Genomic DNA, 44,014 nt, shown 5'->3' with positions numbered 1-44,014 from the left:
ACGGCGTCGATGGCCCGATTCAGGTTGTTCTTGATCGTGTTGAAGTCACCGTTGTAGCTTTCGGTGATCGCCGGCGGGATGTCGCCCTTGGAGATCCGGTCGACGTAGTTCGCCGCAACATTCAGCGGGCCGATGACGGCATCCAGCGTGTCGTTGACGCCCTGGACGATCTTGCGGAAGTCGCCTTCGTGCTTGGATGCATCGGCACGGGTCGACAGACGGCCTTCGACGGCGGCTTTGGCCAACATGTCCGCATCAGCGACCAGTGCATTGACCACATCGACACAGGTGTTCAGGTTGCTCTTGATCGTATTGAAGTCACCCTTGTAGCTATCGGTAATCTTCGGCGGGATATCGCCCTTGGAAATGCGGTCGACATAGTGAGCGGCGACATTCAGTGGCTTGATGACGGCATCAAGCGACTCGTTGATGCTGTGGATCATCGTGCGGAATCCACCCTGGTGTAGCTCGGCGCGGGCACGAGTCTCGAGCTTGCCTTCACCAATAGCATCCAGGGTGGTGCGAATATCGGTCAGCACACCGTCGTTGCTGGCGAGCACCTGGTTGATACCTTCTACCAGCGTGCGTATCGCGCCGTTCTTGTCATCCTCGGCGATCCGCTGCGTCATATCGCCTTGACGCGCTTTTGCCACGACCACGTCGACTTCTTTAACGGCGGCGATCAGCGCTAGGCTTTCGCGCATCTGCTCGGTAATGTCCTGACCGAACTTGACGACTTTGACCGGCTTGCCGTCGACATCCAGGATCGTGTTGTAACTGGCCTGCATCCAGACATCGCGACCGTCCTTGGTGATCCGACGGTACTGTTTGGCGACATGCTCGCCGCGACCCAGCTTTTGCCACATCTCCTGGTACTCCGACCCGGCCGCCTCGACGGGGTCGACGAACATGCGGTGGTGCTTGCCTCGGATCTCATCGAGCGAGTAGCCCATCATCTTCAGAAAGTTGTCGTTGGCCGTCAGCACATGGCCATCCATGGACAACTCGATAACCGCCTGCGACCGGCTGATGGCCGTCAACTGGCCGTGATAGTCGGCGTTGAGGGCGTCCTGAACCAACTGCTTGGTAATGTCCTTCCACTCGACGACGGTGCCCAAGTGGCCGCCGGACTGCTTGATGGGGTTCAGAACCAGCGAGAATGAGCGATTGCCGATGTTCAGGCGGGTCGTGTACTGGCGATCGAGTTCGGCCAGCAGGCGACGCTGATGCGCCGGATTCTTGTGAAAAAGATCGATGTTCTGTCCGATCAGCCGATCGGCGTTGAATGCCGGAATATCCTTCCGGATCTCGTCCTCGGCCGCCTTGAGCATCTTCAGGATCGATCGATTCACGTAGACGATGTTCAGGTCGGCATCGGCCACCATGACGTTGGTCTCGACCACATCCAGGCCCTGGCGGATGCGAGCGGCCTCGGACACGAAGCGGGACGACTCCCCAATGTGTTCCTTCAGCGAGCTTCGCATGCCGTCGAGCGCCGCCAGCAGTTCGGCCGCGTCACCGACGACCGTCGCATCGACAGGAGCGTCGTAGTCACCAGCCGCTAGGCGCTTGGCGGCCGCTTGGACCGACCGCATGCCGCTGGTCAGTTCGCTGCCGGTTGCCGCCAGCAGATACAGCGCGAGCAAGGTCGCACCGGCGGCAGCCGGCGCACTGACCAGAACGGACAGCACAAGGCTGGCGATCAACAACAGGCTGATGATGCCGACCTTGGCCGACAAGGATGCTCGTCCAAGGACAGCGTGTGCAGGTTTGAACAAAACGTTCATGAGCATGATCTCTCTTTGTGAAACTCGTTCTAGGGGTGAGGTCGACTGCCACGCCCGGGTTGAGCGTCGATGTGCCAAGGCCTGAAGCAAAGGCCAACGGCGGTGTCGCCGTCAGGGCGGAGAACGGGGATATCGGCGTGATCGAACGGAACGGATATCGGATACCGAACCGGTCTGTCGTTCGCGGCGCCAGAGTCGGCGCTGAGCGCAGCGCCGGAGGCAGGCCGGGCGGCCGCCGGGGTATTCACATCGAAGAAGGCATCGATCGAATGGAGCCGCTGGCGGCTCTCGCTCAGATCAGTGCGGAACGCTTCTTCGATGTTCAGGTTCATCGCGGATGGACCACGGTTTGTGCCGCCCCGAACCCACTGGTTCGGGGTGATGGCGCACCGCGGGTGCCGCCTGCTCGAAGCGAAAGGCACTGCCAACGGTGGCAGTCGGCTTAACGGCCGCGATCACGGCCGGTGGACCGGCTGAGTCGCAGACGGTCGATTCAGACGGATCAACGGTGGGTGACCGTCCCGACGTCCGCCTTTGGCCAGAGCCGGCGACATGCGCAAGCGAAGGCCTGATGCCCACATCGCCGAGAATCTGAAGATGGCGTCGACAACGACACTCGGCTGACCGGCTTTTTGAACCGCGTGGATCGACCGGCACGCGCTCGAACCGATACGCGGTTCCGCGTCCGCACTACGTCGGACCTCCGGCGACGCATTGCTACGTCTCCTGGGCCGTATTGCAGACACAAAAAAATCGGGGCGCCCGAAGACGCCCCGATCTGACAGCTTGAAGCGGTGTCGGGTCGACTTAGAAGTCGCCCATGCCGCCCATACCACCCATGCCGCCGCCCGGGGGCATGCCGCCCATCGGCTCGTCCTTCTTCGGCGATTCGGCAATCATCGCTTCGGTCGTCAGCAGCAGGCCCGCAACCGAGGCCGAGTTCTGCAGCGCCAGACGCGTGACCTTGGTCGGGTCGATGATGCCCAGCTCGATCATGTCGCCGTACGTGCCGTTGCTGGCGTTGTAGCCGTAGGCGCCCGTGCCTTCCAGCACCTTGGCGAGCACGACGCTCGGCTCGTCGCCGGAGTTCTTGACGATCTGGCGCATCGGCTCCTGGATCGCACGGCGCAGGATGTTGACGCCGATCTGCTGATCGGAGTTGGCAACCTTGAACGTGTCGAGGAACTTCGACGCACGCACCAGCGCCACACCGCCGCCGGGGACGATGCCTTCTTCAACGGCCGCACGGGTGGCGTGCAGCGCGTCTTCGACGCGAGCCTTCTTTTCCTTCATCTCGACTTCGGTGGCGGCGCCGACCTTGATCACTGCAACGCCACCGGCCAGCTTGGCCAGACGCTCCTGCAGCTTCTCGCGGTCGTAGTCGCTGGTCGAGGCTTCGACCTGCTTGCGGATCTCGGCGACGCGCGCTTCGATCTTGGTCTTCTCGCCAGCACCGTCGACGATGGTGGTGTTTTCCTTGTCGATCTGGATCTTCTTGGCCTGGCCCAGGTCGGTCAGCGTGGCCTTCTCGAGGCTCAGGCCGACTTCTTCGGCGATGACCGTACCGCCGGTCAGCGTCGCGATGTCCTTCAGCATTTCCTTGCGACGATCGCCGAAGCCCGGCGCCTTGACGGCAGCGACCTTCAGGATGCCACGCAGATTGTTGACCACGAGCGTGGCCAGCGCTTCGCCTTCGACGTCTTCGGCGATGATCAGCAGCGGACGGCCCTGCTTGGCAACGCCTTCGAGCACCGGCAGCAGATCGCGGATGTTGCTGATCTTCTTCTCGGTGATCAGGATCAGCGGGCTGTCCAGTTCGACGGTCTGGCTCTGGCTGTTGTTGATGAAGTACGGGCTGAGGTAGCCGCGGTCGAACTGCATGCCTTCGACGACGTCCAGCTCGTTGTCCAGGCCCTTGCCTTCTTCAACGGTGATCACGCCTTCCTTGCCGACCTTGTCCATCGCGTCGGCGATGATGTTGCCGATCGCCTCGTCAGCGTTGGCCGACACGGTGCCAACCTGGGCAATGGCCTTGCGGTCCTTGCACGGCACGGAGACTTTCTTCAGCTCGGCGGTGACGGCCTCGACGGCCTTGTCGATGCCGCGCTTGATGTCCATCGGGTCGACGCCGGCGGCGACCGACTTCAGGCCTTCATTGACGATCGCCTGCGCCAGCACGGTGGCGGTGGTGGTGCCGTCGCCGGCCAGGTCGGAGGTCTTGGAAGCGACTTCCTTGACCAGCTGCGCGCCCATGTTCTCGAACTTGTCCTTCAGCTCGATTTCCTTGGCCACGGACACGCCGTCCTTGGTCACGGTCGGGGCGCCGAAGCTCTTGTCGAGGACGACGTTGCGGCCCTTCGGACCCAGCGTGACCTTGACGGCATTGGCCAGGATGTTGACACCAGCGACCATGCGCGAACGCGCGTCATCGCCGAACTTGACGTCTTTTGCTGCCATGTTGATAACTCCTGAAGCTAAATAGGGGTTGTTACGAGACGCGTCCGACTTAGGCGAAGACCGCCATGATGTCGTCTTCGCGCAGCACGACCAGATCCTGGCCGTCGATCTTCACTTCGGTGCCGGAGTACTTGCCGATCAGCACGACGTCGCCCTTCTTGACGCCCGGCTCCTGCAGCTTGCCGTCGTCAGTGCGCTTGCCCGGGCCGACAGCGATCACTTCGGCGCGGAGGGGCTTCTCGGCCGCGGAGTCCGGGATCAGGATGCCGCCGGCGGACTTCTTTTCTTCTTCCAGACGCTTGACGATCACGCGATCGTGCAGGGGACGCAGACTCATAGAACGCTCCTAAATCTTGTGTTGTTTCGATTCCCAGGCTCCAGTTTGCGCTGGCAGTCGGTCGGGCACGGCGTACCGGCGTCCACGACTGTTAGCACTCTCCCCTGGAGGCTGCTAATTCTTGGGTACGTCGTTAGGCGATTCAAGGGGGCATCGATAAAAAAACCGGATGAACCGCTTGCCGTCGGTCCGGTTATGTCATCCATTCGACGGCAAGCGGCTTCAACTTTGGCTTAAGCTTCCTGCCACAGGATGTCCGGGTGCGCTGCCGCATGGCCGCCGGCCACAGAACAAATTCGCCAAAAGAAGGGAGTGTCGAGATGAAATTTGCACGCCGCAACGTCGCGGCCGCAGCCGCTGCCGTTTTTGCCACCCTGGCCGCACAACCGGTCATCGCGCAGGACGAAGGCGCCGACGGCAGCCAAGCCGATCAGCCCAAGCTGAGCTACGTCGGCGTTTTGGGTAGCTATCTGGACCTCGACAAGCAGCGCGTGCCGACCGACGGCACCGGCATCGGCCTGCTGTATGGCCGCCAGTTCGGCCACGGCAACTGGTTCTGGGAAGCACAGCTGTTTACGCAGAACTTGGAAACGAACAAGAACGACGTTCCCGATCACTACCGCTCCGGCGGCGGCCTCGATCTGGTTTATGCACTGAACGAACGGCGCACGTTCACGCCGTTCGCATTGCTGGGCATCGGCGGCAACTATAACGACGGCATCCCGGACGACGACGACAAGTTCGATTTCTTCGCCAACGCCGGCCTGGGCCTGGTGACACGACCGCTGGGCACCTACGGCTTCCGCTTCCGCGCCGAAGCCCGCTACATCTACGACGACTTCCAGGGCGGCCAGAACGACATCCGCTACAGCGTTGGCCTCGAGCTGCCGCTATCACCCTACGAGCAGCCGCGCGTGCTGCCGCCGGCCCCGGTGGCCGAATCGACCGAAGTGGTCAAGGTCGAAACGATGGCCGACAGCGACGGTGACGGCGTTCCTGACCAGTTCGACAAATGCCCCGAGACGCCGACGGGCATGCCGGTCGACGGTATCGGCTGCGGCCTGGCTCAGGTGATCACGCTCACCGGCGTCAACTTCGACTTCGACAAGGCCACGCTGACGCCGGATTCGCTGAAGATCCTCGATGAGGTGGCGCTGAAGATCAAACACTTCACGTCGGTGCCGATGTCGCTGGAGGGCCACACCGACAGCAAGGGCTCGGATTCGTACAACGAGATGTTGTCGCAGCTGCGAGCCGACACCGTCCGCGACTACCTGATCAAGCAGGGTGTCCCGGGCGACCAGCTGACGGCCAAGGGCATGGGCGAAGGCCAGCCGGTGGCCGACAACGGCTCGGAAGCCGGGCGTGCATTGAACCGCCGCGTCGAACTGCACATTGCCGGCCAGGAAGCGCCGACGGTTCCGGTGGATGCCAGCGGCGACATGCTGCCGGGCACGACCGAGCCGACCGCCGACGCCGCTACGGCCGCCCCGGCAACGGAAGAGCCGGCCGCCTCGGCCGATACGGCGACGCCTGCCGAATCCAGCGAAGCGGTGGCGGAGCCGGCGGCCGAGACGGTGGCCGAGCCCGCCGAGGTTGCCGAGCCCGCGACGATGGAAGAGATGGCGCCGACCGAAGAACCGGCGCCCGCCGAGTAAGCGAGGGCGTCACAGCGGGGCGCCGCTCGGTGCCCCGCTTTTTGCGATCAAGTCGGCGCCGACGGCGCCGACGCCTTATATAGAGGGAATCACCGATGATGCTTCACAAGACCCGACTCACGTTGGTCGCCTCCCTGCTGGCCTCACTGCTGATGGCCGGCTGCGAGGCCCAGGGCGATGGCGAACTGTCCGACGGACTGGACAACAACGGCAACACGACGCTGTTCCCGAACGATGGAATGGCGCCGACCCAAGTCACCGACAACGGCACCGCCATCGCCGGCAGCTTCATCTGCGAAGGCGGCATTCAGGCCGTGACCCCGAACGCCACGACCGAAGTCGGCAGCGGCGGTCTGGTCGGCGGCCCGCTGACCAACCTGCTGAATCTGGTCGGCGGCGATACGGTGACGCAGTTGCTCAACAGCGTGTCCGAGAAGGACGCGGTGATCGACAACAACCTCGCCACGTTTTCGACCTATTCGCTGACGCTGGGTCTGCTGGCGGTGCTGAATTCGGTCGACTTGATCGTCAACGCCAACACCGAGATCCAGCCGGGCAACTTCGCGGTGTTCGCCGTGCGCTTCCCGCCGGGCGTCGTCGATGCCTCGCTGGTCAACTCGCTGACGGTGCGCACTTTCCTGGCCGGCGTGCAGCAGGAAGAACTGGTCACGACCCAATCGTCGCTCGACCTGCTGGGCTTGAACGTGGCCGGCGCTGACCGCTTGTTCGTCGGCATCAAGGCGGCCAAGCGCTTTGACTCGGCGTCGTTGAGCCTGCGTCCCAACGTGCTGTCGGCCAATGTCGGCGACGCTCTGTACGCGCACGAACTGTGCGTCCGCGGCCGGTTCGTAGCCGCGGCGACGCCGTAAATCGCGTCAACAGCACAGCCAAGCCACGTCGACCGTGAACGGTCGGCGCAAGGGCCAGCGGCGGAGTTCCGCCTCTGGCCTTTTTCATGGGCCGAAGACCACTGCCGGGGCACGATCGAAGCGGAAACATGCTCAGGCGCCGGTGCTGCACGCAGCGTCATACTTTCTGCCACCATCCGGGCGAAAGCCGACGTCGCTCGATCGGTCCATCAGAATTACAAGGAGAATCCATGCGTCTGTCCGCCGCGCTGCTGCGCACTAAGGCCATCAACGTCGACGGCCCGTCCGAGTCAGGGCTCAAACGGGTGCTCAGCGCCACCGATCTGACCTTGCTCGGCATCGGCGCGATCATCGGCGCCGGCATCTTCGTGCTCAGCGGCATCACGGCCGCGACGCAAGCCGGGCCGGCGGTGATCCTGTCGTTCTTGGTCGCGGGCTTCGCTTGTGCCTGCGCCGCGCTGGCTTACGCCGAGCTGGCATCGGCCATCGGTGGCAGCGGCAGTGCCTACGGCTACGGCTACGCGGCGCTGGGCGAGTTCCCGGCCTGGATCATCGGCTGGATGCTGTTGTGCGAATACATGGTCGCGATTCCGGCCGTGTCCGCCGGCTGGTCGGGCTACGCCTCCGACTTCCTGACGGCGTCCGGCTTCGGCTTGCCGGCTGAGTTGACGCATACCCCGCTGGATCCGAAAACGCCGGGCTTGATCAACCTGCCCGCTTTCAGCGTGGTGCTGGCGCTGGGCATCCTGCTGGCCCTCGGCGCCAAGGTCAGCAGCCTGTTCAACGCGATCATGGTGGCGGTCAAGGTCACAGCGATCTTCATCTTCATCTTTGTTGCGATTCCGCATGTGGTGCCGGCCAACTGGCATCCGTTCATTCCGGAGCAGGTCATCGATGCCGATGGCCAGTCGCATTTCGGCGTCAACGGCATCTTCAAGGGCGCATCGACGATCTTCTTCGCCTACCTGGGTTTCGACGCCGTCTCCACCGCAGCCGAAGAAACGCGTAACCCGCAGCGCGATCTACCGATCGGCATTCTCGGATCACTGTTTGCCTGCACCGGTTTGTACATCCTGGTGTCGGTGCTGCTGACCGGCGTGGTGTCGTACACCGAGCTCAACGTCGCCTCGCCGGTTACCCATGCTCTGCTGCAGATCGGCGCGACCACGGCGGCCAAACTGATCTCGGTTGGCGCCGTCGCCGGCCTGACCACGGTGATGCTGGTGATGTACTTCGGGCTGACGCGCGTGCTGTTCGCGATCGCCCGCGACGGCCTGCTGCCGCCGTTCTTCGCCTACGTCCATCCCCGCACCGGCACACCGCTGGGTTCGATCCTGGCCTCGGGTGCGGTCATGCTGGTGTTCTCCGGCTTTGTTCCTCTGGGGCGCTTGGCCGAGATCGCCAACATCGGCACGCTCGGCGCATTTGTCGTGGTCTGTGCCGGCGTGATCGTGCTGCGCATCACGCGGCCCGATCTGCCGCGTCCGTTCCGCACGCCGGCCTCGCCGCTGATTCCGGCGCTCGGCGTGCTGTCGTGCAGCTACCTGATGTACCTGCTCGGCCCGCATACCTGGATCGCATTCGGCAGCTGGATGGCGCTCGGATTGGTGCTGTACTTCGCCTACGGCTACTCGCATAGCCGCATCGGTCGCGCTGCTGCTGCCGCAGGCTGACGTGGAGACGTTCTTCGCGCTGCTGGATCAGATCAATGCGGTGCTGCTCAGCGTGCCGGTGCTGCTGGCGCTGCTCGGCATCGGCCTGCTCTTCACGCTCTGGAGCGGCTTCTCGCAATACCGTTCGCTGACCCACGGCGTGGCGCTGGTCGCCGGCAAGGGCATCGACACCTCGCACGGGCCCGGCGCACTGACGCACTTCCAGGCGTTGACGGCGGCGATGTCGGGCACGGTGGGCCTCGGCGCGATTGCGGGCATGGCCATCGCCGTTGATTTCGGCGGTCCCGGCGCGGTGTTCTGGATGTGGGTGGTCGGCTTGGTCGGCATGTCGCTGAAGACCACCGAAGTGACGCTGTCGCTGCTGTATCGCGACACGCGCGACGCCGAGAACCCGCATGGCGGCGCGATGTACATCGCCGCCAACGGCCTGCCGACGCTGTCGCCGCGGCTCAAGCCGATCGGTCGCATCGTTGGCGGCCTGTTCGCCGTGGCGCTGATGATCTTCGCGTTCACCGGCGGCAACATGTTCCAGACCTGGAGCGTCGCCGACACCACGCGCGAATACTTCGGCGTGCCGACCTGGATCACCGGTGTGGTGCTCGCCGTTTGTGCCGGCGCGGTGATTCTCGGCGGCATCAAGCGCATCGGCAACGTGACCAAGACGCTGGTGCCGTTCAAGTGCGGCGTCTACGTGCTGTGCGGCTTGTACGTGATTTTCACGCATGCCGAAGCACTGCCGGAATGCTTCCGGATGATCTTCGCCGGCGCATTCTCCAAGACCGAAGCGGCGGGCGCATTCACTGGCGGCACGCTCGGCAGTGCATTCATGTGGGGCATGAAGCGCGCGCTGTTTTCCAGTGAGTCGGGACTGGGCACGGCGCCGATCGCGCACGCTGCCGTCAAGACGCCGGAGCCTGCGACCGAAGGCGTGGTCGCCGGGCTGGAGCCATTCATCGACACGATTTTCGTCTGCACGGTGACCGCGCTGGTGGTGCTGATCACCGGTGTTTGGAACCGCCCCGCAGCGGCGGACTGGGCCGAACCACCGGCGATGATCGAATCACCGGCCGGGCATTGGACGCCGGCGCTGCAGCCCGATCAGTTGGCGATCCGCGCAAGCCAGTTGCCGGCCAACACAGCGGGCACGCCGGTCTTCATCGTCGTCGACACCAATGGCACGCGGCAGCGCTTGTACGGCAACTACGAAACGCGGGACGGCGTCAGCCGCCTGGCATGGCAGCCGCTGAAGGCCACGATGGCGCCGCGCGCGGTCGAGGCCGGCGTGTTCGCCGACTACCGCGGATCAACCTTGGTCGCCAAGGGCTTCGACAGCGTCCACGACGGCCTCGGCCGCTGGCTGATCACGATCGCGGTCTGGGTGTTCGGCCTGTCGTGCATCATCAGCTATGGCTACTACGGTGAGCAGGGCGTGATCTATCTGTTCGGTGAGCGCGCCGTGCAGCCGTTCCGCTGGTTGTGGTGCGTGGCGGCAGCGGCGGCCTGTTTCGGTTTCATCACCACATCGGCGCAGCTCGACACGATCAGTACCGTCGGCATGGGCTTGATGTATGCGATCAACCTGCCGTTGTTGCTGCTGCTCGGCAGCAAAGCGATGGCCACGTATCATGGCTACTTCCGCCGGCTGCGCGCCGGTGCGATCGCCCTGAAGCCGTAACCTCTGCTGAGCCCTGCCCCTGCGATGTCCGACTCGACCTCGATCGACCTGCCTCACCGCGCGCCCGTCAAAACCGGCGTGTTGCTACTCAATCTCGGCACCCCTGAAGCACCGACGCCATCGGCGATCCGGCGCTATCTGAAACCGTTCCTGTCCGACCGTCGTGTGGTCGAGTTGCCGCGGCCGCTGTGGCTGACGATCCTGTACGCGTTCATCCTGCCGTTCCGGCCGCGCAAACTCGCTCACAGCTACGGCAGCATCTGGATGCAGCCGGGTCCGCTGGGTTCACCGCTGATGCATCACTCGGTGCAGCAACGCGATGGGCTGCATGCCTGGCTGGCGCAAAAGCTCGGCCACGATGTTCCAGTGGCGCTGGGCATGACCTACGGCAAGCCGGATGTCGACAGCGCGATCGCCGAACTGGAAGCGCAGAACGTGCGTCGCTTCGTCGTGCTGCCGCTGTATCCGCAGTACTCGGCGAGCAGCGGCGGCGCGGCGCTCGACGCGGTGTTCCGCGTGCTGCTGAAGCGGCGCTGGATGCCCGAAGTGCGGACGATCAACAGCTATCACGACGAACCCGCGCTGATTGGCGCACTGGCGCAAAGCATTCGAACGCACTGGGCCACGCACGGCCGTGGTGACCATCTGCTGATGTCGTTCCATTCAATCCCGCGCCAGTATTTCACCAAAGGCGACCCCTACTTCTGCTTCTGCCAGAAAACGGCGCGTCTGCTGGCCGAAGCGCTGGAACTGCCGGCAGGCAGCTGGTCGGTCAGCTTCCAGAGTCGGCTCGGCCGACAGCCTTGGCTGCAGCCGTATACCGACCTCGTCATTCCTCAACTGGCACGCAGCGGCGTCAAGACGATGGACGTCATTTGCCCCGGCTTTGCCGCCGACTGCCTGGAGACGCTTGAAGAAGTTGCGCTGCGCTATCGCGAAGACTTTCTTGAGGCTGGAGGCCAAGCCTTCCGCTACATTCCAGCGCTGAATGCCGACCCGGCCCACATCGATGCCTTGGGACAACTGGTGTCGCGACACTTGTCCGGCTGGTTGCCGGCAGCCGAAAGCGCCGACGACAGCGCGGCCCGCGTTGCGCGGGCGCGTCAGGCACAAGCACAGATGCAGCACGAAACGCTGCTTGACCGGCCGGCATAGTCGCCGGCCGTCGGCTACTCAATCGACTTCGACGATCACTTCGGCACGCCGCTGATCGATGCCGTTGTCGGTCGCTGCATGGCCGACACTCTGGATGCGGCTCGAGTCGATTCCCTCGCTGATCAGCAAGCGCCGCAGCTGATTGGCGCGGGATCGCGCCACCGTGCTGGCGCGACTGCCATCGCTATCGGCGTCGGCATACCCTTCGACGACCAACACCGCACCGCGCTGGCGTAGCGCCTGCTTCATCGACGGCACGGCCGATCGCAGCTTGGCCATCGACGGCGCCGATACCAGGTTGCTCTGCGCGGCAAACGCAAGGCTCAGCAAGGCCGACGGATTGACCGAGATCACCGGCAAAGAAGCCGGCACCGGTGACGTCGTTTGCGTCTCACGGACATCCGCCACACGTGGTTTGATCAACGGAGCCGCGTCGGTGACAACGGCCGCAGCGGGCGTCGCTGCAGTGGGTGACGGCACCGGAGTAGGAGTAGGAGCAGGAGTAGGCGTCGGTGTGGGTGTTGGCACCGGCATCGGCACGGCTGGCATCGTCAAAGCGGGCGTAACGACTGAAGGTGCCGTCGCGACGACGGTCGTGGCCACGGTCTGCGGAGCCTTCGAGACCAGCGGCTTCCTCAGTGGCGTTCGCGCGACCTGGCGCGGCGCGCAACCGAGCCCGTTGACGACCGCACCCAACTCCGATGCCGGACAAGCATCGAGTCCATTGGCGACGCCGTCGTAGTCGTCATCGACGGCGCAGCCGCTGGCATCAATCTGCGCACCGGCCGGTGAGTACGGGCAGCTGTCGACATCGTCCCGGACCCCGTCGTTATCGGCATCGGTGTCGCGGACGCAACCGACACGGTCGATCGCAGCAAACTCCGGCGCATACAAGCAACGATTCGATTCGCCGGCTAACGCATCGCTGGCATCAGCCGCTGCTGTGCTGCCGATTGCGCCGACGATCAGCATCAGCACGCCCCCCATCGATGACCAGGGTTCGCCCGCGGACGACGAACAACCGCGCATATCGCGGGCAAACAAGGTTCGATGGAATCGGCGCATGCCTTTGAACTGCTTCCGTAGGAATGTCGTGCTCTCCGCTGCAGCCTAGCGGCCGTACCGGATCGCGCTCAAGTGTATTCGGCGCACATCGGCTACCGTCCAGCCGCCAAAAAAAAACCCGCCGGTTCAGAACCGGCGGGCTTTTGACGACCTTGCGGTCGAGTGTTGCTTACTCGTGCGTCTGGACTTCGGCGCGACGGTTCATGGCGCGACCTTCGGCCGTTTCGTTCGTCGCGATCGGCTTGGACTCGCCAAAGGCAAACGTGTTGATGCGGCTAGCCGAGACACCCTTGCGGACCAGGTAGCTCTTCACGCTGTTGGCGCGACGCTCGGACAGACCCTGGTTGTAGCCGTCGGTGCCCACCCAGTCGGTGTGGCCGGAGACGTCAACCTTCAGGCCCGGGTAGGTCTTCGTCAGACCGTCGATGGCCGTAGCGGCGCTGTCGAGCTTGACGGCTTCGGCCGGCGCGATGTCCGACTTGTCGAACGCGAAGTGCACGTCTTCGAACTTCTTCGAAGCGGCGGCCGGAGCCTGCTTCGGGCAGCCCTTGGCGTCGACCGCGGTGCCGCCGGTGGTGCCCGGGCAGAGGTCAGCCGTATCGCAGACGCCGTCACCATCGCTGTCGGCGCAGGCCGAAGGCGGCGCGACGACATCGGCAACCACCGGGCGCGAGCCCAGCGGAATCACGAGGCCGACCTTGGCGACGACTTCGCCGAGCGGGCCGTCGATCTGGCCGCCGAGCGCGTTGTCATCAAAGAACGTGTAGCGGTAACGCAGGTCGGCGCGGAAGCCCAGGTCGGCACCCCACAGCGAGAAGAACTTCATGAAACCCAGACCCGCATCGACCAGCGGCGCGCTGTCGTTCGTGCTGGTGCCGCGCAGCTTGGCGTAGGTGCCGCCGACGGCAGCAGCAAAGTAAGGCGAGAACTTGCGGTTGCGGCTGTAGAAGTACAGCGCGTCCAGCTTGCCGCCGTACTCGCGCTGGGCGCGGGCGCCGACGCTGTCGTCGTGCGGGAACTCGTTATAGAAGCCACCCAGTTCCAGGCCCCAGTGCTCGGACAGCGCCTTACCGACGCTGAGCAGGCCGCCATGGCCGGCTTCAACGCCCTGACTGTCATTGTTTTCGAAGGTGTAGCTATACATCTCCGAAATGTAGGGGCGCATTTCCGTCGTCCACGCCGAGGAGTCATCCTGTGCATGGCCCACAGAAATCACGGAAAGCAGGCCTGCAGCAAGGCCGGCTCGAACAATAGTTTTCATTAGACAACTCCCTTCAGTCGAGGCGCAGATACAGCTTTTATCCGATTGCGTAGGCAACACGTTCACTATTATAGACGATGCAGGATTACATGAAGCAAGGGATGTACCCACCCAGTTCATCGGCCTGAATGGAGTCGCTCGCCGGCATAATCTTACCGATGCTTGGCCGTCCTGGCCGAGTCAGCGAACTTCCAGGAGCATCGTTCGATGCAGTATTTCGCCCAATACGGGCTCTTTTTGGCCAAATGCATCACGTTTTCCGTGCTGATCCTGCTGACCATCGGCGGACTGGTCACCATCCTGCGGTCCACGAAACAAAAGTCTCCGGCGGGCCAGTTGCAGATACGGGACGTCAACGAGCGTCTGCGCGAACTGGCCGACTCCCTCAACGCGGAATTGCTCGATGCGGCCGAACTGAAGCGCCATCAGGCAGATCGCAAGAAGTCGCAAAAGCAGGCCCGCAAGCGCGCCAAGCAGCCGGCGGCAACGGTCAGACCCCGCTTGTTCGTGCTCGACTTCTGCGGTGACCTGCAAGCGTCAGCGGTTGCAAGCCTGCGCGAGGAAATCAGCGCGCTGCTGCAGATCGCCCGCGACAGCGACGAAGTGCTGTTGCGCCTCGAAAGCGCCGGAGGGCTGGTTCACTCCTATGGCCTGGCCGCGTCCCAGCTGGTGCGCTTGCGCCAGCGTCGGCTCAAGCTGACGGTGGCCGTCGACAAGGTCGCCGCCAGCGGCGGCTACATGATGGCCTGCGTCGCCGATCGGGTGCTGGCGGCGCCTTTCGCCATCGTGGGGTCAATCGGCGTCGTCGCCCAGATACCCAACTTCAATCGCTTGCTTCGCAAGCACGACGTCGACATTGAGCTGCATACGGCCGGGGAACATAAGCGCACGTTGACGATGCTGGGCGAAAACACCGAAGCCGGCCGCGCCAAGTTCCGCGAAGAGATGGAGCAGACGCACGCCCTGTTCAAAGCGTTCGTCGCCGAAAACCGCCCCGTTTTGGATCTGACCCGGGTGGCGACCGGCGAACATTGGTTCGGGACGCAGGCTTTGGCTCTGAAGCTGGTCGATGGCATCAGCACTTCGGACGATTACCTTCTGAGCCGCATTCGCGATGCTGACGTCTACGAGCTTCGATTCCGGCGTCGGAAGGCACTCAGCGAACGCATCGGGGATAGCCTCGGCCACTGGGCGACCGGCCTTCGTCGTGCGGGTCGCAACGCGCTGATCAACGAGTTCTGATCCGTTCGACAGGCCGTCGCCGACGTCACCGTGTGGCTTCCTGACGTTCGCGATCGTTGATAACCTGAAGCGATTATCGGGCGCGGAGAGGCCCGGCAGCGCCCGTGGTGCTGCGTCATTCCCTAGAACTAGAACGCGCGTAGCTGGAGATCCCGATGGTCGAGCCCCAACCTGGCCGGCGCCACAGTGCGCCGGTTGTTCTCATGGCGTTGCGTTTCCGACCCCGCTCGCTGTGGTTGCTCGGCCTTGCGGCGACAGCGCCGCTAACGGCCCAGGCCACGAGCTTCGACTTTGGCCTCGGCGGCGAGTCACTCAATGGTGTCATCAACACCAACATTAGCGTCGGCGCACAGTGGCGCGTCGAAAACCGCGCCAACGACCTAATCGCCAAAAACAAGGTCAATCCCAACTTTTGCCCGGTGGCGGCCAATGGCGCCGGTACCTCATGCCAAGGTCACTTGGACTACGCCAACGCCGGCCATCAGGCGCTGGGGCTCAACAGCGCGATCGGTGAAGGTTCGGCCGCCAACCAGGTCGCCGTCGATGCGCCCGGCCAGTTCTCTAACAACCACGACGACGGCAACGTCAACTACGACCGTGGTGATCTGACGCAGGCTGTCGGCAAGCTGGCGATGGACATCACCGCGCATTACCGCGGCTTCGACCTGTTCGTACGGGCCTACGGCTTTTACGACGCCGAGAACCACGACCGCCGCGACTTCAGCCCGAACACGCAGACCGTCAACAGCACCAGCGGACCGGGGCAGATCCGCCGCGGCATCGGTGAACCGACGACGCGTGTCCGCAACGGGTCCACCGAGCGGCAGATCGGCATCGGAGCCCGGCTGCTCGATGCGTATATCTCGACGGTTGTTCCGCTGGGCGAGGAGCGCGACCTGACGCTGAAGCTGGGCAACCAGAACATCAACTGGGGCGAAAGCACGCTGCTGGTCGTGGGCAGCCTCAACTCGTTCTCCACGCCCAACGTCAACGCGCTGTACCGCCCGGCGTTTCTGGAACTGTCCGAAGTGCTGGAGCCCACGCCGGCGTTCATGGTGTCGACGACGATCGTGCCGGACGTCAGCATCGAGGCGTTCTACCAGTACAACTGGCGCCCGGCGCTGATCCCGCCGGCCGGCTCGTATCTGTCGACGGTCGATGTCGGCTCCGACAACCAGCGCGACTACGTGTTCGTCGATTTCGGCAAAGCGGCCGAAGACCCGGATCGCCTCGGCTTGGCCGACCAGCTGATGCTGTCGGCGATCACGGACACATCGGGCACGGTCGAACTGCTGCCCGAGAACGAAGCCAAAAGCAGCGGACAGTTCGGCGTCACGCTGAAGTACTACGCAGAGTGGCTCAACAGCGGCACCGAACTGGCGCTGTATGCTGGGCGCTATCACAGCCGGTTGCCCTACCTGAGCTTCTATGAGGGTGAGTACGGCTGCCTGTCCGGGCCGGACGCGTTGCAGCCGGCCGCGATGGGCTCGGACAAGACCGTGCAGGACACGCTCGGAGTGATGCAGGCCTGTCCCGGGCTCGACTCGACGCTGTTCATCACCAACGCCTTGCCTGGCGCCATTGCCCCGCCGGTACGCGACCAGCGCATCGGCACCAACGGCAGCGCCTTTGTGCTCGATACCGCCAAGGCGCGGCTCGAGTACCCGGAAAACATCGACCTCTACGGTTTCAGCTTCAACACGGCATTCGGCGACATTTCACTGCAGGGCGAGATCGCCTACCGTCCCAACCAGCCGCTGCAGGTCGACGATACCGACCTGGCATTCGCCGCGCTGCAGAACATCTTCCCACGCGGCAACGGCACCGGCGCTCAGGGCGATAGCTACGACTTCGGTTTCGCCGGCGACATTCCCGGCCTGCCGCCGGCACTCGGCGGCGTCGGCACGATCGCGCAGTTGCCGGGTGCACGCTACGGCATTCCTGATTTCGTATCGGCCTATCGTGGCCAGGACCCACTGGCCTATCTGCCGGGGCAGTACATCCGTGGCTGGGAAGAGTTCCGCACGGCCAACTACAACCTCGGCATCACCAACGTGATCGGCCCCAACAACTGGCTCGCAGCCGACCAGATCCTGCTGATTGGTGAACTCGGCGCGTCACAGATTTTCGATCTGCCGTCGACCGACCGACTCCAAATCGAAGGCCCCGGCACCTTCACTCACGCCAGCGCCGGCACTGACGGCACCGGTGCGGATGGCTCTTCGCAGTCGAACTCGGCCGTGATCGGCCCGTCCGGCATTCGCTTCAACCCGACTCAGCAGAAGGATGGCTTCGTCACCGACTTCTCCTGGGGCTATCGTGTGGTCAGCATCCTGCGCTACGAAAATGTCGTGCCCGGTGTTGGCGTGGAACCCACCATCGTGTGGTCGCATGACGTGTCGGGCGTGTCGCCGGGCCCGGGCGAAAACTTCGTCGAAGGTCGAAAGATCGTGATCGTCAGCACGACGATCCGCTTCTCCCAGGCCTGGAATGCTGCGATCGGCTACACCAGCTTTTTCGGTGGCGGCAGCCACAACCTGCTGCGTGACCGCGATTTCGCCCAGGTCGGCCTTCGCTATCTGTTCTAGCTCCGCATGGCGTGCGCTGGCCGGTGCCGGCGACGCTGTCACATAATGACGGGATCACGCCGGCAATGGCCGGCTTCTGTTTCGAACCGCCTCGGCTCTATACGACCCTCAGGACGATCCGCATGAAATTGACCAGCAAATCCTTCAACGACGGCGGCGTGATCCCGGGCCGCTGCGCATTTGCCGTCAAGGCGCCCAAAGGCCATATCAAGCTGTCGGACAATCTCAACCCGGAACTGAGCTGGAGCGGCGCGCCGGCCGGCACCCGGAGTTTTGCGCTGCTGTGCATCGACCCGGACGTGCCGACCAAGCCCGATGACGTCAATAAAGACGATCGCGAAGTCCCGCTGAAGCTGCCGCGCACCACATTCACGCACTGGGCGATGATCGATATCCCGGCCAGTGTCACGTCGATCGACGAAGGGGCCTGCTCCAGCGGCATCGTCGCTCGCGGCAAGCAGCAACCGGCCGGTCCGGACGGTTCGCGCCAGGGCATCAACGACTACACCGGCTGGTTTGCTGGCGACGCGGACATGGGCGGCACCTATTTCGGCTACGACGGCCCCTGCCCCCCTTGGAACGACAGTGTCACGCACCACTATCGGTTTGAAGTGTTCGCGCTGGACATCGAACGTTGCAGTGTTGATGGCGCTTTCACCGCCGCCGACGTGATCGCGGCGATCAAGCCGCACATCTTGGCCAGCGCCAGCCTGACCGGCCGTTACAGCCTGAATCCGCGCATTCGCCTGAACTAGCCGCCGACGCCGCCACGCATCGAACTCGCGTGACGGCTTACGGTCCCTGGACGCAGCGTTTGCACCGCCTCCCTTTGCGCTACTGAGACCGATTCGATGATCCGACCTCTGTTCAAGCATCTTGCCCCGCTGAGTCTGCTGGCATTGTCATTCGGGACGGCCCTTCCGGCTCAGGCTCAGGTCCAAGGCACGCTACCGCTGCAGCAGGGCATGCCGTCGCTGGCGCCGATGCTCAAGCAAGCGACACCCGCGGTGGTCAACATCGCCGTGACGGCCAAATCAGAAGTCCAGAATCCGTTGCTGCAGGACCCGTTCTTCCGTCGCTTCTTCGAAATCCCCGACGAGCCGCAGGAGCGTGAATCGCAGGCCGTCGGCTCGGGCGTGATCGTCGACGCGGTCAAGGGCTACATCCTGACCAACAACCACGTCGTCGATCAGGCCGAGACGATCAAAGTGCGCCTGGTCGATGACCGTGAGTTTGACGCCAAGCTGATCGGCAAAGACCCCGACACCGACATTGCCCTGCTGCAGATCAAGGCCGACAACCTCAAGGCGCTGGTCGTCGCCGATTCGGACAAGATCGAAGTCGGCGACTTCGTCGTCGCCATCGGCTCGCCGTTCGGCCTGCGCACGACGGTGACCTCGGGCATCGTCAGCGGCCTGGGTCGCTCTGGCATGGGCACCGGCTATCAGGACTTCATCCAGACCGACGCATCGATCAACCCCGGCAACTCGGGTGGCGCACTGGTCAACCTGCGCGGCGAACTGGTCGGCATCCCGAGCCAGATTCTGTCGCGCAGCGGCGGCAACATCGGCATCGGCTTCGCGATCCCGACCAACCTCGCCAAGCTGGTGATGAACCAGCTGGTGCAGTACGGGTCGGTCGAACGCGGCCGTATCGGCGTCGGCGGCCAGGATCTCGATCCGGCGCTGGCCAAGGCATTCGGCTTGAGCAGCACGCGCGGCGCCGTCATCAACCAGATCATGCCGGGCTCGCCCGCCGAGAAAGCCGGCTTGAAGAGCGAGGACATCGTGCTCAAGGTCAACGGCCGCGAGATTTCGAGCTTTGCGCAGCTGCGCAACATCGTCGGCCTGATGCGCGTCGGCGAGAAGGTCGATCTCGACATCCTGCGCAACGGCAAGCCGCGCACGGTGTCGGTGGTGATCGGCAAGGCGGAAGAAGCGACCGTGACTGGCGGCAAGGATGGCAGCGGCGATCTGCATCCGGCGCTGGCTGGCGCGGTGTTCGCCGCGGTCGACGAGGCCACGGCCAAGCGACTGCGCACTGGCGGCATCCAGGTCCGCGAAGTCGCGCCCGGATCACCGGCCGCCCGCGCCGGCCTGCGCCCCGACGACATCATCCTCAGCGTGAACCGCCAGCCGTTGGCCTCGGTCGAGCAGTTCCAGCGCTTGGCCGGCCCCAAGGCCGGTGAACTGCTGCTGCACATCCAGCGCGGTGCAGGCGCCTTGTTCCTGATCATCCGCTGATCATCGCCAGCCGATCGCTGCTGCGATCGGCTGCGTTCAACACGGCCGCTCTTCCGCTCGCCGGGAGAGCGGCTTTTATTTGAGCGCCGCGGCTATACTCAGGCCACACCTCTGCCGCGCCGCACCATGCTGGAAGCCGAACTCGAGCAACTCGAACAGCGCATACAGCGACTCGCTGCCGCCTACCGGCAGGCGCGTCTTGAAGCGCGTCGCGCCCAGCAGGAACGTGACCGGATGGTGGCCCTGAACAACGAGCTGCGGCGGCGCATCGAGGGCATCGTCGAGCGCGTCCGGCTGCTGGAAACCGAGCAAGATCCGTGAACGACAAAGTCTCCTTCGACAGCGACGGCAAGAGCGAAGCACGCAGCGTCACGGTGCGGATCATGGGCCGCGAGTACACGGTGATGTGTCCGGCCGAAGAACATGAAGCACTCGTGGCTTCCGCCGATTATCTGAACGAGCGGATGACCGCGATCCGCAAGCGCGGCAAGGCGCTCGGCGCCGAGCGCATCGCCGTGATGGCGGCGCTGAATATCGCGCGTGAGCTGCTGGAATTGAAAGGCTCCGACTCGGTGGCACAACCCGATGACGCCGCGCTGGCGCGCGTGCGCCAGATGCGCCTGGACATCGACTCGACGCTTGCATTGGAGTGACGGCGCGCCGCGACGGTCACTGCGGCGCGACCAGCGGCAACAACGCATCGCATTCTGGTCGGGCGACAGCGCAGCGCGGTGTTATCATGGCGCCGGTGTCTCCTGCGGCGTTCGACAATCGCTCTAATCCCCTTGAGCCTAATTGCAAAACCCCGGGAGCCAATTCTGTTTGGGCGTGCAGGCCCGCGTTATCGGCGGGAAGCCCGAAGAACGGATTGCGGCACCCACTTGAGACCTCGTCTCAAGGTACCGAGCGAATGACGGCGCAGGCGGGAGACACCGCTCCCATTCCGTCAGCGGCGGACAGCAAGCAGCTGCTCCGCCGCCAGTTGCAGGCGCAACGCGCCGCGCTGCCATCCCGATATCGTCACCACGCTGCCCGGCACTGCGCACGGCACGCACTGCGTGCGCTGCGCTTGCGTGGCTGCCGCCATGTCGCGCTGTATCTGGCGTATCGATCCGAATTGTCGACCGCTCCGCTGATCGACGCGCTGCTTGACGATGGGCTGCATGTCTATTTGCCACGTCTGGTCGGCAAGCAGATGCGCTTGATCGAGTTGCATGCCGATACCGCGCTGCAACGCAATCGCTACGGCATCATCGAACCCTGCGGCAGCGTCCATGCGCGGCGAACCCAACTCGATGCGATCGTCATGCCCTTGACCGGCTTTGACGGCGCGGGCAACCGCCTCGGCACCGGCGGCGGGTATTACGACCGGCTGCTGGCCGGCAGCGCTGCGCAGCGTCGACCGTGGCGCCTCGGCTATGCCTACGCGCTGCAGCGCTGCGATCGCGTGAGCGTCGATCGCTGGGACATCCCGCTGCACGCCGTCTGTACCGAGCACGGACTGCAGCGCTTTACTTGAGCTTCATCCCAGCAGCGCGTGCGCTGCGGATTTCATGCGCATCGCAAATCAGGCGTCAGCGCTCGGCTTTGGCGCCGAACATCAAGGCGACCGCGACCATCAGCGTGATCGCGCCGAACACGGCCGGCAGAAACGCGAGCGCGCCGGCCAGATTGCCCTCTCCCAGCGCATTGCCGGCGTACGACAGACCGTGGTTCGGAGCGAACATGCCGAACACATAGAACATGAAGTTGCCCCACACGGCGATGATCACACCCCAGCAGGCGATCGCGGCTTTGCGGGGCGTCATCGACAGCCGGTTCATGGCGCCTCCGAGCGCGATGGCCATGATGCCGTTGGTCAGCATGCCCAGATGGAAGATTCGCCACCCTTGCGGGGTGCCAGGCGGAATCCAGTCGATGAAGATCGACAGAGGCCACAGCGAAATCCCCTTGGTCATCGAGTACGTCAGGGCAAATCCACCGACCAGGGCGATGAAGATCGCGGCGAGGCCGTTCTTCGTCATGCGATTCGCTTCGACTCTGTGCACGGGCTAAGTCCTTGATGGCTTGAGTTGAATGCGCCATAGGTTAGGAGCACCGTCGAGCGAAGGCCCCGATCGTTCGATCGGGGCACCTGCCCAACGGACGGGTAGTATGCGCGGCAACTTTTACACGCGGCCGCGTCGACCCCCAACAGCTCGAAGGTCACCACCTTGGTCGCCAAGACTTCCTCACACAGCATCATCACGACCAAGCTGAGCGCACCAGAGTGCGACGGCAGGCTGATCACACGGCGCGCCTTGTTCGACGCGTTCGTGCGTACCCAGGGCAGCATCCTGACCGTGGTTGCCGCCGCCGGCTCGGGAAAGTCCACGCTGCTGGCGGAGATTCATCAGTCACTCGCCACGAGTGGAACCGGTCTGGGCTGGATCAACCTCGACCCGGATGACGACACGCCCTCCAACTTCGCCACCTACTTGGTGGCAGCGCTGATCCGTCTGGATCCGGGCGCGAAGTTCGATGATCTGATGCTGCAAGGTCGTACACCGTTTCGCGACATCGAGCCACTTTTCCGGCGCCTGCTGGCGCATGTATCCAACCTGCCGCGGGATGCGGTTCTGTTTCTGGATGATTTCCAGCACATTCAGAACGACGTCATTCTGTTCTTCCTGAACAAGCTGCTGGCCTCCGCGCCGCCCACGCTACGCGTCGTCATTGCCAGCCGGCAACGCATCCCGCTCGATCTATCGCGATTCCGGCTTCGTAATCGATTGATCGACGTGCAACAGGAAGACCTGAGCTTCTCTGCGCAACAGGCCTACGACTTTTTGAAGCTGTCGCATGGCGTCGATCTGGGGCAGAAGGATCTGGCGCTGCTGCTGGAAACGACCGAGGGATGGCCCACCGGCTTGCAGTTGGCCGGGCTCGCACTGCGAAAGCATGCGTGCCAGACGAGTCAGCTCATCGAGAAGTTTTCCGGCCGGGATCGCGATCTGTCGACCTACTTGATGGAAGTGGTGCTGCGCAGCCAGCCCGAGGCCGTCCGTCAATTCCTGCTCGCCACGGCACCGCTGACCCGCATGTCAGCCGGATTGGCTGCGGCCGTGTCAGGGCATCCAAACGGTGCGGCGATGATCGAGCACTTGTCGCGTGCCAATCTGTTTGTGATCGCCTTGGATCGGGAAGGCGGGTGGTATCGATATCACCACCTGTTTTCGTCGTTCCTTCAGGATCAGGTCACCGCGACAGACCCGACGTTGCTGAGCCGGGTCTTCGAACGCGCCTCGACCTGGTGTGAAGCGCAGGGGCTGACGACTGAAGCGATCCAGTACGCACTGGACGGCCAGCATTACGACAGAGCCTGCGACCTGATCGCCACCCATGCCGCGACGCTGACGATGCGGCAAGGCGATCACTACACGGTACTCGAGTGGATGCGGCGACTGCCGGAGCGGTATCACTTGCGGACGCCGGAACTGGCGCTGGCGCACGCCTGGGCGCGCGCGTTCTCGCGCGACAGCGACCGCGCGACAGCCATTGCCGACCGTGTTCTACAGCAGTTGCGCAGCCAAGACGGCTGGAACCTGCCGCAGCAGGCGGTCACGGAGCAATCGTTCGTCGCCCGCGTCATTCAAGTGATGGCCAGCGGCGCCAACGACGAGATCGATAACGCGATCGAACTGGGCATCGCCCTTCGAAAAGAGCTAGGGGACGACAGGCCGTTTCTCACATCGTCGATCTGCAACACGCTCAGCTACGGCTACTTTGCTCGTCAAGAGTTCGAGCTGTCCGCGCGTACCGCATCGGAGGCCTACCGGGCAGGTCATCGGGCTGGCGTACCGTATCCGACCGTATGGGCGATCTTTCTGCAAGGCGTGGCAGCCCTTGAGATGGGGCATGTCCGCAGCGCGTTCGAGCATTCTGGCCGCGCGGTGGACTGTGCTCATACTGCGGAATCCAGCAGGGGCTATTCGTCGGCGATGGCCGCATTGCTGAGTGCCGAGGTCGCGCTGCAACGCTGCGATCTGGATCGCGCTGCTGAGTTCATGGGCTTAGGCCGCTCGTTCACGGCGACATTTGGTCCCTTGTATCCGCTGTTTCTGGCCTACCGCATCGATGCCCGTTTATCCGCCCTGAGAGGCGAGCCCGACCACGCCCGCCGGATCCTGATGGACGGACAAGACACGGCGCTGAGCATGGGCCAGCCGCGGCTGTATCTGAATCTGGCGATCGAAGAAGTCACCTTGCGCCTCAACGCCGGCGACATCACCGGCGCGATGGAATCGGTGGCGCGCACGCAACTGCTCGAAGATCGGACGCTGAAACAGGCCACGACATTCCGTGGCGAACATGACGCCCTGAAGCTGCTGCGCGCGCGACTCGCGCTGGCCAACGGCGACGCTGCGTTGGCGCTGCGCTTGATCACCATGCTGCTGCAACAGCAGCCGTCGACGGGTAGCGTCAGCTTCGCGCTGACGCTTCGAGCGGTTCGGGCACATGCAATGTGGGCTGACCAGCGACCCAGCGATGCGATTCGTGAACTCGACAAAGCCCTCTCCTCGGCCGCGCTGGAGCAGCACGCCTATCCCATCGCGCATGCCGGACCGGGCTTGATTCCGATACTCAAGGCCATCGTAGAGCGGCGCGGTGATGCCCCGCTGGGCGGCGACCTGCGCGTCAAGCGCGCACTGGAAAGCACGCTGCTCACCACGTTATCGACCGAGGATCAGAGCCTGGCAATCGCCGCGACGGGCGCGGCGCTTCACGATGCGAAGCCGACCGAGACACTGACCGATCGAGAGATCGAGTTGCTGCGACTGGTCGAAGCGGGGCTGGCCAACAAGCAACTGGCCGATGCACTCCTGATCTCCGAGTCAACGGTGAAGTGGCACCTGCACAACATCTACTCGAAGATCGGTGTCGGCAGCCGGACCGCTGCCGTCGCGCGGGCGCGCGAGCTGACGATGCTCAAGTAGCCAATCCGGGTTGCCCGCGTCACCGGTACGGCTGAGCGTCGCGTCGCGGTAATCGCGACGATGCGCGACCCGCGACGATCCAGATCGAACGATCGGGGTCTGGATCGGGCACTTGAGTGACACTCTGCTGACGTAATCGTGCGCAGAGGAGAACCGACATGACAACGCAGACTGACCACCCAATGGACGGATTCCCGGTACGTCCACTGGTTTTTGATGTCAAGAAAGTCGATCCGGAGAACCTGGTCTGGAGTCGCACCTCGCCCTGGTTCTCGATGTTCATCAACGCTCTGGGGCTCCATGTCCCCTACTTCGAGCGCTATCTGATTCGTGCTCTTTCCAAGGCCAAGACCCACCTCGACGATCCGCGGCTACTGCGGGACGTCGGCGCCATCATCGGCCAGGAAGCGCATCACGCGAAGAACTTCATGGAGTTCAATCAGGCGCTGGTCAAGCGCTATCCGAAACTGGCGCGTTACGAGGCCGAAGCCAAAGCGTACTTCGGTCAGCGAGCACAGACCGACACACTCAAGGAGTTGGTCGGCTTCACTGCTGGCTACGAGACGTTTACGTTTCTGGCGGGCGCCTTGGTGCTGCAGAACCATGACAAGTGGTTTGCCGACGCCGATCCGGTCGTCAAAGCGATGTGGATCTGGCACCAGGTTGAAGAAGTCGAGCACGGTGCGGCCGCATTCGAGGTCTACCAGGCGCTGTTCGGAAAACACACCTGGTATCGCCGGCGCATGGTCATCGCCGCATTGATGCACATCGCAGGCGAAACCCATCGCGCATTCGTCCATATGAGCTGGCGTGAAGGCTGGTGGCGCAATCCGTTCTACGGCATGGCCAGCGTCGCGTTCTGCTGGATCATGCTGGCACGCTTTGCATGGAATGCATTGCCCGTGCTGCGCGGCAACTATCATCCGCATCAGCATCCGATCGTAACCACCGAGCAGAACCCGATTCAGATCGCGTGGCGCCGCTTCGAGAAGGCCGGCGGCAACGTGCTCGAAATCGATCACCAAAAGATGGCGGAGATGATGGGCGTCGCCGCCCCCAGCGCCTAGCCTCTCACGTCGGAGCGCGACCCCGTCGCGCTCCGACGCTTTGACCACCCTCAACGCAAGGATTCACCGATCATGTCCAATGGGGACGCAAGCTCCATCCGGTTTTGCTACATCGACATTGAAGGCGTGTCGCATCAAGTCACTGCAACCGCTGGCGACACCTTGATGTCCGTGGCGAAGAATCACCTGATTCGCGGCATCGATGGAGACTGTGGCGGAAGCTGCGCTTGTGGCACCTGCCATGTCGTGCTGACGCAGGCTCTGCAGCAACGCTTGCCGCTGCACGATGAGGCCGAAGCTGACTTGCTGGCCTTCATCGGCTACAGCCCAGCACAAGGCCATCGACTCGGCTGCCAGATCACCGTCACGCCCGACTTGGAAGGCAGCGTCATCACAGTGGGTACGATCGACTGATCGCGGCGACTGTCAGCAGACCGCCTTGCGCCGCTGGTGAGCTTCGACACGCAAGAAGCCGCGACGGATTGGACGCAGCGCAAGCCGCTCATCAGCCGTGATGCGGGGAATCAGCCTTCCACCATCGACATGATTCGCTTCCATTCGGCCGCGTTGACCGGCAGCACCGACAGGCGGTTGCCTTTTTGAAGCAAGCGCATCTCGGCCAGCTTGGGCTCCTTGCGCAGCGCCTCCAGGCTGACCAATGGAAACTGCTTGACGAACTGCAGATCAACGGCAACCCATGTCGGATTGTCGGGTTTCGACTTGGGGTCGAAGTAGTCGCTTGCCGGATCGAATTGAGTCGGATCCGGGTAGGCGGCCTTTACGACTTTCATCGTGCCCACGACCCCGGGGGCTGGGCAGCTCGAGTGGTAGAAGAAAGCGAGGTCGCCCAGCTTCATGTCGTCGCGCATGAAATTGCGCGCCTGAAAGTTGCGAACGCCGGACCAGGTCGTTGTCTGCTTGTCTGACCGGATCAGATCCTCGATGCCGAACTCATCCGGCTCCGACTTCATCAACCAATAGCCCACTCTGTGCTCTCCGACTCGATAATCGCTTGCCGCTGACACGCCCGATCCCAGCGGGCGTCATCAGCTGACGCCCGCGAAGCGGATCAGAACACCAGCCGAAGGCCGGCGCGCGCTTCGCTGATTTTCAGATCCACGTTCTGGTAGCCCAGATCGCTGGAACGATAGTCGGCGAACAAGCCCAGGTAATCGTTCAGACGGACATCAAGACCCACGTTGTACTCAAAGCCGTCGTACTCGTTGCCACCGCGATCCAGCCGCAGATAGCCGACCGCACCGGTGAACGCCACGCCCTTGATACCCAACCAGCTGGTCCGCAGGAACAGGCCGTAACCATCGGCCGTGGTGTCGTTCGTGTCGGCTCTGTCGTCATCGATCGACTCGTTGATGTAGTCAGCCGACACGCCGAAATAACGCCAGTAATAGCCACCGCCGACGCGGTAGTTGTCGCGATCGGCACTGCCATCGAACTCGGACGTCTGGTATTCGCCGTCCAGCGCGATGTGCTCCGAGATTTTCAGCAGCCCCTTGATGCCATAGCCGTCGCCATCAACCTTACCGCCGACCGACTCATCGTCGACGGTCACCGTGGTCTCCAGCTCCGCCCATGGCTGGTGATAAAGGTCGATGAAGCCAGCAAAGTCACCGAAGGTCTCGGCGGCGGCACTGCCGCAGTACGACAGACCGGCCAGCACCAGAACGGCAGCAGCAGCACGTGGTTTTTGAAAGCGCATCGAATGCTCCCTGTTGTCATCAAGACTCGGCCTGCGTACCCAGAAACACCTGGTACGCCGGATTCGAGGTTTCTTCCCAGTATTCATATCCCAGTTCGTCGAGCGACTTGCGACACTCCCCGACCTGGCCGCGCGGCAGCTGCAGACCGCAGAGCACGCGGCCATATGCTGCACCATGATTGCGGTAGTGGAACAGCGAAATGTTCCAGCGGCTGCCGACTGCGTCGAGGAAGTCCAGGCAGGCGCCGGGCCGCTCCGGAAACTCGAATCGGAACAGATGCTCGTCATACAAGCCGGGCGCGCGACCGCCGACCATGAAGCGCACGTGCATCTTGGCCATCTCGTTACCCGACATGTCGAGCACCGGATAAGCCTGTTCGCGCAGCGCATCGATCAGCGCGGCGCGTTCGGCCAGGCCACCGCTGAGCTTGATGCCGACGAACACATGCGCCTCGCTCGGCGAGCTGTAGCGGTAGTTGAACTCGGTGACCGCACGACGGCCGATCTGCTTCAAGAAGCGCTTGAAGCTGCCCGGCTTCTCGGGAATCGTCACCGCAAGCAAGGCTTCGGCGTCATCGCCCAACTCGGCACGCTCGGCGACGTGGCGCAGGCGATCGAAGTTGATGTTGGCGCCCGACACGATCGCGCAATACGTCTTGCCGGTGACATCGTGCATCTGCGCCCAGCGCTTGACGCCGGCCACGCCCAGCGCACCGGCCGGCTCGGGCACGGCGCGCTTCTCGTTGAACATGTCGCGGATCGCGGCACAGATCTCGTCGACGCTGACCGTGATGCAGGCGTCGACCAGCGCTCGCGCCACACGGTACGGCTCGGCGCCGGCCTGACGCACGGCCACGCCGTCGGCAAACAGCCCGACCTGCTGCAGGCGCACGCGCCGACCGGCAGCGAGGGCCGCACCCATGCAGTTGGAATCCTCGGGCTCGACGCAGATCACCTGGGTTTTCGGGCTGTGATGCTTGATCCAGGCGGCAATGCCGGCCAGCAGGCCGCCGCCGCCGACACAGACGAACACCGCGTCGAGCTGACGCACGCGCAGCGGCGCCAGCTGCTGCAGGATCTCGCGCGCCACCGTGCCCTGTCCGGCGATCACGTCGGCGTCGTCGTACGGATGCACCATCGTCATGCCGCGCTGCTCGACCAGCTCCTGAGCGTGGGCCGACGCATCGTCAAAGGCGTCGCCGAACAGCACGGCGCGACCGCCGAGGCTGCGCACCGAATCGACCTTGATCGCCGGCGTGGTGCGCGGCATCACGATCGTCGCCGGAATGCCGAGCCGCTGCGCCGCCAGCGCCACGCCCTGCGCGTGATTGCCGGCCGACGCGGCGACCACGCCGCGCGCGCGCGCTGCGTCGTCGAGCTGCGCGATCTTGTTGTAAGCGCCGCGCAGCTTGAACGAGTGCACCGGCTGGGTGTCCTCGCGCTTGAGCAGCACGCGGCAGCCCAGCCGGGCGGAGAGCTTGGGCGCCTCCTCGAGCGGCGTAATCGAGGCCACGTCGTAGACCCGCATCGCCGCCAGCTCGATGCGCTTGGCGTATTGGCTCAGCAAGCGGGATCGGGCTGCAGCGCCGCTGGCGGCAGGAGCGGAGGCTTTCTTTTTCACGGCGGGGTCACGTCGGGGTCTGCGGGCGGCCCGCGCTGCCCGGCAACGGTACCGAGGGCGATTGACGTTGCGGGTTCGTAGTTCGGTCTAGCGTTCATTATGATAGCGGCCCTTCGCCTGCCCCTCACGAACCTCCCAGTTATGGCGCCCAACCCGGCCCCGACGATTGCTTTCATTGGTGGCGGCAACATGGCCACGAGCCTGATCGGCGGCTTGATCGCTGCAGGCGCCGATCCACGCACGCTGCGCGTCGCCGAGCCTGATCGCGCCCGTGCGGCCGGCTTGGCCGAGCGGTTTGGTGTGATCACGGCCGACGCCGGGTCGGCCATCGTCTCTGGTGCCGATGCGGTCGTGCTGGCAGTCAAGCCGCAGCAGCTGGTGTCGGCCGTTGCGCCGTTGACGCTCGACGCCGGCACCACGGTGCTGTCGATCGCAGCCGGCGTGCGTGTGGCGACGCTGCGTGCGGCGCTGGGTGACGCGGTGCATCTGGTACGCAGCATGCCCAACACCCCGGCGCTGTACGGCTGCGGCATCAGCGGCCTGTACGCGCCGGCCGGCACGCCGGACACGGCGCGCGCACTGGCACAGTCGATCCTCGATGCTGCCGGCCAGACCTGCTGGGTCGACACCGAAGCCGATCTGGACGCGGTGACCGCGGTCAGCGGATCGGGGCCGGCTTACTACTTCCTGCTGACCGAAGCGATCCGCGAGGCCGGCGAACAGCTCGGGCTGGCACCGGCCGTTGCCGCACAGCTGGCAGCACGCACGCTGGTCGGCGCCGCCAAGATGGTCGACGCCGGCACCACCGACGTCGCCACGCTGCGCCAACAGGTCACTTCCAAAGGTGGCACGACCGAAGCAGCGCTACGCCATCTGGAATCGGCCGGTTTGCGCCCCATGTTCCAAGCTGCGCTGGCGGCAGCAGCGCATCGCAGCCGCGAACTGGGCGACGAACTCGCTGCTCCCTCGCCCTCGCCACCCCATTGAGCCAGCCCCCTTGCCGGGTGGTCTGACGGAGACCGTTTATGGGCGCGCAAGCGACCAATGCCCTGATTTACCTGATCAGCACGCTGTTCAACCTGTACATGGGCGCGGTGCTGCTGCGGATCGTGCTGCAGTGGGTGCGCGCCGACTTCTACAACCCGATCTCGCAGCTGGTGTGGAAGGTGACGCAGCCGGTGCTGGCGCCCGTGGTGAATCTGCTGCCGCGCTACCGGCGGCTCGACACGGCCGCCTCGTTGCTGCTGCTGATCCTGTCGGTGATCTATGTGCAGATCATTGCGGCGCTGTGGAGCCTGAACATCGGCCTGATCGCCACGCTGTGGTTCGCCGTGCTGAAGCTCGTCGCCTTGGCCCTGTCGATCTACACGGCCAGCATCATCATCTACGCGATCCTGTCGTGGTTCGGCCCAGGCCTCAGCAACCCGGCCGCGAACATCCTCTACAGCATCAACGAGCCGTTGCTGCGGCCGATCCGCAACATCATTCCGCCGCTGTCGGGGCTGGACTTGTCACCGCTGGTGGCGATCCTGTTGCTGCAGGTGGCGAGCATGCTGCTGCCGCTGCCCGGCTACTTCGGGCTCAGCTAGGGCTGCGGCGTTGATGCAGGAATCGGGCGCCGGCGGATCGGTCGGCATCGTCGTACCGCAGGTCGTCGACATCGACGTCCCGCTGATCCTCGACTGCGGGCGGCTGCTGCGCCGCCACCAGCTGATCGTCGAGACCTACGGCCAGCTCAATGCCGCGCGCAGCAACGCGGTGCTGATCTGCCATGCGCTGTCGGGCGACCACCACGCGGCCGGCTATCACGGCGACGAGCGCAAGCCCGGCTGGTGGGACAACTGCATCGGCCCCGGCAAGCCGATCGACACCAACCGCTTCTACGTCGTCAGCTTGAACAACCTCGGCGGCTGCCGTGGTTCCACCGGCCCCAACACCGTCGATCCTGAAACCGGTCGCGTCTGGGGGCCGGACTTTCCGCTGCTGACGGTGCGCGACTGGGTGCGCTCGCAAAGCTTGCTGGCCACGAAACTCGGCATCCAGCAATGGGCGGCCGTGATCGGCGGCTCGCTGGGCGGCATGCAGGTCATGCAGTGGGCCATCGATCTGCCGACGCGCGTGCGCCATGCGGTGGTCATTGCCTCGGCGCCGCAGATTTCGGCGCAGAACATCGCGTTCAACGAGATCGCACGCCAGGCGATCTTGTCCGATCCCGACTTCCATGGCGGCCGCTACTACGAGCACGGCGTCGTGCCGGGCCGTGGCTTGCGCTTGGCGCGGATGCTGGGGCACATCACGTATCTGTCCGATGCCGCGATGCGTGCCAAGTTCGGCAACGATCTCAAGGCGCCGCAGCCGTCGTTCAACTTCGACGTCGAGTTCGAAGTCGAAAGCTATCTTCGCTACCAGGGCGAAAGCTTCGTCGACCGCTTCGACGCCAACACCTATCTGCTGATGACCAAGGCGCTGGATTACTTCGATCCGGCGCGCGACTACGACGATTCACTGGTGGCTGCATTCCGCCAGGCGCAAGCGCGCTTCCTGGTCATCGCGTTCTCCAGCGACTGGCGGTTTTCGCCGGCGCGCTCGCGCGAAATCGTCAAGGCGCTGGTCGACGCCGGACGCCCGGTGTCGTACGCGCTGATCGACTCCTCGCTCGGCCATGACGACTTCCTGATGCCGCTGCCGGATTACCACTTGATGCTGCGCCACTATCTGTCGCGCGTCGCCGACGAGGTGGGGGCATGAGCGCAAACCTCGATCTGGACACTGGCATCGGGCTGCGACCCGATCTGCAGCTGATCGCCGGCTGGATCAAGCCGGGCTCACGCGTGCTCGACCTGGGCTGCGGCGACGGCAAGCTGCTCGATTATCTGGCGCAGCATCGCGGCGTCCACGGCTATGGTCTGGAGATCGACACGGCCAACGTGGCGGCTTGCATCGCGCGCGGCGTCAATGTGATTCAGGCCGACCTCGACGACGGCTTGCGCGACTTCGAAACCGGCTCGTTCGACTACGTGTTGCTGACGCAAACCTTGCAGGCGCTGCAGCGCCCTGACGAGGCGATCGAAGAGATTCTTCGCGTCGGCCGCAGCGCCATCGTCACATTCCCCAACTTCGGTCACTGGCGGGTGCGGCAAGCGCTGCTGAGTGGCCACATGCCAGTGACCAAGACGCTGCCGGCGGCGTGGTACGACACGTCCAACATCCATCTTTGTACGGTCGCTGATTTCGACGCGCTGTGCGCCGCACGCGGCTGGCGCGTCCGCGAGCGCCGCCTGCTGAACCGCGCGCACCGCGAAGGCTGGTCGATCCGTCTGGCGCCGAACCTGTTTGCCGAGGTGGCGCTGTACCAGCTGCGCGGGCGCCTCGGCAGCTAGCGCTGCAACACCCAGATCTGCTCGAAGCCGGCGGCCTTGAGCCGCGCTGCCATCGCATCGGCCTCATCGCGGCTGCCCAGATTCGGTAACTCAATGCGATACCAGGTGCGGCCATCGACGTCGGCTGGCGCAATCACGCCGACGTAGCCGGCATCCTTGAGCCGGCGCCAGGCTTGATCGGCCTGTTCGCGGTCCGGCAACAGCGCGCCACTGAGCGTCCAGCTGCTGCTTGCACTCGGATCGCGACTCCACAGCGCCGGGGTCAGCTGGCGCGACTGGCGTACGGCGACCCAATCGGACGGATCACGTTCGCGGCCTGACGGCGACAGTCCGGCCACCAGCGCATAACAACGGCCCGGCTCCAGCGCCTGATCGCCGTCACGGCTGCCACCGGCCAGCGCCGCGCCGCCCTCTGCCACGCAAACCGCGCTGATTCCCGCTGCCACTTGGAAGAAGTATTCGCCGCTAAGCAGGTTGGCGCGGTCGTCACCGAGGTAGACGAACAGCGGCCACTGGATGTCGAGCGACGGCTGCTTCCACACCACGCGCAGATAACCGCTGCGCAGACGCAGCACGGTGCGCAAGTCGTCGGCATAGCCGGCGAACGGAATGCGCTCGACCATCAACTCGCTGCCGGCGCCCAGTTCGAGGCGGCCGTGTCGGCCCAGTTGCAGACTGGCGCCCCCGCGATCATCGACGTGGACGATATCGTCGGTCTGCAGCGACATGCCGGGCGTCAGGCGCTGCCGTTGATCGGCGCGCCAATGCTCGACCGTGCCCTGCACGTCGTCGACACGCAGCATTGCGCGGGGTGGCATCGACGCGGCCGGCGCCGCAACGGCATGCAGCACGCACAGCAGGCTGGCGACCAACGCAAAGCGCCCGACCGCGGTCATGCTCAGGTCGCGGCCGTCGTGGTCGCCGCGAGCAACTCGTCGAACGGCCGGCCTTCGCCGATGACCTTGCCCTGCACCCAGTCGACGCCGATCGTCGCCAGCAGTTGCAGCGCTGCATGATCTTCGACGTGCTCGGCGATCGTGCACAGGCCCATGTCATGGCCGATGCGGTTGATCGCCTCGACCATGCCGCGATCGACCGGGCTGCCCTGCATGCTGCGGACGAAGCCGCCGTCGATCTTGACGAACTGCACCGGCAGGTTCTTCAGGTACGAGAACGACGCCATGCCGGCACCGAAATCGTCCAGCGCGAAACGGCAGCCCAGATCCGCCAGATGCGTGATGAATCGCACCGCTTCCGACAGATGCGAGATCGCGGCGGTCTCGGTGATTTCGAAGCAGATGCGTTCCGGCGCCACGCCCGTGTGCTCGATCAAGCGTGTGACGTGGCCGAGAAACTGATCGTCCGACAGCGACATGCCGGAGATGTTGATCGCGTAGATGACACCGTCGGCCGGCAGCTGCGCGATACCGGCCAGCGCGGCACCGATAACCCAGCGATCGAGTGCGGACATCAGGTAGTAGCGCTCCGCAGCGGCGATGAAATCGGCGGGCTGCACCAAGCGGCCATCGTCGCCGCGCATCCGCACCAACAGTTCGCGGTAGAACACTTGATGCGTGGCATCGGTGCCGACCACATCTTCGTAGTACAGCAGGAAGCGGCCTTCATCGAGCGCCTTGCCGATGCGGCCGACCATCGTCATTTCGGCGTGGCGGGCGCGAATCTCGACGTGACCGTCCGACACCCAACGGGCGCGATCACGACCACCGTCCTTGGCCGAGTAACAGGCGGCGTCGGCATCGGCCAGCGTGCTGACGATATCGCCGCTGGCATCGTCGATCTCGGCGACGCCGATGCTGACGGTGATCGCGTATGACTTGCCCTCCCAGATGAATCGGAATTCGCGCACCGCGTTGAGCAGCGTATCGACCAGCACGCGCCCCCGCTCGCCGCCGACGTCACCGAGCAAGATGCCGAACTCGTCGCCACCCAGCCGCGCCAGCGAATCCGGCGGACCCAGGTGCGCGCGAAACAGCGCCGCGAGCTGACGCAGCAGTTCATCGCCAGCGTAGTGACCGAGCGTGTCGTTGATGACCTTGAACTGATCGACATCGACGTAGCACAGCAGCCGCAGCGCAGCGCCGCTGCGCGCCTCGGTCAGCGCCAGTGCGATGCGCCGCTCAAATTCGCCGCGGTTGTACAAGCCGGTCAGCGCGTCGTGCGAGCTGCGGTATTCCAGCTCGTCGGCCAGCAAGGTTTGCTCAGTGGTGTCTTCGAGCAACAGCAAAGCACCCGCGATCAGGCCCTCGGCGATCAGCGTCGAGTAGCTGAGCTTGATTCTCAGCCGGCGTCCGTCACGGCTCAGCAGTTGATGCGCTTCGGCTCGGACCTGCAGGTCCGCGGTGGCGAGGCAACGCTCGACCGGATGGGTCAGCGCACTGCTGCCGCCGACGCCGACCAGTCGCAGCACGCTGGCATACGACAGGCCGATCGCCTGTTCGCGTGGCCAGCCCAGCAGCCGCTCGGCACTGCGATTGAATTCGAGAATGCGGCCCGCCGTGTCGACGACGATCAGGCTTTCGCTCATCAGCTTGAGGCTGGCGTCGAGCACCACGGCCGACTTGCGCGACTCGGCAGCAGCCGGCAGCGCCGACAGCCGCCATTCGGCGAGCACCAAGGCCAGCGGCCCCGACTGCCAACGGCTCAGTAGCAGTTGCGCCGGCAGCAAGGCCCCTGGCGTGCGCAGCGGCGCATCGATCTGCACGCGCTCGCCAGCCGCCAGCGACGCCAGCGATGCGGTCAGCCGCTCGCCATCAGCCGGTGGCAGCAACATCGTCGCCGGCTGCCCGGCCAACTCGTCGGCCGGACGGCCACTCAAACGCAGCAGCGTCGGGTTGACCTCCAGGATGCGGCCGCGCGCATCGAGCACCGCGCCCGGCGTGGTCGACCGCAGCAGCGCAGCGCGATACGCATCGGCCGGAAAATCACCCGGCTGCACCGGCGGCTCGACCCGTTCGTAGATACCGGGCAGCGTGCCGCGCCGCTGAAACAGATCCGAATGCGCGGCCATCGCCTGATCGCGTCCGACCAACAGATAGCCGCCGGGACGCAGCGCGTCGCGGAATTGCTCCAGCACGCGGCGCTGCATCGGCATCTGCAGCGTGCCGACCAGATTGCGGCTGTCGATCAAGTCGAACGGCCCGGCCGGCGCCGGGTCGGACAGAGCTTGGCAAACGAAGCGGCATTGCTCGACCAGCAGCGGATGGACCTGCGCCAGGCCGTTGGCAATGCGCAGATAGCGCTGACTCAGCAGCGACGGTACTGCGGCCGCCGCACCGAGACCGAAGCCGCCCTCGCGCGCCCGCTGCAACATCGCCTCGTCGACATCGGTGGCGACGATGTCGAAGCGCTGCGGTGCCTCGATCGCCGCCTGCGCCTCGGCCAGCAGCATCGCGATCGACAGCGCGTCCTCGCCGCCACCGCAGGCCGGCACCCAGACGCGCGGCTGCGGCGAGGCATCGAGCAGCACCGGCAGGCAGCGCGACAGGCTGGCGTAAGCCTCCGGATCGCGAAACAGCACGGTGCTGGCGTCGAGGATTTCGCGGGCCAGGGCCGCGGCTTCGCGCGTGTCCTGCGCCAGCAGTGCGACATAGGCGCTCAGGTCGTCGATCTCGCAGGCGCGCATCCGCGTCTGCAGATGACGCATCACGGTATGGCGGCGATAGTCGTCGAGACGGATCGCCGACACGCCCGACAACGCGGCTTGCACCTGCGTGCGCTGCGCCTCACCGAGCTGCGCGGCGGCAGCGTCGATGTCGGTGTCGCGAGCGGTGTCGGGCGGGGCCAAGGTCGGTCCGGATCAGCGCCGCGATCGCGGCGCGTCCATGCTAACAGCCGTAACGGCAGACCCGATCACGCCGGATCAACCGGCCTGCGCCAGCTCCGCGCAAGCCAGGCCAAGACGGCGCAAGCCTTCGGCCATATCGGCCTCGCTGATGTTCAACGGCGGCGCCATGCGCAGCACGTCGGGGCCCGCGACCAGCACCCAGAGCCCGTGCCGCATCGCGGCGTTGACGATGTCCTTGGCGCGGCCTTTCCAGGGGTCGCTCAGCGGCGCGCCCATCAGCAGGCCCATGCCGCGCGATCCGGTGAACAAGCCGTGTTCGGCTGCCAGCACACCCAAGCCCTCGCGCAGCTGCGCCGAGCGGGCACGGACATTGGCCATCAGCGCTGGGTCGACCAGCGCTTCGAGCGCTGCCAAACCGACCGCGCACGCCAGCGCATTGCCGCCGTAGGTCGAACCGTGCGTGCCGAACGCCAGACTCGCTGCCGCGTCGGCGGTCGCCAGCATCGCGCCGATCGGAAACCCGCCGCCCAAGCCCTTGGCCGTGGTCAGCACGTCGGGCGTGACGCCGTACTGCTCATGCGCGTACAGCGTGCCGGAACGCCCGTTGCCGCTCTGCACTTCGTCGAACACCAGCAGCGCGCCGTGGCGATCGCACAGCTGACGCGCCAGCGCGATGAATTCCGGCGTCGCCGGCATGATGCCGCCCTCGCCCTGCACTGGCTCGATGACGACGGCGCAGGTCTGTTCGCCGACGGCCGCTTCCAGTGCCGCCAGGTCGTTGAACGGCAGATGCGTGATGCCACCCGGCAGCGGCTCGAAGCCCTGCGTGTACTTGGCTTGCCCGCCGACCGACACGGTAAACAGGGTGCGGCCGTGGAACGCGTTGTAGAACGAGATGATCTGGTTCTTGTGGGCGCCGTACTTCACAGACGCATGACGCCGCGCCAGCTTGAACGCGGCTTCGTTGGCCTCGGCGCCGGAATTGCAGAAGAACACGCGGTCGGCGAACGTCAGCTCGACCAGACGGCTGGCCAGCTTCAGCGCCGGCTCGTTGGTCATCACGTTCGACACATGCCACAGCTGGCCCGCTTGTTCGTGCAGCGCCGCGATCAAGGCCGGATGGCAGTGGCCGAGTCCGGTGACCGCGATGCCACACGCGAAGTCCAGGTATTCACGGCCTTGCTGGTCCCACAGTCGCGAACCGAGTCCGCGCACGGGCACGATGTCGGAGGGTGCGTAGTTGGGAACCATGACCTCGTCGAAGGTCTTGCGGCTTACCTGCATGGTGAATACCTCTCGATACCTCTGTCAGGGCGCAGAAGGATGCGCCGAACCAGCCCCACAAATGCGAATGGCCCGCGCGGCGGGCCATCGGCTGTGAGAGCGTCGTTATAGTAACAAGCACCGCCCCCCCGGCCAATCAGCGTCGCAACCGCTGCTACCGGCCCTTTCGGCCGTTGTTCGGCCGCCTGTTTACGGAGTCACCCGATGCATTTCGACGAGCTGCTCGCGCTGCAACAACCCGATGCCGCGGGCTGGACGGCCACCGTGACCGAAGACTGGCTGCAAGGCCGCAGCGCCTTCGGCGGTCTGCAAGTGAGCTTGGCGCTCAAGGCGATGCGCGCCCTGGTCGCCGAGCTGCCGCTGCGCGTGCTGCAGGTGACGTTCCTGGCGCCAGTGCCGCAGGGCGTGATCGGCGTCCGCGCCCAGGTGCTGCGCGCCGGCAAGAACACCCAGCACGTCGAGGCGCGGCTATACGACGGCGAACAAGTGCTGTGCGTCGTCGTCGGCATTTTCGGCGCGTCGCGGACGTCGACGATCCAGATCCGCCCCGAACAACCGGCGGTGGTCAGCGAACGCAAGCCGCTGCTGCTGCCGTACATCCCCGGCCTGACGCCGGCGTTCCTGCAGCACTTCGACATGCGCTGGATCGTCGGCGGCCTGCCCTACAGCGGCGCCACGCAAGCCAAGGCAGTGATCGAGGTCGGCTTCAAGCAGGCCGGCACGACCAGCGAACTGCATCTGCCCACGCTGGCCGACAGCATTCCGCCGCTGGCGATCACGCTGCTGAAAAAGCCGGCGCCGGGCAGCTCAATGACCTGGATGCTGGAGTTCCTCGCCGACCGCTACGACCATCTGCCGCTGCAAGGCTGGCGCTTCGACGCCGAAGTACTCGCCGCCGCCGACGGCTACACCAGCCAGACCGCGATGATCTGGGCGCCCGACGGATCGCCAGCGATGCTCAGCCGCCAGAACATGGTGGTGTTCGGCTGAGGTTCGCTGTTGCTGCTGTCGCTGCGGCGACGGCGCCAGCCGGCGCTCACCACAGCGGCCCGCTGGCGTGGCGCTGCACTTCGACCGCGGTGATCGAGCGCGCGTCATTGCCCCAGGACGTGCGGACGTAGGTCAGCACGTCGGCGATCTCCTGCTTGCTCAGCGCCGCCGAATACGGCGGCATGCCGAACGGCCGCGGGTTGCCGGCCGTGCCGGGCGCGTAGCCACCGAACAGCACGACGCGGATCGGATTGACCGCCGAGTCCATCGTTACCGCGCGGTTGCCGGCCAAGGCCGGTGCGGCGGGCGCACGGCCGAGGCCGTCGTCGCCGTGGCATTGCGCGCAGTGCTCGCCATAGAGCTTCTCGCCCGAGGCGCGAACCTTTTGCAGGTCGCCGGGCAGCACGCGCGGCGCCGGCTCGCGGTCCGGCTCCGGCGTTTGCGGGATCGACTTCAAGTACACCGCCATCGCGTGCATATCCTCGGGCCGACCGTGCTGCAGGCTTTCGTAGACGACTTCGGCCATCGGCCCCAACGTCGAGGCGCGATCGGCTTTGCCGACGGCCAGCAGCGCTTCGATCTGCTCGATCGGCCAGTCCTGCACGCCGGCCTCGGCAGCGGCACTGAGCACCGGCGCATACCAGTCCAGCACCAAGCCGCCGGCCGGGTTGTTGCGCGCCTGCGTGCCGCCCAGCGCATTGCGCGCTTCGTGGCAGGCACTGCAGTGCGTCAGCCCCTGCACCAGATACGCACCACGATTCCAGGCTGCATCCTGATCCGCAGCCGGCTGGAACACGGCCGGACGGAAGAACAGCGCGCGCCAGCCGATCAGCATCACGCGCAGGTTGAACGGAAAGCGCAGCTCGTGTTCGCGCGATGCCTGCTGCACCGGCGCGAGCGTGCGCAGGTAGGCGAACAGCGCATCGCTGTCGTCACGCGTCATCCGCGTGTAGTTGGTGTACGGAAACACCGGATACAGCAGCTTGCCGTTGCGTGAGCGACCCTCGTGCAGCGCGGCCCAGAAGTCGTCGGCCGTCCAGCGGCCGATGCCGGTGTCGGCATCGGGCGTGATGTTCGGCGCAAAGAACTGACCAAACGGTGTCGGGATCATGTGCCCGCCCGCATAGTCGGCGCCGCCGGGCTGCGTGTGGCAGGCGCGGCAGTTGCCGAGCGTGGCCAGATAACGGCCGCGCTCGACCGGGCTGGCGGCCTCGATCTGCAGCGGGCTGCTGCCCGCCGTGTTGCGGTCGTGGCGCAAGCCGAGCCACAGCACGCTGGCGATGACCAGCAGCGTCAGGGCGGCGAGGACCGCTGCGAGGCGTTTCAGGCTCATGGTGCGCTCCGCTGGATCGCGGGCGCCAAGCCGCCGCAGTCGATCGGCAACGGCGCCGCCTGCGCGGCCGCCGGATGCGTGTCGGCCGGCATCGGCTGTGCCGCGAGCCAGCCGGCGACGGCGCCGATGTCGTCGGCACTGAGGCGTTCGGCGATCACCGCCATGCAGTCCGGCTGATGCGCGTGGCGCGTGCCTTCACGCCAGGCCCCGAGCTGCGCGGCCAGGTAGTCGTAGGGCAGGCCGAGCAGGCCAGGCACTGCAGGCGCCACACCGGTCAGCCGTTCGCCATGGCAGCGTGAGCACGCCGGCAACTGCTGCGCTGTGTCGCCTTGATGAACCAACTGCTCGCCACGCGCCAACGCGGCCGCGGCCACGCGGGGCGCTTCCGGCGGCGGATACGGCAGGTCCTGCCGCGCGAAGTGCTCGGCGATCTCCATCAAATACGCATCGGGCTGACGCTGTGCGAGGTACGTCATCTGGGCGTTCACGCGGCGATGGTCGCGAAAGTTCTGCAACTGGTTGAACAGATAGCCCGCCGGCTTGCCGGCAATGCGCGGGTAATAGCCGTCGCGCGTGGCGCGGCCTTCGGCGCCGTGACAGGCCGAGCACGGCAGCACGCGCTGCTCGATGCTGTCGAGCGCGTGCGGCGCGCTCTGACGCGTCTGCGCGCCGGCCGTGCCAGCGAGCATCAGGCCGATTGCGGCCAGCAGACCGATCCGGACGCGGCTCATGCCGGCACCGCCACGCGCAGGATCAGCTTGACCACCAGCACCAGCGTGGCCACGAACACGGCCGTCATCAACACGCCGACGACGATGAAGGCGAACGGGTCGCCACGCGAAAAATCGCGCTGTCGCGCGCGCGAACTCTGCACGCCGAAGAACGCGGCCAGCACACTGGAGACGGTCTGCCAGAAGCTCAAGCGCGGCAGCTTGGGTGAAACAGGGTCGGATGACATGACTGGATTCCTTATCGGGCCCGGTGCGCTACATCACCCGCGAGGCCAGCGCGGGGTGTTGTTCGATGGCGTCTTCGATGATTTCCAGCGAATGCTGGCAATCGTCGCGGCTGGCCGAGCCGCCGAGGCAAACGCGCACGGCTTCGGGTGCGCCGCCGCTGACGGTGAAGGTGTCCGACACGACAACGCCGACACCGTGCGAGCGCAGGTGCGCGGCGAACTCGATGCGGTTCCACGGCGTGGGCACGCTCAGCCACAGATGAAATGCTTCGGGGTGGGCCACGTACTGGGCCTGACGCAGCACGCGCCGGGCGATGTCCTGGCGGTGTCGCGACTCGTCGCGGATCGCCTGCGTCGCGGCGGCCACGGTGCCGTCGTCGATCCAGCGCGTGGCCAGCGCCACCGACAGCGGCGAGGCCATCACCGACGTCGTCCGCAACGTGGCTTGCACGCGCGCCGTGTAGCGCACGTTCGGTGTGCACAAGTAGCCGATGCGCAGCCCGGCGCCCAGGTGCTTGGAGAAGCCGGTGACGTAAAACGTCAGCTCCGGCGCGAGCGCGGCCAGCGGCGGCGGACTGTCGGACGGCAGAAAGCCGTAGGCATCGTCTTCGATGATCGGCACCGCGTGGCGCCGCGCGATCTCGACGATCTGCTGTCGACGCGCCAGCGACATCGTCGCCGTCGTGGGATTCAGCAGCGTCGGGTTGCAGTACAGCGCCTTGGGCGGATCCGCGGCGCACAGCGCGCCGAATGCTTCCGGGTCGATGCCTTCGGCGTCGATCGGCAAGCCGGCCAGCCGAATGCCCAAGTGCGCCGCGATGCCCTTGATGCCGGGATAGGTGACGGCCTCGCAGGCGATCGTGTCACCGGCCCGCGCCAGGATCGTGAACAAGGCCAGCAGCGCGCCCTGAACGCCGGGGCAGACCAGCACGCGCTGCGTGGTCAGGCCTGGCAAGCGCGAGCCGAGCCAGCGCACGCCGGCATCGCGATCCTCGTGATGGCCGCCGAACTCCTGGTAGCGCAGCAGCTCATAGGGGTCGAGCCGCTGCAAGCTGGCGACGCCGTCGCGGAAGCGCTCGATCAGTGCCGGATCGGCCGGCTCGGGCGGCATGTTCATCGTCATGTCGATCAGCGAGGCCGCCAGCGGCCGCTTGACCGGATCGGCACGCACCGCCTCGCGCACCACGGTGCCGATGCCGGGGCGTGAGTCAATCAAGCCGCGCCGCTGCGCTTCGGCGTAACCGCGCGCCACTGTCGTGAAGTTCAGGTCCAGCGTGCGCGCGAGTACGCGCAGCGTCGGCAGCTTCTGGTTGGCGGTCAGCTGCCCCGACTGGATGTCGGCGGCGATGGCGTCGGCGATGGCCACATAGGCCGGCGCCGCACTGTCTCGCAGTGCCGCCGCCCAACGAGGGATGTGGTTCGACAAACAACCTCCGATCAAGTCGTCACAACATGCAATCAATGTGGCGATTATGCCCCAGACGCCACCGGCTGCGCACCAGCCCGGATCGCGCCGCCCCATGGTGGCGCAACGCGGCCCAATCACGAGCCATCAACGGGTCCAAGCCGTGAAATGCGATCAAGCTGCGATCATCTCGATCACCGGAAAACAAATTGTCAAGCGACTGAACAATGTCTCTTATTGATCGCATTTTCGCAGGAGGCGAGCCGCGATAAATGGCATGTCGGTTGCGCTGATGGGCTCAACGGCACCGCATCGGCGGCGCCGCCTCTCACCACCCGAACCGGAGTCGAACATGCCTGCCGTCACCACCCCCGCACACAAGAAGGGCGACTTCTTCGTCGATTACGAAGAAAAGGTATTCGAGGACGTCAAAGCCAAGCCCGGTGAAAAAGCGCTGATCACGTTCCACACGGTCGCGTTCGAAGGCTCGATCGGCCTGGTCAACATGCTGCAGGGCAAGCGGCTGATCCGTAAGGGCTTCGAAACCTCGATCCTGCTGTACGGCCCTGGCGTCACGCTCGGTATCCAGCGCGGCTTCCCCACGCTCGGTGACGAGGCCTTCCCCGGCCACCAGAACTTCACCAACCAGCTGACCGCGTTCATGGCCGAAGGCGGCAAGGTGTACGCGTGCCGGTTCGCGCTTCAGGCGCTGTACGGCCACGGCGAGCCGTCACTGATTCCCGGCATCAAGCCGATCAGCCCGCTCGACGTGCTCGACTGCATCCTGCTGCATCGCAACGACAACGCTTTCATGATCCACACCTGGACGGTCTGAGTCCGCGATGAAAGCGCGTGCGCGCCAAGCCCTGCCTGCTGCCGGCGTTCGCGCGAACGTCGAGGCCCTCACCCCTGCCCCTCTCCCGGGGGGAGAGGGGTGGGACCAGCTCGGAGCCTCAACGGATCGCGGACCTAGGTCACGGAAAATCCCCTCTCCCCTCGGGAGAGGGCGGCGCGCAGCGCCGGGTGAGGGCGTCTCCGCGCCCAAGCAAGCTCGAATCTGAGAGGCCCTCACCCCTGCCCCTCTCCCGGGGGGAGAGGGGTGGGACCAGCTCGGTGCTTTTTCGGTTTTCCGACCCGCCTTCCCGCTTATCCCCCCTCCCCCCGGGAGAGGGTGGCGCGCAGCGCCGGGTGAGGGACTCTCAGCGCCGCGTTTGGCTCCATCCTCAAGCCGCGCTCGAGCCTCGGACGCCCTCACCCCTGCCCCTCTCCCGGTGGGAGAGGGGTGCAAAGTCGAAAGTGCCCGCTGCGCCTTACCGCTTATCCCCTCTCCCCCCGTTCGATGCTGGCGCGCAGCGCCGGGTGAGGGACTCTTAGCGCCGCGTTTGGCTCCATCCTCAAGCCGCGCTCAAGCCTCAGACGCCCTCACCCCTGCCCCTCTCCCGGTGGGAGAGGGGTGCAAAGTCGAAAG

At 65.1% G+C, this 44,014-nt stretch carries 38 protein-coding genes and 1 other RNA gene; 22 read left to right on the top strand and 17 right to left on the bottom strand.

The window, feature by feature from the left end:
* From BUB09_RS17250 to BUB09_RS15000, 4 genes are all read right to left on the bottom strand, one after another.
* A partial coding sequence (locus BUB09_RS17250) for a PAS domain-containing protein (RefSeq protein ID WP_175550219.1) occupies positions 1–1,739 on the bottom strand: 1,739 nt, incomplete at its 3' end.
* Between the two features lie 77 nt (positions 1,740–1,816).
* Positions 1,817–2,119 carry a hypothetical protein gene (locus BUB09_RS15010; protein ID WP_072898851.1) on the bottom strand — a complete coding sequence of 101 codons (303 nt, stop codon included), beginning with the start codon at positions 2,117–2,119 and terminating at the stop codon, positions 1,817–1,819.
* A 475-nt stretch (positions 2,120–2,594) separates the two neighbouring features.
* Positions 2,595–4,244: a chaperonin GroEL gene (gene groL, locus BUB09_RS15005; RefSeq protein WP_072898849.1), complete on the bottom strand. Its 1,650-nt coding sequence runs from the start codon at positions 4,242–4,244 to the stop codon at positions 2,595–2,597.
* A gap of 49 nt (positions 4,245–4,293) precedes the next feature.
* The gene (locus BUB09_RS15000) at positions 4,294–4,581 is read right to left on the bottom strand and encodes a co-chaperone GroES (protein WP_072898847.1); all 288 of its coding nucleotides are present in this window, start codon (positions 4,579–4,581) and stop codon (positions 4,294–4,296) included.
* 320 nt (positions 4,582–4,901) lie between these two features.
* On the opposite strand from BUB09_RS15000, the gene BUB09_RS14995 reads away from it, so the two are divergent.
* From BUB09_RS14995 to hemH, 5 genes are all read left to right on the top strand, one after another.
* Entirely contained in the window at positions 4,902–6,239 is a 1,338-nt protein-coding gene (locus BUB09_RS14995) for an OmpA family protein (protein WP_072898845.1), read from the top strand.
* A 95-nt stretch (positions 6,240–6,334) separates the two neighbouring features.
* Positions 6,335–7,108 carry a hypothetical protein gene (locus tag BUB09_RS14990; RefSeq protein ID WP_072898843.1) on the top strand — a complete coding sequence of 258 codons (774 nt, stop codon included), beginning with the start codon at positions 6,335–6,337 and terminating at the stop codon, positions 7,106–7,108.
* Positions 7,109–7,338: 230 nt separating this feature from the next.
* Positions 7,339–8,781 (top strand): amino acid permease, encoded by a 1,443-nt coding sequence (locus BUB09_RS14985; RefSeq protein ID WP_072898841.1) that lies wholly within the window; start codon positions 7,339–7,341, stop codon positions 8,779–8,781.
* A gap of 1 nt (position 8,782) precedes the next feature.
* Positions 8,783–10,456 (top strand): alanine/glycine:cation symporter family protein, encoded by a 1,674-nt coding sequence (locus BUB09_RS14980; protein WP_072898839.1) that lies wholly within the window; start codon positions 8,783–8,785, stop codon positions 10,454–10,456.
* Between the two features lie 24 nt (positions 10,457–10,480).
* Positions 10,481–11,611 (top strand): ferrochelatase, encoded by a 1,131-nt coding sequence (gene hemH / locus BUB09_RS14975; protein ID WP_072898837.1) that lies wholly within the window; start codon positions 10,481–10,483, stop codon positions 11,609–11,611.
* Positions 11,612–11,629: 18 nt separating this feature from the next.
* Here hemH and BUB09_RS14970 read toward each other — a convergent pair whose 3' ends face one another.
* Together BUB09_RS14970 and BUB09_RS17350 are read right to left on the bottom strand one after the other, a co-directional pair.
* Positions 11,630–12,583 (bottom strand): OmpA family protein, encoded by a 954-nt coding sequence (locus BUB09_RS14970; RefSeq protein WP_072898834.1) that lies wholly within the window; start codon positions 12,581–12,583, stop codon positions 11,630–11,632.
* A 262-nt stretch (positions 12,584–12,845) separates the two neighbouring features.
* The gene (locus BUB09_RS17350; protein ID WP_217650314.1) at positions 12,846–13,841 is read right to left on the bottom strand and encodes an OmpA family protein; all 996 of its coding nucleotides are present in this window, start codon (positions 13,839–13,841) and stop codon (positions 12,846–12,848) included.
* A 303-nt stretch (positions 13,842–14,144) separates the two neighbouring features.
* On the opposite strand from BUB09_RS17350, the gene sohB reads away from it, so the two are divergent.
* From sohB to BUB09_RS14925, 8 genes are all read left to right on the top strand, one after another.
* A complete protein-coding gene (gene sohB, locus BUB09_RS14960; RefSeq protein ID WP_072898952.1) occupies positions 14,145–15,179 on the top strand; it encodes a protease SohB in 1,035 nt (344 codons plus the stop codon).
* Between the two features lie 203 nt (positions 15,180–15,382).
* Positions 15,383–17,767 carry a DUF1302 domain-containing protein gene (locus BUB09_RS14955; RefSeq protein ID WP_072898830.1) on the top strand — a complete coding sequence of 795 codons (2,385 nt, stop codon included), beginning with the start codon at positions 15,383–15,385 and terminating at the stop codon, positions 17,765–17,767.
* A 122-nt stretch (positions 17,768–17,889) separates the two neighbouring features.
* A complete protein-coding gene (locus tag BUB09_RS14950) occupies positions 17,890–18,522 on the top strand; it encodes a YbhB/YbcL family Raf kinase inhibitor-like protein (protein WP_072898950.1) in 633 nt (210 codons plus the stop codon).
* 96 nt (positions 18,523–18,618) lie between these two features.
* Positions 18,619–20,010, top strand: coding sequence for a DegQ family serine endoprotease (locus BUB09_RS14945; protein WP_072898828.1), 1,392 nt, complete (start codon positions 18,619–18,621; stop codon positions 20,008–20,010).
* Positions 20,011–20,136: 126 nt separating this feature from the next.
* Positions 20,137–20,331, top strand: coding sequence for a hypothetical protein (locus BUB09_RS14940; protein WP_072898826.1), 195 nt, complete (start codon positions 20,137–20,139; stop codon positions 20,329–20,331).
* Complete coding sequence (locus BUB09_RS14935; protein WP_084083479.1) at positions 20,328–20,663, top strand: cell division protein ZapA; 336 nt, start codon at positions 20,328–20,330, stop codon at positions 20,661–20,663. Before BUB09_RS14940 ends, BUB09_RS14935 begins: the two co-directional genes overlap by 4 nt.
* Positions 20,664–20,759: 96 nt before the next feature.
* A non-coding RNA gene (gene ssrS / locus BUB09_RS14930) (6S RNA) lies at positions 20,760–20,943 on the top strand.
* A 7-nt stretch (positions 20,944–20,950) separates the two neighbouring features.
* The gene (locus BUB09_RS14925) at positions 20,951–21,529 is read left to right on the top strand and encodes a 5-formyltetrahydrofolate cyclo-ligase (protein ID WP_084083488.1); all 579 of its coding nucleotides are present in this window, start codon (positions 20,951–20,953) and stop codon (positions 21,527–21,529) included.
* A 55-nt stretch (positions 21,530–21,584) separates the two neighbouring features.
* Here BUB09_RS14925 and BUB09_RS14920 read toward each other — a convergent pair whose 3' ends face one another.
* Complete coding sequence (locus BUB09_RS14920; RefSeq protein WP_072898825.1) at positions 21,585–22,034, bottom strand: styrene oxide isomerase; 450 nt, start codon at positions 22,032–22,034, stop codon at positions 21,585–21,587.
* A 189-nt stretch (positions 22,035–22,223) separates the two neighbouring features.
* Between BUB09_RS14920 and BUB09_RS14915 the strand changes: the two genes are divergently transcribed.
* The 3 genes from BUB09_RS14915 to BUB09_RS14905 all read left to right on the top strand — a co-directional run bounded on the left by BUB09_RS14915 (position 22,224) and on the right by BUB09_RS14905 (position 26,467).
* Positions 22,224–24,986, top strand: coding sequence for a winged helix-turn-helix domain-containing protein (locus BUB09_RS14915; protein ID WP_072898823.1), 2,763 nt, complete (start codon positions 22,224–22,226; stop codon positions 24,984–24,986).
* A 158-nt stretch (positions 24,987–25,144) separates the two neighbouring features.
* Positions 25,145–26,053, top strand: a complete 909-nt coding sequence (locus BUB09_RS14910) for a metal-dependent hydrolase (RefSeq protein WP_084083478.1) — start codon at positions 25,145–25,147, stop codon at positions 26,051–26,053.
* Between the two features lie 72 nt (positions 26,054–26,125).
* Entirely contained in the window at positions 26,126–26,467 is a 342-nt protein-coding gene (locus BUB09_RS14905) for a 2Fe-2S iron-sulfur cluster-binding protein (RefSeq protein ID WP_072898819.1), read from the top strand.
* Positions 26,468–26,577: 110 nt separating this feature from the next.
* Here the strand turns inward: BUB09_RS14905 and BUB09_RS14900 are convergent, their stop codons facing one another.
* The 3 genes from BUB09_RS14900 to ilvA form a co-directional block, all read right to left on the bottom strand.
* The gene (locus BUB09_RS14900) at positions 26,578–27,039 is read right to left on the bottom strand and encodes an EVE domain-containing protein (RefSeq protein ID WP_072898817.1); all 462 of its coding nucleotides are present in this window, start codon (positions 27,037–27,039) and stop codon (positions 26,578–26,580) included.
* Between the two features lie 83 nt (positions 27,040–27,122).
* Complete coding sequence (locus BUB09_RS14895; protein ID WP_072898815.1) at positions 27,123–27,770, bottom strand: putative outer membrane beta-barrel protein; 648 nt, start codon at positions 27,768–27,770, stop codon at positions 27,123–27,125.
* Positions 27,771–27,789: 19 nt separating this feature from the next.
* The gene (ilvA, locus tag BUB09_RS14890; protein WP_072898813.1) at positions 27,790–29,337 is read right to left on the bottom strand and encodes a threonine ammonia-lyase, biosynthetic; all 1,548 of its coding nucleotides are present in this window, start codon (positions 29,335–29,337) and stop codon (positions 27,790–27,792) included.
* A gap of 153 nt (positions 29,338–29,490) precedes the next feature.
* On the opposite strand from ilvA, the gene proC reads away from it, so the two are divergent.
* Genes proC through metW form a run of 4 tightly spaced genes read left to right on the top strand, consistent with a single transcriptional unit; the run spans position 29,491 to position 32,771 of the window.
* Positions 29,491–30,378: a pyrroline-5-carboxylate reductase gene (gene proC / locus BUB09_RS14885; protein ID WP_366486505.1), complete on the top strand. Its 888-nt coding sequence runs from the start codon at positions 29,491–29,493 to the stop codon at positions 30,376–30,378.
* A gap of 38 nt (positions 30,379–30,416) precedes the next feature.
* Positions 30,417–30,980 (top strand): YggT family protein, encoded by a 564-nt coding sequence (locus tag BUB09_RS14880; RefSeq protein WP_072898809.1) that lies wholly within the window; start codon positions 30,417–30,419, stop codon positions 30,978–30,980.
* 13 nt (positions 30,981–30,993) lie between these two features.
* Positions 30,994–32,139, top strand: coding sequence for a homoserine O-succinyltransferase MetX (gene metX, locus BUB09_RS14875; RefSeq protein ID WP_072898807.1), 1,146 nt, complete (start codon positions 30,994–30,996; stop codon positions 32,137–32,139).
* A complete protein-coding gene (gene metW, locus BUB09_RS14870; RefSeq protein ID WP_072898805.1) occupies positions 32,136–32,771 on the top strand; it encodes a methionine biosynthesis protein MetW in 636 nt (211 codons plus the stop codon). Before metX ends, metW begins: the two co-directional genes overlap by 4 nt.
* Here metW and BUB09_RS14865 read toward each other — a convergent pair.
* The 3 genes from BUB09_RS14865 to BUB09_RS14855 all read right to left on the bottom strand — a co-directional run bounded on the left by BUB09_RS14865 (position 32,768) and on the right by BUB09_RS14855 (position 37,860).
* A complete protein-coding gene (locus tag BUB09_RS14865) occupies positions 32,768–33,667 on the bottom strand; it encodes an SPOR domain-containing protein (protein WP_072898803.1) in 900 nt (299 codons plus the stop codon). The two genes, metW and BUB09_RS14865, sit on opposite strands and share 4 nt — an antisense overlap.
* 2 nt (positions 33,668–33,669) lie before the next feature.
* Positions 33,670–36,576: an EAL domain-containing protein gene (locus tag BUB09_RS14860; protein WP_072898801.1), complete on the bottom strand. Its 2,907-nt coding sequence runs from the start codon at positions 36,574–36,576 to the stop codon at positions 33,670–33,672.
* A 75-nt stretch (positions 36,577–36,651) separates the two neighbouring features.
* A complete protein-coding gene (locus BUB09_RS14855; RefSeq protein ID WP_072898799.1) occupies positions 36,652–37,860 on the bottom strand; it encodes an acetylornithine/succinyldiaminopimelate transaminase in 1,209 nt (402 codons plus the stop codon).
* Positions 37,861–38,064: 204 nt separating this feature from the next.
* On the opposite strand from BUB09_RS14855, the gene BUB09_RS14850 reads away from it, so the two are divergent.
* The gene (locus BUB09_RS14850) at positions 38,065–38,850 is read left to right on the top strand and encodes an acyl-CoA thioesterase (protein ID WP_072898797.1); all 786 of its coding nucleotides are present in this window, start codon (positions 38,065–38,067) and stop codon (positions 38,848–38,850) included.
* A gap of 46 nt (positions 38,851–38,896) precedes the next feature.
* Here BUB09_RS14850 and BUB09_RS14845 read toward each other — a convergent pair whose 3' ends face one another.
* Genes BUB09_RS14845 through BUB09_RS14830 form a run of 4 tightly spaced genes read right to left on the bottom strand, consistent with a single transcriptional unit; the run spans position 38,897 to position 42,567 of the window.
* On the bottom strand, positions 38,897–40,183 hold the full coding sequence (locus tag BUB09_RS14845; protein ID WP_072898795.1) for a c-type cytochrome: 1,287 nt from the start codon (positions 40,181–40,183) through the stop codon (positions 38,897–38,899).
* Complete coding sequence (locus BUB09_RS14840; RefSeq protein ID WP_072898793.1) at positions 40,180–40,914, bottom strand: c-type cytochrome; 735 nt, start codon at positions 40,912–40,914, stop codon at positions 40,180–40,182. Before BUB09_RS14840 ends, BUB09_RS14845 begins: the two co-directional genes overlap by 4 nt.
* On the bottom strand, positions 40,911–41,141 hold the full coding sequence (locus BUB09_RS14835; protein ID WP_072898791.1) for a DUF2970 domain-containing protein: 231 nt from the start codon (positions 41,139–41,141) through the stop codon (positions 40,911–40,913). Before BUB09_RS14835 ends, BUB09_RS14840 begins: the two co-directional genes overlap by 4 nt.
* A 28-nt stretch (positions 41,142–41,169) precedes the next feature.
* Positions 41,170–42,567 (bottom strand): aminotransferase-like domain-containing protein, encoded by a 1,398-nt coding sequence (locus BUB09_RS14830; RefSeq protein ID WP_245793303.1) that lies wholly within the window; start codon positions 42,565–42,567, stop codon positions 41,170–41,172.
* A 331-nt stretch (positions 42,568–42,898) separates the two neighbouring features.
* Between BUB09_RS14830 and BUB09_RS14825 the strand changes: the two genes are divergently transcribed.
* Positions 42,899–43,381, top strand: coding sequence for an MSMEG_0572/Sll0783 family nitrogen starvation response protein (locus tag BUB09_RS14825; RefSeq protein WP_072898789.1), 483 nt, complete (start codon positions 42,899–42,901; stop codon positions 43,379–43,381).
* The last annotated feature ends 633 nt before the right edge of the window (positions 43,382–44,014 follow it).

Source organism: Hydrocarboniphaga daqingensis (assembly GCF_900129825.1).
Taxonomy (GTDB): domain Bacteria; phylum Pseudomonadota; class Gammaproteobacteria; order Nevskiales; family Nevskiaceae; genus Hydrocarboniphaga; species Hydrocarboniphaga daqingensis.
This window is presented reverse-complemented; position numbering and strand designations above follow the sequence as displayed.

Excerpts from the sequence above, each read along its gene's own strand:
- BUB09_RS15010 (WP_072898851.1), bottom strand. The coding sequence starts at position 2,119 with ATGAACCTGAACATCGAAGAAGCGTTCCGCACTGATCTGAGCGAGAGC.
- groL (WP_072898849.1), bottom strand. The coding sequence starts at position 4,244 with ATGGCAGCAAAAGACGTCAAGTTCGGCGATGACGCGCGTTCGCGCATG.
- BUB09_RS15000 (WP_072898847.1), bottom strand. The coding sequence starts at position 4,581 with ATGAGTCTGCGTCCCCTGCACGATCGCGTGATCGTCAAGCGTCTGGAA.
- BUB09_RS14995 (WP_072898845.1), top strand. The coding sequence starts at position 4,902 with ATGAAATTTGCACGCCGCAACGTCGCGGCCGCAGCCGCTGCCGTTTTT.
- BUB09_RS14990 (WP_072898843.1), top strand. The coding sequence starts at position 6,335 with ATGATGCTTCACAAGACCCGACTCACGTTGGTCGCCTCCCTGCTGGCC.
- BUB09_RS14985 (WP_072898841.1), top strand. The coding sequence starts at position 7,339 with ATGCGTCTGTCCGCCGCGCTGCTGCGCACTAAGGCCATCAACGTCGAC.
- hemH (WP_072898837.1), top strand. The coding sequence starts at position 10,481 with ATGTCCGACTCGACCTCGATCGACCTGCCTCACCGCGCGCCCGTCAAA.
- BUB09_RS14970 (WP_072898834.1), bottom strand. The coding sequence starts at position 12,583 with ATGCTGATCGTCGGCGCAATCGGCAGCACAGCAGCGGCTGATGCCAGC.
- BUB09_RS17350 (WP_217650314.1), bottom strand. The coding sequence starts at position 13,841 with ATGCGCCCCTACATTTCGGAGATGTATAGCTACACCTTCGAAAACAAT.
- sohB (WP_072898952.1), top strand. The coding sequence starts at position 14,145 with ATGCAGTATTTCGCCCAATACGGGCTCTTTTTGGCCAAATGCATCACG.
- BUB09_RS14955 (WP_072898830.1), top strand. The coding sequence starts at position 15,383 with ATGGCGTTGCGTTTCCGACCCCGCTCGCTGTGGTTGCTCGGCCTTGCG.
- BUB09_RS14950 (WP_072898950.1), top strand. The coding sequence starts at position 17,890 with ATGAAATTGACCAGCAAATCCTTCAACGACGGCGGCGTGATCCCGGGC.
- BUB09_RS14945 (WP_072898828.1), top strand. The coding sequence starts at position 18,619 with ATGATCCGACCTCTGTTCAAGCATCTTGCCCCGCTGAGTCTGCTGGCA.
- BUB09_RS14940 (WP_072898826.1), top strand. The coding sequence starts at position 20,137 with ATGCTGGAAGCCGAACTCGAGCAACTCGAACAGCGCATACAGCGACTC.
- BUB09_RS14920 (WP_072898825.1), bottom strand. The coding sequence starts at position 22,034 with ATGACGAAGAACGGCCTCGCCGCGATCTTCATCGCCCTGGTCGGTGGA.
- BUB09_RS14910 (WP_084083478.1), top strand. The coding sequence starts at position 25,145 with ATGACAACGCAGACTGACCACCCAATGGACGGATTCCCGGTACGTCCA.
- BUB09_RS14905 (WP_072898819.1), top strand. The coding sequence starts at position 26,126 with ATGTCCAATGGGGACGCAAGCTCCATCCGGTTTTGCTACATCGACATT.
- BUB09_RS14895 (WP_072898815.1), bottom strand. The coding sequence starts at position 27,770 with ATGCGCTTTCAAAAACCACGTGCTGCTGCTGCCGTTCTGGTGCTGGCC.
- proC (WP_366486505.1), top strand. The coding sequence starts at position 29,491 with ATGATAGCGGCCCTTCGCCTGCCCCTCACGAACCTCCCAGTTATGGCG.
- BUB09_RS14880 (WP_072898809.1), top strand. The coding sequence starts at position 30,417 with ATGGGCGCGCAAGCGACCAATGCCCTGATTTACCTGATCAGCACGCTG.
- metX (WP_072898807.1), top strand. The coding sequence starts at position 30,994 with ATGCAGGAATCGGGCGCCGGCGGATCGGTCGGCATCGTCGTACCGCAG.
- metW (WP_072898805.1), top strand. The coding sequence starts at position 32,136 with ATGAGCGCAAACCTCGATCTGGACACTGGCATCGGGCTGCGACCCGAT.
- BUB09_RS14865 (WP_072898803.1), bottom strand. The coding sequence starts at position 33,667 with ATGACCGCGGTCGGGCGCTTTGCGTTGGTCGCCAGCCTGCTGTGCGTG.
- BUB09_RS14855 (WP_072898799.1), bottom strand. The coding sequence starts at position 37,860 with ATGCAGGTAAGCCGCAAGACCTTCGACGAGGTCATGGTTCCCAACTAC.
- BUB09_RS14850 (WP_072898797.1), top strand. The coding sequence starts at position 38,065 with ATGCATTTCGACGAGCTGCTCGCGCTGCAACAACCCGATGCCGCGGGC.
- BUB09_RS14845 (WP_072898795.1), bottom strand. The coding sequence starts at position 40,183 with ATGAGCCTGAAACGCCTCGCAGCGGTCCTCGCCGCCCTGACGCTGCTG.
- BUB09_RS14840 (WP_072898793.1), bottom strand. The coding sequence starts at position 40,914 with ATGAGCCGCGTCCGGATCGGTCTGCTGGCCGCAATCGGCCTGATGCTC.
- BUB09_RS14835 (WP_072898791.1), bottom strand. The coding sequence starts at position 41,141 with ATGTCATCCGACCCTGTTTCACCCAAGCTGCCGCGCTTGAGCTTCTGG.
- BUB09_RS14825 (WP_072898789.1), top strand. The coding sequence starts at position 42,899 with ATGCCTGCCGTCACCACCCCCGCACACAAGAAGGGCGACTTCTTCGTC.